The sequence below is a fragment of the Okeania sp. KiyG1 genome (assembly GCF_014132355.1).
In the GTDB taxonomy this organism is placed as follows: domain Bacteria; phylum Cyanobacteriota; class Cyanobacteriia; order Cyanobacteriales; family Microcoleaceae; genus Okeania.
Genome location: NZ_BLZO01000079.1, coordinates 1 through 57,671, shown reverse-complemented (window position 1 = coordinate 57,671; position 57,671 = coordinate 1). Strand labels below are relative to the sequence as shown.

At 38.3% G+C, this 57,671-nt stretch carries 49 protein-coding genes and 3 pseudogenes (1 of these 52 running past the window's edge); 26 read left to right on the top strand and 26 right to left on the bottom strand.

The annotated features are described in order from the left end of the window. On the top strand, positions 1–47 hold the 3' portion of the coding sequence (locus tag SAGCYANO_RS16920) for a class I SAM-dependent methyltransferase (RefSeq protein WP_237396249.1). It extends 706 nt beyond the left edge of the window; the window shows 47 of its 753 coding nt (coding positions 707–753); its start codon lies off the left edge, out of view; it ends in the stop codon at positions 45–47. A 92-nt stretch (positions 48–139) separates the two neighbouring features. Here SAGCYANO_RS16920 and SAGCYANO_RS16915 read toward each other — a convergent pair whose 3' ends face one another. From SAGCYANO_RS16915 to SAGCYANO_RS16905, 3 genes are all read right to left on the bottom strand, one after another. Further along, positions 140–817 carry a HEAT repeat domain-containing protein gene (locus SAGCYANO_RS16915; protein ID WP_202221140.1) on the bottom strand — a complete coding sequence of 226 codons (678 nt, stop codon included), beginning with the start codon at positions 815–817 and terminating at the stop codon, positions 140–142. 587 nt (positions 818–1,404) lie between these two features. Continuing rightward, positions 1,405–3,372, bottom strand: a complete 1,968-nt coding sequence (locus tag SAGCYANO_RS16910; protein WP_202221139.1) for a hypothetical protein — start codon at positions 3,370–3,372, stop codon at positions 1,405–1,407. A 467-nt stretch (positions 3,373–3,839) separates the two neighbouring features. Beyond that, a complete protein-coding gene (locus SAGCYANO_RS16905; protein ID WP_202221138.1) occupies positions 3,840–5,189 on the bottom strand; it encodes a tetratricopeptide repeat protein in 1,350 nt (449 codons plus the stop codon). Positions 5,190–5,642: 453 nt separating this feature from the next. Here SAGCYANO_RS16905 and rimM point away from each other — a divergent pair, with 453 nt between their 5' ends. Further along, positions 5,643–6,272: a ribosome maturation factor RimM gene (rimM, locus tag SAGCYANO_RS16900; RefSeq protein WP_202221137.1), complete on the top strand. Its 630-nt coding sequence runs from the start codon at positions 5,643–5,645 to the stop codon at positions 6,270–6,272. 172 nt (positions 6,273–6,444) lie between these two features. Here rimM and SAGCYANO_RS16895 read toward each other — a convergent pair whose 3' ends face one another. Further along, on the bottom strand, positions 6,445–6,897 hold the full coding sequence (locus tag SAGCYANO_RS16895; protein WP_202221163.1) for a nitrate reductase associated protein: 453 nt from the start codon (positions 6,895–6,897) through the stop codon (positions 6,445–6,447). 571 nt (positions 6,898–7,468) lie between these two features. On the opposite strand from SAGCYANO_RS16895, the gene SAGCYANO_RS16890 reads away from it, so the two are divergent. Continuing rightward, positions 7,469–8,677, top strand: coding sequence for an NAD(P)/FAD-dependent oxidoreductase (locus SAGCYANO_RS16890; protein WP_202221136.1), 1,209 nt, complete (start codon positions 7,469–7,471; stop codon positions 8,675–8,677). 526 nt (positions 8,678–9,203) lie between these two features. Here the strand turns inward: SAGCYANO_RS16890 and SAGCYANO_RS16885 are convergent. Beyond that, on the bottom strand, positions 9,204–9,377 hold the full coding sequence (locus SAGCYANO_RS16885; protein ID WP_202221135.1) for a hypothetical protein: 174 nt from the start codon (positions 9,375–9,377) through the stop codon (positions 9,204–9,206). 127 nt (positions 9,378–9,504) lie between these two features. Between SAGCYANO_RS16885 and SAGCYANO_RS16880 the strand changes: the two genes are divergently transcribed. The 3 genes from SAGCYANO_RS16880 to SAGCYANO_RS16870 all read left to right on the top strand — a co-directional run bounded on the left by SAGCYANO_RS16880 (position 9,505) and on the right by SAGCYANO_RS16870 (position 13,103). Next, entirely contained in the window at positions 9,505–10,209 is a 705-nt protein-coding gene (locus SAGCYANO_RS16880) for an HAD-IA family hydrolase (RefSeq protein ID WP_202221134.1), read from the top strand. Between the two features lie 1,173 nt (positions 10,210–11,382). After that, a complete protein-coding gene (locus SAGCYANO_RS16875) occupies positions 11,383–11,997 on the top strand; it encodes a late competence development ComFB family protein (protein WP_202221133.1) in 615 nt (204 codons plus the stop codon). A 662-nt stretch (positions 11,998–12,659) separates the two neighbouring features. Then, positions 12,660–13,103 (top strand): DUF4332 domain-containing protein, encoded by a 444-nt coding sequence (locus SAGCYANO_RS16870; protein ID WP_202221132.1) that lies wholly within the window; start codon positions 12,660–12,662, stop codon positions 13,101–13,103. 470 nt (positions 13,104–13,573) lie between these two features. On the opposite strand, the gene SAGCYANO_RS16865 is transcribed toward SAGCYANO_RS16870, so the two are convergent. The 5 genes from SAGCYANO_RS16865 to SAGCYANO_RS16850 form a co-directional block, all read right to left on the bottom strand. Next, entirely contained in the window at positions 13,574–14,938 is a 1,365-nt protein-coding gene (locus SAGCYANO_RS16865; RefSeq protein WP_202221131.1) for a DUF1800 domain-containing protein, read from the bottom strand. 161 nt (positions 14,939–15,099) lie between these two features. Beyond that, the gene (locus tag SAGCYANO_RS16860; protein WP_237396248.1) at positions 15,100–17,679 is read right to left on the bottom strand and encodes an ABC transporter substrate-binding protein; all 2,580 of its coding nucleotides are present in this window, start codon (positions 17,677–17,679) and stop codon (positions 15,100–15,102) included. Then, positions 17,649–17,834, bottom strand: coding sequence for a hypothetical protein (locus SAGCYANO_RS44845; protein WP_237396247.1), 186 nt, complete (start codon positions 17,832–17,834; stop codon positions 17,649–17,651). Before SAGCYANO_RS44845 ends, SAGCYANO_RS16860 begins: the two co-directional genes overlap by 31 nt. Positions 17,835–18,137: 303 nt before the next feature. Further along, positions 18,138–19,394: a DUF1822 family protein gene (locus SAGCYANO_RS16855; protein WP_202221130.1), complete on the bottom strand. Its 1,257-nt coding sequence runs from the start codon at positions 19,392–19,394 to the stop codon at positions 18,138–18,140. Positions 19,395–19,485: 91 nt separating this feature from the next. Beyond that, complete coding sequence (locus SAGCYANO_RS16850) at positions 19,486–20,853, bottom strand: hypothetical protein (protein WP_202221129.1); 1,368 nt, start codon at positions 20,851–20,853, stop codon at positions 19,486–19,488. Positions 20,854–21,243: 390 nt separating this feature from the next. Here SAGCYANO_RS16850 and SAGCYANO_RS16845 point away from each other — a divergent pair, with 390 nt between their 5' ends. Continuing rightward, positions 21,244–21,804 carry a 3'-5' exonuclease gene (locus SAGCYANO_RS16845; protein WP_202221128.1) on the top strand — a complete coding sequence of 187 codons (561 nt, stop codon included), beginning with the start codon at positions 21,244–21,246 and terminating at the stop codon, positions 21,802–21,804. 163 nt (positions 21,805–21,967) lie between these two features. On the opposite strand, the gene SAGCYANO_RS16840 is transcribed toward SAGCYANO_RS16845, so the two are convergent. After that, a complete protein-coding gene (locus tag SAGCYANO_RS16840; RefSeq protein ID WP_202221127.1) occupies positions 21,968–22,588 on the bottom strand; it encodes a TetR/AcrR family transcriptional regulator in 621 nt (206 codons plus the stop codon). 581 nt (positions 22,589–23,169) lie between these two features. On the opposite strand from SAGCYANO_RS16840, the gene SAGCYANO_RS16835 reads away from it, so the two are divergent. The 3 genes from SAGCYANO_RS16835 (at position 23,170) to SAGCYANO_RS16825 (ending at position 27,493) form a co-directional block, all read left to right on the top strand. Further along, positions 23,170–24,735 carry a M16 family metallopeptidase gene (locus tag SAGCYANO_RS16835; protein WP_375339954.1) on the top strand — a complete coding sequence of 522 codons (1,566 nt, stop codon included), beginning with the start codon at positions 23,170–23,172 and terminating at the stop codon, positions 24,733–24,735. A gap of 351 nt (positions 24,736–25,086) precedes the next feature. Next, positions 25,087–26,574 carry a pitrilysin family protein gene (locus tag SAGCYANO_RS16830; protein ID WP_202221125.1) on the top strand — a complete coding sequence of 496 codons (1,488 nt, stop codon included), beginning with the start codon at positions 25,087–25,089 and terminating at the stop codon, positions 26,572–26,574. 316 nt (positions 26,575–26,890) lie between these two features. Beyond that, complete coding sequence (locus SAGCYANO_RS16825; protein WP_307785912.1) at positions 26,891–27,493, top strand: transposase; 603 nt, start codon at positions 26,891–26,893, stop codon at positions 27,491–27,493. Positions 27,494–27,712: 219 nt separating this feature from the next. Here SAGCYANO_RS16825 and SAGCYANO_RS16820 read toward each other — a convergent pair whose 3' ends face one another. Together SAGCYANO_RS16820 and SAGCYANO_RS44840 are read right to left on the bottom strand one after the other, a co-directional pair. Next, entirely contained in the window at positions 27,713–28,072 is a 360-nt protein-coding gene (locus tag SAGCYANO_RS16820) for a TauD/TfdA family dioxygenase (RefSeq protein ID WP_375339953.1), read from the bottom strand. Then, a complete protein-coding gene (locus SAGCYANO_RS44840) occupies positions 28,054–28,758 on the bottom strand; it encodes a hypothetical protein (protein WP_237396246.1) in 705 nt (234 codons plus the stop codon). The genes SAGCYANO_RS16820 and SAGCYANO_RS44840 overlap by 19 nt, the downstream gene beginning before the upstream one ends. A gap of 473 nt (positions 28,759–29,231) precedes the next feature. Here SAGCYANO_RS44840 and SAGCYANO_RS16815 point away from each other — a divergent pair, with 473 nt between their 5' ends. The 3 genes from SAGCYANO_RS16815 to SAGCYANO_RS16805 are packed head-to-tail and all read left to right on the top strand — an operon-like array spanning position 29,232 to position 33,479. After that, on the top strand, positions 29,232–30,149 hold the full coding sequence (locus SAGCYANO_RS16815; RefSeq protein ID WP_202221123.1) for a hypothetical protein: 918 nt from the start codon (positions 29,232–29,234) through the stop codon (positions 30,147–30,149). Positions 30,150–30,186: 37 nt separating this feature from the next. Then, positions 30,187–30,420 carry a hypothetical protein gene (locus SAGCYANO_RS16810; protein ID WP_202221122.1) on the top strand — a complete coding sequence of 78 codons (234 nt, stop codon included), beginning with the start codon at positions 30,187–30,189 and terminating at the stop codon, positions 30,418–30,420. After that, complete coding sequence (locus tag SAGCYANO_RS16805) at positions 30,396–33,479, top strand: tetratricopeptide repeat protein (protein WP_202221121.1); 3,084 nt, start codon at positions 30,396–30,398, stop codon at positions 33,477–33,479. Before SAGCYANO_RS16810 ends, SAGCYANO_RS16805 begins: the two co-directional genes overlap by 25 nt. A 92-nt stretch (positions 33,480–33,571) precedes the next feature. Here the strand turns inward: SAGCYANO_RS16805 and SAGCYANO_RS16800 are convergent, their stop codons facing one another. From SAGCYANO_RS16800 to SAGCYANO_RS16785, 3 genes are all read right to left on the bottom strand, one after another. Further along, on the bottom strand, positions 33,572–34,063 hold the full coding sequence (locus tag SAGCYANO_RS16800) for an ISAs1 family transposase (RefSeq protein ID WP_255502477.1): 492 nt from the start codon (positions 34,061–34,063) through the stop codon (positions 33,572–33,574). A gap of 155 nt (positions 34,064–34,218) precedes the next feature. Further along, entirely contained in the window at positions 34,219–34,446 is a 228-nt protein-coding gene (locus SAGCYANO_RS16790) for a hypothetical protein (RefSeq protein ID WP_202219317.1), read from the bottom strand. Further along, entirely contained in the window at positions 34,433–34,672 is a 240-nt protein-coding gene (locus SAGCYANO_RS16785; protein WP_202219316.1) for a transposase family protein, read from the bottom strand. Before SAGCYANO_RS16785 ends, SAGCYANO_RS16790 begins: the two co-directional genes overlap by 14 nt. Before the next feature lie 270 nt (positions 34,673–34,942). Between SAGCYANO_RS16785 and SAGCYANO_RS16780 the strand changes: the two genes are divergently transcribed. Together SAGCYANO_RS16780 and SAGCYANO_RS16775 are read left to right on the top strand one after the other, a co-directional pair. Beyond that, complete coding sequence (locus SAGCYANO_RS16780; RefSeq protein WP_202221161.1) at positions 34,943–35,803, top strand: CHAT domain-containing protein; 861 nt, start codon at positions 34,943–34,945, stop codon at positions 35,801–35,803. A 774-nt stretch (positions 35,804–36,577) separates the two neighbouring features. Continuing rightward, entirely contained in the window at positions 36,578–37,744 is a 1,167-nt protein-coding gene (locus SAGCYANO_RS16775) for a histidine decarboxylase (protein WP_202221120.1), read from the top strand. 1,575 nt (positions 37,745–39,319) lie between these two features. On the opposite strand, the gene SAGCYANO_RS16770 is transcribed toward SAGCYANO_RS16775, so the two are convergent. Beyond that, positions 39,320–40,147: a TIGR01548 family HAD-type hydrolase gene (locus SAGCYANO_RS16770; protein WP_202221119.1), complete on the bottom strand. Its 828-nt coding sequence runs from the start codon at positions 40,145–40,147 to the stop codon at positions 39,320–39,322. 74 nt (positions 40,148–40,221) lie between these two features. Here SAGCYANO_RS16770 and SAGCYANO_RS16765 point away from each other — a divergent pair, with 74 nt between their 5' ends. Further along, positions 40,222–40,521, top strand: coding sequence for a 30S ribosomal protein PSRP-3 (locus SAGCYANO_RS16765; RefSeq protein WP_202221118.1), 300 nt, complete (start codon positions 40,222–40,224; stop codon positions 40,519–40,521). Between the two features lie 68 nt (positions 40,522–40,589). Here SAGCYANO_RS16765 and SAGCYANO_RS16760 read toward each other — a convergent pair whose 3' ends face one another. Then, a complete protein-coding gene (locus tag SAGCYANO_RS16760; RefSeq protein WP_202221117.1) occupies positions 40,590–40,883 on the bottom strand; it encodes a hypothetical protein in 294 nt (97 codons plus the stop codon). Then, positions 40,855–41,325, bottom strand: coding sequence for an IS200/IS605 family accessory protein TnpB-related protein (locus SAGCYANO_RS16755; RefSeq protein ID WP_202221116.1), 471 nt, complete (start codon positions 41,323–41,325; stop codon positions 40,855–40,857). The genes SAGCYANO_RS16760 and SAGCYANO_RS16755 overlap by 29 nt, the downstream gene beginning before the upstream one ends. Positions 41,326–41,504: 179 nt before the next feature. Between SAGCYANO_RS16755 and SAGCYANO_RS16750 the strand changes: the two genes are divergently transcribed. From SAGCYANO_RS16750 to SAGCYANO_RS16705, 10 genes and pseudogenes are all read left to right on the top strand, one after another. After that, positions 41,505–41,645 carry a hypothetical protein gene (locus SAGCYANO_RS16750; RefSeq protein ID WP_202221115.1) on the top strand — a complete coding sequence of 47 codons (141 nt, stop codon included), beginning with the start codon at positions 41,505–41,507 and terminating at the stop codon, positions 41,643–41,645. Between the two features lie 460 nt (positions 41,646–42,105). Next, positions 42,106–43,173: a DUF642 domain-containing protein gene (locus tag SAGCYANO_RS16745; RefSeq protein WP_202221114.1), complete on the top strand. Its 1,068-nt coding sequence runs from the start codon at positions 42,106–42,108 to the stop codon at positions 43,171–43,173. A 344-nt stretch (positions 43,174–43,517) separates the two neighbouring features. After that, positions 43,518–43,769: a hypothetical protein gene (locus tag SAGCYANO_RS16740; RefSeq protein ID WP_202221113.1), complete on the top strand. Its 252-nt coding sequence runs from the start codon at positions 43,518–43,520 to the stop codon at positions 43,767–43,769. Between the two features lie 256 nt (positions 43,770–44,025). Continuing rightward, entirely contained in the window at positions 44,026–45,099 is a 1,074-nt protein-coding gene (locus tag SAGCYANO_RS16735; protein WP_202221112.1) for a bifunctional 2-polyprenyl-6-hydroxyphenol methylase/3-demethylubiquinol 3-O-methyltransferase UbiG, read from the top strand. A 1,280-nt stretch (positions 45,100–46,379) separates the two neighbouring features. Beyond that, positions 46,380–46,691, top strand: a pseudogene (locus SAGCYANO_RS16730) (histidine phosphatase family protein); the annotation flags it as partial. 585 nt (positions 46,692–47,276) lie between these two features. Continuing rightward, positions 47,277–49,267 (top strand): annotated as a pseudogene (gene ltrA / locus SAGCYANO_RS16725) (group II intron reverse transcriptase/maturase). Further along, a complete protein-coding gene (locus tag SAGCYANO_RS16720) occupies positions 49,248–49,622 on the top strand; it encodes a histidine phosphatase family protein (RefSeq protein ID WP_237396245.1) in 375 nt (124 codons plus the stop codon). The pseudogene ltrA and the gene SAGCYANO_RS16720 overlap by 20 nt, the downstream one beginning before the upstream one ends. A gap of 324 nt (positions 49,623–49,946) precedes the next feature. Continuing rightward, positions 49,947–50,708 (top strand): YebC/PmpR family DNA-binding transcriptional regulator, encoded by a 762-nt coding sequence (locus tag SAGCYANO_RS16715; RefSeq protein ID WP_202221159.1) that lies wholly within the window; start codon positions 49,947–49,949, stop codon positions 50,706–50,708. Positions 50,709–50,876: 168 nt separating this feature from the next. Beyond that, entirely contained in the window at positions 50,877–51,596 is a 720-nt protein-coding gene (locus SAGCYANO_RS16710; protein WP_202221111.1) for a Uma2 family endonuclease, read from the top strand. A 485-nt stretch (positions 51,597–52,081) separates the two neighbouring features. After that, a complete protein-coding gene (locus SAGCYANO_RS16705) occupies positions 52,082–52,801 on the top strand; it encodes a Uma2 family endonuclease (RefSeq protein WP_202221158.1) in 720 nt (239 codons plus the stop codon). 337 nt (positions 52,802–53,138) lie between these two features. Here the strand turns inward: SAGCYANO_RS16705 and SAGCYANO_RS50405 are convergent, their stop codons facing one another. The 7 genes and pseudogenes from SAGCYANO_RS50405 to rbcL form a co-directional block, all read right to left on the bottom strand. Further along, complete coding sequence (locus SAGCYANO_RS50405) at positions 53,139–53,561, bottom strand: Uma2 family endonuclease (RefSeq protein WP_375339955.1); 423 nt, start codon at positions 53,559–53,561, stop codon at positions 53,139–53,141. Continuing rightward, positions 53,447–53,791 (bottom strand): hypothetical protein, encoded by a 345-nt coding sequence (locus SAGCYANO_RS49290; protein WP_307785908.1) that lies wholly within the window; start codon positions 53,789–53,791, stop codon positions 53,447–53,449. The genes SAGCYANO_RS50405 and SAGCYANO_RS49290 overlap by 115 nt, the downstream gene beginning before the upstream one ends. A gap of 106 nt (positions 53,792–53,897) precedes the next feature. Continuing rightward, the gene (locus SAGCYANO_RS16695) at positions 53,898–54,221 is read right to left on the bottom strand and encodes a GNAT family N-acetyltransferase (RefSeq protein WP_255502583.1); all 324 of its coding nucleotides are present in this window, start codon (positions 54,219–54,221) and stop codon (positions 53,898–53,900) included. Positions 54,222–54,545: 324 nt separating this feature from the next. Further along, positions 54,546–55,691, bottom strand: coding sequence for an RNA-guided endonuclease TnpB family protein (locus tag SAGCYANO_RS16690; RefSeq protein WP_202221109.1), 1,146 nt, complete (start codon positions 55,689–55,691; stop codon positions 54,546–54,548). A 427-nt stretch (positions 55,692–56,118) separates the two neighbouring features. Continuing rightward, positions 56,119–56,454 carry a ribulose bisphosphate carboxylase small subunit gene (locus SAGCYANO_RS16685; RefSeq protein WP_202221108.1) on the bottom strand — a complete coding sequence of 112 codons (336 nt, stop codon included), beginning with the start codon at positions 56,452–56,454 and terminating at the stop codon, positions 56,119–56,121. Positions 56,455–56,762: 308 nt separating this feature from the next. Further along, on the bottom strand, positions 56,763–57,143 hold the full coding sequence (locus SAGCYANO_RS16680) for a chaperonin family protein RbcX (protein WP_202221107.1): 381 nt from the start codon (positions 57,141–57,143) through the stop codon (positions 56,763–56,765). Positions 57,144–57,515: 372 nt separating this feature from the next. Beyond that, positions 57,516–57,671: pseudogene (gene rbcL, locus SAGCYANO_RS16675) on the bottom strand (ribulose-1,5-bisphosphate carboxylase/oxygenase large subunit); the annotation flags it as partial.

The window sequence follows — 57,671 nt, the reverse complement described above, 5'->3', positions numbered from 1 at the left end:
GCGATCGCATGGTTTTTATAGCAGCAACTAAACCTGAGTATATCTGAAGTCAGTAGGGGTGAATAGCCATTTGCCCCTACGTTCTTGCCATGACTAATGCTGCAATTTGTAAATATACCAGCGCTCATTGCTATATATGCTAACTATTCTCTTTTGTAGATAAACGTTGCAGAGATATGCTTGCTGCTTGAGATACTTGAGAATGGCTATCTTTTTCTAAATATTTCAAGGCAGATATACTCTTAGGAGTAGGCATATTTCCTAAAGCTTCTGCTAAACGTTGGCGAATTAACCAATCTTCTGAAAGAGCAAACTTGAGAATATGTTCTACTGCTTCTAAGTCTCCAATTTCTCCTAAAGCGGCGATCGCTGCTTGTTGTATCACCATCTCCTGATTATCTAAAGCTTCGATCAATAAATCATGAGCGCGTGGATCTTTCAGGTTTCCCAGAGAAACTGCGGCACTGAAACGTACTAACCAACTGGTATCTTCATAAAATGCTCTCGCTAAGGGTTCAAAAGCTCTAATATCTTCTAGATATCCTAACGCCCCCGCAGCATCAGCACGAATGCCATAATCTGCATCTTTTTCTAACAGTTCTACTAAAATTGAGTAGCATTCCTCTGTCTGTTTTACACCCAGGGCAAATACTGCCATGGAGCGTACTGGTAAATTTTGGTCATTCAATACTTTTTTTATCAAAGGTACTGCCTCAGTCGCAGATACTTCTCTTAGATGGGCCAGGGCAAGGAGGCGATCGCGAGAATTTTCACTATCTAATTGGACAGATATTTGCTCTAAATTCATATTTTGCATATTTGGCCTTTATTTGTAAAACTTTATATTTGTCTTATATTATAGTTAACAAGGAAAAAGTAAGAGGGAAGAAGGAAGAAGTGTTGAAGAAGGGAGAAGGCAGCTATGCTGTTTGCGCAGCATGACCTAGGAAAGGTCTAATTGGGGATTCAAACCCCAAACAATTTTAAGCATCGTGTAGACTGTGAGGTATTAAACCCGTCACAGATAATATCAAATCCGGTGAATACTTATTATAGAGATGGGGGGTGGGGAGATGAGGAGACGGGAAGGTGTGGAGATTGAATATTGAAGTAATTAGGGTTTGCGGATTAACTATCAAAGCATTGACAGATAAAGGCTTTAGGCAACAGGGAACAGGCAACAGGGAAGAAAAATAAAAGTACCTCACTAGCTTGGGAAAGGCTATATCATGTCCGGATAAGAGGGCGAGCAAAAAACTTTCTCCTTCTACTCCTGTTTCTTCTTCTTTCTTCTCTCCTGACTCCTGACTCCTGACTCCTGACCCCTGACTTCTGAGTCCTAAGTAATTAAGACTAATTATGATACACGCGCTTCAGCAACGCCCAAATTCCCTATTCCTATCTTCAAATTTCATCTTCAGCGAGGGTAATTAGTTCATCTTCAATAGTTAAGTCAAATTGAGTATCTAAATTTGGCGCTATATAGATACCAAAATTATTTTCTTTATCTTGAAATTGAGAAGCTATTTTCACTCCAATACAAATTTCATTACGAGATTGAGCAGCAAATACACAGTCAGCAAAAGATAATTTACCAAGTTTTTCAGGAGGGAAGAAAAGCTCTATAGGTTTAATATACATTTCGCTACCTTCTGCCGAAAATAAATAACGATAGACTAACATTACTCCTGGTTCTTGAGATACCTGGGCTAAAATTTTCGACACAAATTGATTAGACAGTAGGAAGTCTTGAACCCCAGCTTTAATTACCAGATCCGTTTCTTCAGAGTCAGCCAACTCTACTACTAATTCAGTTGTAACTGGGTTTCCAGTTTGCTCTGTATATTGCAAAAATATTTGCCTAATTTCTAGTAATATTGTCAGAGTTTTAGCATCTACTTCTTCAGAGTTTTTACCTTTACTGGCTAAAATTGAGATGCTGTTATATTGATATGGTCGGAGTGTTTTAAGTTCTTCAACAACATCTACATCTATTTTCCAAATTTGCATTAAAACTTCAGGATAAGCATCGCGAATTTCATCAAACTGATCTTCAATTTCTTGTGTTAATTCGTGAGTAACTAGATTAATTTCTGAACCTTCAATTACATATTTAGCATATTCTTGGAGACAGATTTTAGTTTTTGAACTCCAACCAATAATTAAATGTTTTTCTGTTTCTCTAGCAAGAATTTTTTGGGAGTCAACATAACCTAAAACTTGAGGTTTAACGAAAGGTTCTTGATAAAATTTAATTTGGGAGTCATCTTCAGCCAAAACAATTATTGATTCAGCATCTATTAAGTTGTAATTATTATCTGGTTTGATAATTACATTGCCATTTTTATCTTGTACACCTAAAGGAATACTTTGATAAAAGTGAAATTGTAATTCACTAAAGCGGAGGTGTTGCCAATCAGATTCAGGACGATAAAAATAAATTTCATTTCCAGCAAAACCTACTACATTTAAGTATACCGTTGCTAGCCCTACCGAACGTGAAGTTTGGACTAAAATTCTACCTAAAATATCAGCTTCATTTAAAGTTGTTACAGCTTCAGGAGCAATGCTTTGAGCTAAAATACGATATTGTTCTGAGTGAATTTCAGCTACTATTGGTGGTAAAGATGATTTTTTTTCTTCATTAGCTGCTACAGTGGCTAAAATTGTTTTGACAACTCTGGCATCAGATAATTTTTTCAATTCTTTTTGATCTGAACCTTTAGCATCATTTAAAATAACTACCGATCTAGCGACTTTAACTCCTACTTTCTTCAGATTATTTATATTTGTTACCGTTCCACTACGAGTAACTACTCTGGTAGTTTTTAAATCTCCTAATTTATCGCGGAGAAAATCATCCATTTTTTCTTTATCTTGTTCTGATAAAATCACAACTACTGCATCAGATTCTGATTCATTGGCTATTACTAACTCAGTAATAATATCTACAATTCTGTCATTAAAACCTAAAATTAAAGTATGGTTTTTTTCTACTACCAAGCTTTTACCTTTTTTCAGTAAAGTCAGTCGTGATTCAAATTCTTGAGTAATAAAAGCTACTAAACTAGAAAAAAGTACCAAACCTACAAAAATCGTTAATACCCCTACAGTTTTAGTGGAGAAATTTGCTTCGTCCCCAGTGTCTCTGAGACCTATTAGTTGAACAAATACATCCCAAAGTAAATCGCTTTCTAAATCTGTATTTGGGAATAGCCACTCAGAAATATAACGTAGAACAGTCATTACTAAAAAGGCCCCAAAAAAAGCAGAGACCAATGCTAGAAATACAGAAAATCCACCCCTTGACATAAAGTTGTCAAATTTATATTGAAAGCGTTCTTGCCAGGAAAATTTACTTTGAGCAGACATAGATTTTTCTTCAAATTAATATAACTATTTTACCAATGGATAATTGATAATTTATCATTGATAATTAATCCATTCGGTTTAAAGCCTCTCATTACCAATGAATAATTGATAATTGATAATGAGAGATACTTTTCATTATCCATTATCCATTGTTCATTATCCATTGTTAAAGAGGTAATTATCCATTATTCATTATTCATTATCAATTAATGAACTGTGGTTGCATCAGGAGCAACAGAAATTTATTTATCATTGATGATTATACAATGAATGAATGTATTTATGTTAAAAAAATAGAAAGTTCTGCAACTAAGCAATAAAAATCAATACGGGTGCTTAACTATTTGTTAAGATTATCTCCGGTTGAATACTTATAAATAAATAGACATCTCCAGGGAACAGGAAATAGGAAACAGGGAACAGAGAATAGGGAATAAGTTGATTGGAAACTTCAAATATACTACTTATTAATCAATCAATTTCTTAAATAGTTCGTTATTTCTAATCTCCTCAAAGTCAGGTTCATTTTTTGCCATTTCCTTGCATCTACTAGGATTGAGACTAATTGCTTTTTTCAAGCTTTTTAAACCTGCTTCAACTTCACCTTTCAAAGCACAACAACGAGCCTTATTATACCAAGCACTAAAAAAGTCCGGTTTAATTTTTGCTGCATTATCATAACAAGCGATCGCCTCTCCATAAATACCTAATTTCATCAAAGCAACCCCTCGATTATTCCAGGCATCGCTATAATTATTTTTAATAGCAATTGCCTGATTATAAGACTTAACTGCCTCTTGATATTTTTGAATTTTTGCTAAACAAACACCACGGTTATTCCACGCATCAGCATAATCAGATTTAACTTTAATTGCTTGCTCAAAAGAATTAATTGCCTCTTGATAATGCTGCAATTCTATTAAAGAAACACCACGATTATTCCAGGCATCAGCATAATCAGCGCGAATTTGTAACGCTCTATCATAAGAAGCGATAGCCTCTTCATACATCTTCAATCTTGTCAATACCACCCCTCGATTATTCCAAGTATCTGCCATTTCAGGATGAATTTTTAAAGCTTGATTGTAAGCAGAAACAGCTTCTTTGAGTCTACCAGCAAAGAAAAATTGATCTGCTTGTTTCGCATAATCATTTGCCATCATTAACGGTTCAGAATTATCAGCTTGAGCTGCAGAATATTGAATCAAGGTATCCTTTTGCAGTTGTTCTATTTTTTCGTCAGCTTGTTGACTTTGTTGTTGCAGTTCATCTAATATTATTTGAGCTTCATTGACGATTTCTTTTAACTGAGATATTGTGTCATATTTAAAACTTTCAATTTCTTGCTCTGTAATAAAAATTTTGTTAGATAATTTTGTCTGAAGAAACCAAACCCAAATTGCTGCAGAAGCAGGAAATAAAGTCAACAAAATCAAAAAAATACTGAGTAATGATGTGGCATGACGAAATGTATAATCTACCTCTTCTCGCACGCGAATACTAATTTCTTCTTTCAATTTAAAATCTGCTACTTGTTCCTGATTTTGAGCTAGTAAACTATCAATTGGATGAGTTGCCAAAATTTTATTTTTTGAGAATGCAGATAATAACTTTAAATCATTTTTTTGTTGGTAATTATCCCTAATTTTATCCTTTGCCCCTTGACTATATGCAGAATTTCCACTAATAGAGAATATTAGGACTATAATCAAAATAGAAATAGACTTTGGTAAGCCTTTGCTGAGGTTTTTTAACATCTGCTTGTTGCGAAACTCTACCATATTGATAATTCTCATAGCTTCTAATACCAAATTCATTTCTAAGTTGCATAGAATAATATCTCAATCGGGGTTGAGTGTAGATCGAGACAGACAAATTAATCAATTTTTTCAAGAAGGAAGAAGGAAAAAATAATTCTGTGCCACCTCACATAAAATTGGTCTTATACCTAAGACCTAATTCTGTACAGCTTCATATAAAATTGGCATAAAACCTAGAATATAATATCAATCTGGTTCCTTCTTTCTTCTTTCTTCTGCTATAAACTAATAATATTCCTATCTATAGCATTAGACATCTCCAGAAAAGAGGGAGTAGGAAGTAGAGGGGAAAGAATTAATGATTTATGTACTATAATTGACTTTATTTTTAATTATTGGAGATGTCTATTATAGAAATAGTAAACTTTTGACTTTTGACTTTATAACTTTTGACTTTTGACTTTTGACTTTTGACTTTTGACTTTATAACTTTTGACTTTTGACTTAAAAATGTCTGAATGGATTGAAATTGGTAGAATAGTTGCCCCTCAAGGTTTGAGAGGAGAGTTACGAGTATATCCTAACTCTGACTTTCCAGAAAGATTCTTAGAACCAGGAAAAAGATGGTTATTACAACCAGGACAGGTGGACCCCCAAGATATTGAGTTACTGGGTGGTCGTTATCTTCCTGGTAAAGAGTTATATGTGATAGAGTTGGCAGGTATTGAAAATCGCGAACAAGCTGAAGCATTACGGAATAGTTATTTGTTCGTCCAACGAGGCGATCGCCCCCAACTAGCAGAGGATGAATTTTATCTACCAGACTTAATTGGTTTGACAGTTATTAATCAATTAAATGGGGAAATTATTGGTAAAGTTGTGAGTATGATTTCAGCAGGAAACGATTTGTTAGAAGTAGAAAAAATATCTACAAATACCCCTATTATTTCTGAAACTGTTACTCAAGATAAACCACCAAAAGAAAGTGGAAGAAGTAGGCGTAAAAAACATCATAAAAAATCTAAATCTTCCCCTCCTCAAAATCTTTTAATCCCTTTTGTCAAAGAAATTGTTCCTGTAGTTGATTTTGAAGGGGGCATTATTGAAATTCTTCCCCCATTAGGCTTAATTGACTTATAGTAGGTAAGCAATCAGCCGTCAGCTGTCAGCCATCAGCTATTGTTTTTGGTTTTAGATAAAGTTTAATTAGAGCTTACTACAAAAGCCTAGTATTATTGCTGAAGAGCTAATAGCTGATAGCTGAAGTGCTGACTGCTGTTTGCACAGCATGACCTAGGAAATGCTTACAAAATCATATCAGTTGAAACTCTTTAATAGCAGGTAAAAAGTTTTTATTTTCATGGCTTGGGCGACTAAGTTTAATCAAAACAAATCTTTGTAGTGGAGTTAGATTTTTCCATTGTTCTAATTTAATTTCAACACCTGTTTCTTGAGCTTTATTTTGAACTATATCCGGAATTTTTGTGTCATCCATCCAACCTGGATTTAGTTCTATAGATAATTCTTTAGCAGGAGTATCTGTATGTTGAATTACTAACTCATTTAGCCACTCCCGATAATCTTTAATTTCTTCTGGTGTACTGCAAGGTTTATCCACTATCTCTTGACGAATTAAATGATTAAATTGATGCCAGTGAGACAATTTTAACTTAACTCCGCAGGTATCTAATTTATAACGGACTATCATGGGAATACACCGTAGAGATTCTACAAAATCTTGCTCAAATTCAAAATAATTGTTCATCATAATTTTCTCAATTTTTCAGCTTCGATAACTCTGATATAGCAGAAGAAAGAAGGAAGAAGGAAGAAGGAAGAAGGAAAAGTATTACGTTGTCTGAGTTTTAAACTTTTGAAATGTCCGCGTCCTTTCCTTCGACTGCTATATATTTTAATCTAAATTATTAGACATCTCCAGAAAAGAGGGAACAGGGAACAGGGAACAGGGAACAGGGAACAGGGAACCCACCCCTAACCCCGACCGTGGAGGGGAATAAGGGAACAGGGAACCCACCCCTAACCCCGACCGTGGAGGGGAATAATTGATAATTTATGGGTAAGAATTGATTTTATTTTTGATTTTCACGCCTATGTCTATTAGACATCAAATAGATAGTAGGGACGTTGCATGCAACCTCCGTGGAAAGTAGGTAGAAAGAATTAATTAATAATACCAAATCCGGTCCTGAATGCACCACGTTTTTCGCCCTTCTTCTCTAACCCTTCTGCCTTCTGCCTTCTGCCTTCTGCCTTCTGCCTTCCGATATTGCTATCCTATAAAAAAGTAACCTAATGTTAACTTCTCCTACTTAACTATGACTGAAAAATCTCAGCGCATTTGTATCCTGGGCGGTGGGTTTGGTGGACTTTATACCGCCCTCCGCCTAATTCAGTTTCCCTGGCAACCTTCAGAAAAACCCGAAATAATATTGATAGACCAGCGCGATCGCTTCCTCTTTGCCCCACTATTATATGAACTTGTGACCGGGGAATTACAAACCTGGGAAATAGCTCCGCCATTTGAAGAGTTATTCACCAACACCAACATCCGTTTTTGTCAAGGCGTTGTCTCTGAAATTGACATCAACCAACAACAAGTAAAACTAGAAAACGGTCAAGCATTCAGTTATGACCGCCTAGTTTTAGCAATGGGAGGTGAAACGCCAATGGACATGGTCGCAGGTGTCGCCGAATATGCAATTCCATTCCGCACCATTGATGATGCTTACCGTCTCCAAGAAAAGTTACGAATTTTAGAAGCATCAGACCGGGAAAAAATTCGGGTCGCCATCGTCGGGGGTGGTTATAGCGGGGTAGAATTAGCTTGTAAATTAGCAGATCGTTTGCAAGAGCGGGGGCGAATTAGATTAGTAGAACTTAGTGACATGATTTTGCGAACATCCCCAGAATTTAACCGGGAAGCAGCTTCTCAAGCTTTGTCAGAAAGAAATATTTGGATTGACTTAGAAACAGAAATTGAGTCTATTGAAACTAATCAAATTTCCTTAAAGTATAAAGGGCAAGTTGATACCATCCCTGTAGATATTGTTTTGTGGACAGTGGGTACAAAAGTCGCCCCAGTAGTCAAGTCATTACCATTGAAAAAAAATCAGCGCGACCAAATTATCACCAGTGCAACTCTACAAGTGCAAGACAATACACAAATCTTTGCTCTCGGAGATTTAGCAGACTGCCAAGATGCAGACGGGCAAAAAGTACCCACCACTGCTCAAGTAGCGATACAACAATCTGATTATGTGGCCTGGAATATCTGGGCATCTCTGAGTGGGCGACCTTTGTTACCATTCCGCTATCAGGCATTGGGTGAAATGATGGCATTGGGACTTGACAATGCGACTCTTACCAGTTTAGGAATTAAACTGGATGGTCAGGTAGCACATTTGGCAAGACGTCTAGTTTATTTGTATCGCTTACCAACCTTGGAACATCAAATGAAAGTTGCTTTCAACTGGATAGTTAATCCTATTCAAGAGGCGCTATCAAGTTTTTCAACAATTAATTAGGGGTTGCTGAAAAAGTCTTTTAACCCACCCCTCGCCCCTCCCCCTCCAAACCCACCCTAACCCCTCCCCCTCCCAGGAGGGGAGGGGAAGACAGGAAGAACGGGGAATGAGCGAGTAGGTAGGAGTAAGAATTGTAAGAGTGATTTTTCTGCCCAACTATGAGCCTAAAATACGCTCCTTGCATGAGCACCAACAGCTGAAAAATTTCCACTGCAATTCGACCCCAAAAAGGCACTTGTCTTTATATGTCAATGCTTTTAGATTAGATCGGTCACGCCCTAATTAATAAAGTTCTTAGGTAGTAGGTAGTAGGTGGTAGGTGTAAATTTAAGGTTTAACACTGGAAACGGAGCAGAAATTTGGGATATTCCTTCAAGACCGCTTCAGTCGAAAATTTTTATTATACTTAATCATCCAGACATAGTATTATCTACAGGACCTACGCAGAGGCTCTACATATAGGGAGGGCGAATGCCATTCGCCCCTACAAATGGTGTTCTAAAAGTCAATTTGCGTAAGTCCTGATCTACCATTTAATGATATATATAGCAACTGTCATTACTGCTATTGACTTATGGAATATCTCAAACAACGGAATATCATCAATAATCAATGTTTTTTCTTCCTTCTTACTTCCTCCTTCTTCTGCCATTACTGCTATTGACTTATGAAATATCTCAAACAACGGAATATCAATCAATCAATGTTTTTCCTTCCTTCTTACTTCCTCCTTCCTCCTTCCTCCTTTCAAGGAGAGGTAATTATTAATTATTAATTATTAATTATTAATTATTAATTATTGAATTCTTCCTTCTTACTTCTTAAATATGACTAAAGTTATTTTGCTTGATGCTGTAGGTACTTTATTTGGTGTACGCGGTAGTGTAGGTGAGATTTATCAACAGTTTGCCAGTCAGTGGGGTGTTGATGTTTCCCCTGTCGCTGTCAATGCAGCTTTTTTTGAAAGTTTTAAAACTGCTCCACCCATGGCATTTCCTGGGGTGGAGTCTACTAAAATACCCGAATTGGAGTTTGAGTGGTGGTGTGAGGTCGCTACTGCAACTTACAAAAAACTAGGAGTATTTGAGCAGTTTTCTGATTTCAGAGTTTTTTTTCGGGGACTTTACAATCATTTTGCTACTGCTGCACCTTGGTTTGTTTACCCTGATGTGAAACCTGCATTAATAAAGTGGCGCGATCGTGGAATTAAGTTAGCAGTTTTATCTAATTTTGATTCTCGACTTTATCCAGTTTTGCTAGCTTTGAAGTTAGCAGATTTTTTTGATAATGTGACTATCTCTACAGAAGTAGGAGCAGCTAAACCCGATCAAAAAATATTTGTCGCTGCTTTACAAAAATGTGGTTGTGCTATTGAAGAAGTTGTGCATATTGGAGATAGTTTAACTGCTGATTATCAGGGTGCAATTAATATAGGAATAAAAGCATTTTTATTAAGTAGAAATACAGTTTTACAACCCGAAAAAAATCAATTTGCTACCCTTCTAGATTGTTTTGATTATGGCTTTAACTAGGCAAAATGAGGGGTGACACCCTCTATTGAACATCACTTTAACACAATTATGATTATAGTTTCTGATAAATATATAATAATAATTAAACTATTATTACTAAGATGCACAATATTGGTATGATGAAGTGAAGGATGGTAGAAACCTCCAAAAAGTAGATGTTGACAGTACAAGTCTGCTCGGTTGGGCAGATTTTTTTTGAGTATTAATACGAACAAGATAATCTTATCTTAAGCTTACTTTAACTAAAAAATTAAAATTAAGCCCAACAAATAATTAGGGTTTGCTGAAAAAGTCTTTTTAAGGAGCAGGGGAGTGGGGGAGTGGGGGAGTAGGGAGTGGGGGAGTAGGGGAGTAGGGGAGTGGGGGCGATTTCCTACGGAATACTTCGTAAACGCGTTTGCGGAGCATTCCGGAACGGAAATCGCCCGTACAGGAGAAACGAGGAATTAATTAGGAGATAGTCGGATATATTTGTTGATCGTGATTTTTCTGCTATTATTCTGCCTATAAATGCTAACTTTTTGAGCGAACTCAACGTGATACCAGGTACTTTTTTCGACCTAAAAAGGCTAAAATCTTTATCAAAATAGTGCTTTGAGATTTAATCAGTAACCCCTACAGCCCTTTTCAGATTGATAAACCACATCGTCATAACCAAAAACGGCGTTGCTGATTCTGGGTATGATGCAAGCCCCCCTAGCCCCCCAATTTTGGGGGGAATAAAATTCTATGATGCAAGCCCCCCTAGCCCCCCAATTTTGGGGGGAATAAAATTCTAAAAGTCCCCCAATGCACGGGGGATGCGCGGGGGCTTGATCAGAACCAAACAATCGCGCATTCATACTTCAATTCAGCAACGCCCCAAAAACCTATAAGGGCGGCATTCGGAGCTTTGCGGAGCGCAAATGTCATTTGCTACGCATAACTACGTTAACGCCCCTACTGTGGTTTACTGAAATGAAAATCGCTGTAATTAGTGAATATTAGAAGTTTTTTAGTAACTTATTCGGTATACTTATCAGAGTTACTATACCGAACCCGAGCGGATTTGATATTACACACTCGATGTATTACTTCCATCAAATAGTATAAGAAAATTGCAGACAACATTTGTGCATAAAACTCGTGATTATTTATAATGCTAATTAAAACTCGATCGTCAGGAGTAATTATATGAGTCAGTCACTTTTAACCTCAACTTTTCGTAATGCAATGGAACCTCTAACTATTTTAGAAATAGAAAAACAGTTACAAAAATTACCACCAGAAATAGTTGATTCTATCAATAAAGCTGATGTTACCGCCTATAGTCTAAATAGATTACCACCGATGTATTTTACAACACAAAAAGGAAAAATATGGCAACAGCAACGGTCACAAAAACTAGCGGATATGATTTCTAGAGTAGTTAGCTTAGGTATTAAAGCAGCCCAAAGAAACAATAAAATTTTTTCTACTCCACTCCACCCATCTTTTAAGGATAATAAAGCAGTAATCGATCGCCAAAAACCTATATTACATGAATTTAATGCTATGATTCCATTAGCAACTGTAGAAATAGAACGGCAACTTAAAGTATTACCCAACGATCTATCAAGAACTATTAATAAAGTGGATGTAATTGCTTATACTCTCAATCGCCTCCCTCCTCTATATTCTACTACTAGAGAAGGATGGATTTGGCAACAAGAACTAGCTCGAGAAAAGTTAATAACTATGATTTCACGAATGGTTACTTTAGGTATTAAAGCAGCTCAAAAAAACACGAGCGTTTATGTAAAAAATTGAAGTTCATGAAGTGAAATAGATCTGATTTTTGATCATAGTTATTCTCACTCCAGAGAGCAATTAGTTAAATATATTTCTGAGTAAGTTCATTAATGGATAATGGATAATGGATAGTTACCTCTCCCTTTTAGGGAGAAGATTGACCAACGCCGAAAAAATTTATTCTCTTGGTAGATTGGATATGGCGAAGTTTCCTCGCCATCCCACTCTCCGGGAAGCTGCGCTACGACCGCTTTTTTCCCTTGTAGAACCACAGCTCGTGGCGCAGCCAAGGGGAGGCTAATAAAGCTGAATTGTTTAATTATATCATGTCCGGTAGCATCGGTATTGTATAGTGAAGTAAGGAAGAAGGAAGACCGAAGTTGGAAGAAGGAAGAGGGAAGAGGGAAGAAGGCTTACAGCGGTTTTCATTTCAGTAAACCACAGTAGGGGCGTTAACGATAGTTATGCGAAGCAAATGGCATTTGCGTTCCGCAAAGCTCCGTATTGCGCACTTATAGGTTTTTGGTTATGACGATGTGGTTTATCAATCTGAAAAGGGCTGTAAAAGTGTGAAAAAACGTAAATTTCCTGTAGATATTCACCCTTGATTTTACACAAACGCGCCCCAGCGGGCATGATATTATTTAATTATTTAAAGCCGAAAAATAGAAAAAATAAACATGAACATCATACAAAAAAAACAATCAATAAAATCTCAAAACTGGTCTATTAAAAAATTACCAGGCTTAAGTAAACAACATCAAGAATTACTAATAGAATATGGCATTACCACTACAAGAAAATTACTAGAAATAACTCACACTTCCCAGCAAAAATTAACCCTAGCAAATCAACTACAAATTCACCTTCAATATATCAAGAAATGGGTAGCATTAGCAGACTTAGCTAGAGTTCCTAGTATCGGCTGTCAATACTGTGGACTTCTGCTTCATGCTGGCATTGCTTCAGTTACTCAACTAGCTCAAATACCTATCCACAGGTTGCACCAACAAATCCTCAAATTACAGGTATCAACTATGCAAAGACGTGACCTTTGTCCTACTGTCGATCTGGTTCAAAAATGGATTCAACAAGCTCAATTTTTGGGTGCATCTCAATTTTGAATAAAGCCAAAATTTTATCGCTTTTAGGGAACAGGGAACAGGGAACAGGGAACAGGGAACAGAAAAGAATAAAAACAACTGTACCTCATAGGTAAGCATTTCCTGCGGAATGCGGAGCTAACAGCTATTAGCAGTCAGCTATCAGCTATCATGATGAGGTTTTAATGAATATAGACTGTTGAGCGCCAGCTTTTATAGTTAGTAGTCGTGTAAAAATAACTTGAACAGTTTTTTTTAATGGAAGCTATATTTCACAATTTATCCCAGATAAAATTTGTACAACTTATTCAATCATGGCTCCTTAAGTATAAATTCTGCCTAAATTAGTAAAGCTTTTATCTAAAACTAAAAGCAATAGCTGATGGCTAATAGCTGACAGCTGAATGCTTACCCTCATAGCTTTGGAAACTGCTGCATGAGATGCACTCCAAGACGTAATTATTAATTATTAATTATTAATTATTAATTGTTTAATACTTCATAAATTCAGGACTACCAAAAATTAATGCTGCCCTTAGTTCAGGAGAACTATTTTCAATTACTGCACGAGTTTGAGCAGAAAAATTATTACCCAAAGTCGCCATTAATTTTTCTGCACTAATAGGTTTACCTCTACCCAATAAACCACCAGATAAAGGTACGGCTAAACTACTACGTCGAATCATTGTATCTGAGGTTAACCATGCTTCTTTTGTATTTTTATAACCGTCGGGAGTAACACAACCATAAAGAGGCATTCCTAACTGGTCTAAAATGCCATTAATAGGTCGAAAATTATCAACTTCGTTACCAATAGCTCTCATGGCAGAAGCTACAAAATGATAGGGATTTTTAAATTTAGTATTGTGTGTTTCTACTTGCCAAAATTCCGAACTGTTGAAGAGAGTTTTTAATACCTCAGAAATATCTCCTTCACTCTCTAAAAAAATCTGAGCTAAAGTTTTAACTAAAGATTCTGGCGGTTGGTCTAATACAAAAGTTTGAGCTAATTTATAACTAATATGTTTAGCTGTGGCAGGATGGCTAGCCAAAATATCTAAAGCAATTTCACCTTCAGCCATGCCATTTTCTTTAATTGTTTGTCCGAGAAAAAATTTATTCCCCGGTTCGTGACGTTTTTCATCAAAATAAAATCCATCTATATCTTCAGCTCTTTTAGTATTAGGAGGTAAACCCCAACCAGTAAAAATCTTTGCTAGAGCAATAATATCATCTTGAGTATAGCCTCCATCCACACCTAAAGTATGTAATTCTAATAATTCTCTAGCATAATTTTCATTTATTTTTCCCCGATGACTCCGCCAATTATCCAAGTAAATTAACATGGCTGGATGATGAGCAGTAGCACCTAATAAATCTCTAAACTTTCCCAAAACATGAGGTCTAATTGCCTGTTGTTCGTAAGAACTGAAATATAAACGATTTAATCCTTGACGACCAAAAACATTGAAGTGATTGTACCAAAAATCTACCATAACTTCTTCCAAGTGACGCGGACTTTCTAGAGTGCGGAGAAAACGTCCTTTACTAGCTTGTAAAAAAATCTTTTGTTCAAAGCGTCCTTTGATTCTATTTAATCCTCTTTGGTCTAACTTTAATTCTTTTCCTGTTTGTTGAAGTTTTTGTAATTCTGTGATTATTTCACCAGGTTTGAGAGGCAATGTATCGAGATATTCTAGCTTTTGAGTTAATAGTTTTGGATAGGGAATAGAATTAGGTTTTAGTTGAGATTGAATATAGACTTCAATACTAATATTTTTAATCTGTTCAACTTGTCCTGGAGTCGGTCCGAAACTAAGGCGGTTAATTAGGTGTAAAATTTTAGTATCAGTCATTTAAATTATCAGTTATTAGTGGGGTAATATAATTTCGTTGATTGTCATACAATGGGTAGGGGTAAATGGCCATTCACCCCTACAATATAGACTCTTCTTTTTAATACTAAATAATACTGATCCTACCGGATTAGATATAGCGCACTGATCGGAAAAGAACATTAGTCAGGAACCGAACATTCCGACTCTACCACTTCTGCCGCTTCAGGTGTTAACTCCAGAGGAATAAATTTGAAACCGTACTCATTATTCGTAGGACAAGGAACAACCTTAACTAACTCAAAGGGTAGTTTTTGCCGATCGCCAGTCCCTCGTTGAAATTCGATTTTTCCTGTTACTCCCTCAAAATTGAAACTTTCATCTGCTAATCTCTTCTGAATTCCTAAGCGATCAGGTTTTTGTCGAATCCCTTCAATTAGCACCTGAGCAGCATCATAGCTCAAAACTGTGCGAGGACTGACAGACCCTCCCCAAAGCCGCTTACTGGTCTGAGAAAAATAAGACGTTAGATTCCTTAGAGGATGCCAGGGAACGGTCAAAATCAGTTTTTCTAAGAGTTGAGATTGACCAATATTCAAAGTTTTCGGACTATAAACCGACCAATTACCTATCATCCAATTTTGACCATCGTTTTCTTTAATGATTTCCAGAGCATTATCTAGAGCATTACTCACTTGACCATCTGGTATTAAAACAATTGCTAATTCCCCAGAGTTTCTAATTTTTTGAATAGCGCTTTGAGCATCAAAATTACGCTGAGAAATATCAAATGAATCAATAATGTCTTCTTCTGTTCCTACTTTTTCTAAGAATTTTTCTTCAAATCGTTTTTTGTAATCACTGGAATACGGACTAGCAGGGTTATAAAAAATTGCAACTCTTTTTTGATTCACTAGATTACTCATCAAAACATCAACCGCTGCATCTGTAGGTAGATAATTATTTGTGGTAACTCGGAAGAAAAACCGTCGGGGATCGTCGGTGAGTTCAGAAGTGGTTGTACCTGGGGAAACTATTACTAATTCATTTTGGTCATATATATCTACAGTTGCAGTCGTCATCTCACTGGTCCAATGACCAATAACACCTAGAATCTCTGACTGTTTAACTATTGTATTAGCAACCTTCTTTGCTTGCTCCTCATTGTTAGCATCATTAGCAATAATGACTTTTAAACCTTTTCCATTCAAGCTTTTAGACTCTAGAAAATCTGCACCTGGTAAAGTCAAATTAAAGAATTTTTCCTTTAAACTCAAGTTAACTTCTGTTTGCATTTGAGCTACTCCCCGCAAGATTTCTTCAGCAAGTTCTGCATTCTTCCCTGTTTCATCCTCTAAAACTGGAACCACAACTGCAATGGTATAGAAATCAGCTCCTGTAGCTTCTAAAATTGCATTATTGAGATATATTAAAGTTTCTGGATCTCTTCGTTCTCTATCCCAGCTTTCCTGAAGATATCTTGCTGCCTCCCGATAACTTTTTTTGCTTTCAAAACAATCACTCCAATCTTGTCGAATATTACTTTTCCAAATAGGTAGAAAATGATTCCAGGGTTTCTGACATATAGCAACTGCTTCTACACCCCTTTGTTTATCTCGTGGTGAAAATAGTTTTACCAGAATTTCCTCACCTTGACTGATTTGATCTTCAAGGGTTTCAGGTTTAGGGATTAGTTTAGAAATTCCCAAAAAACCAGCGATAATCAACAAAAACAGAATTATCTGTATTATCTGCTTGGGTGCTATTGGCGGCCGCGTTAGACGTTCGGGTTCAGGTTCAGGTTCAGGTTCAGGCCAATATAGTTCAGGTGTAGTAGGATTTTGTATTAGGACTGGTAGTTTAGATGCTCTGGGATAAAACGATTTATTTGGAAGATGAAATTCTAGATGTTGCAAACGTCTCCGTGCTTTTCTAACAGCGGCGTGGAGAGGTTTTCTTTGGGTAAATTCGTCTAGGAAATATTCCAAAAAACGCTGTGCTACTAGATCGGGAACAAGTTCTCGCATCACAATCAAATGGGGGATATCCAAATCAGCTAAATATTCGGCAATACCGAGTCCATCACAGGAATTAAAAATTGCCAGCTTGACTCTGGGAGCAGCTTCCTTTAAAGCTTCTCCTAAAGCATGGATTGGTATCTCTAAAGTATTACCAATTTGAATAGTCTCAGCAGCACTGTGCCCACTATAAAAAATAATATCCCAATTTCCTTGCCAAAGAGTATTAAATAGCTCTTCATAAGTCAGCGAATTTTCTGTCGCTGGAATAGCTTTAATACTTGCTCCATGTCTTTCTAAGTTATCAATGAGTTTCCGGTCTTGCTTGAGTTCTAAACTCCCCTGATCGCTGCCAAAAATTGCCAGAATTTGTACTGGTTTTTGCAAGGTTTCTGTTGGTCGATTAAATTGAGAATATTGAGACAAGAGGGTAAATTCTGCCTGGGGTAAAAAACGCTTTTTCTGAAATAAGTCCCAACAATCCCAGGATAATTTACGCAGATAAGAATTTGATGTATCGATGATAACTCGTACTGGTTTATTTGAAGTTCCATCTTTTAGTCTTCCTATAATTCGCCCTCGAATATCTCCAAATTGAGGTTCCCTCAACCAATTTTTTGCATTACCTTCTAGGGTTAGAGTGGCATTTTGACAACCTTCTATACTGGAGACATGGGTGATTTGCTTTTCTGGAATCTCCATCGCTCGTTTTTCTAATCCCAACTCAGTATAAATGTTTTCCATTTATCATAAACTATAGGAAAATCTGGGTTAGCGGGCAATTTAGGACAGTCGAGTTCTTTATCAATGATTTTATCATCTTGCCAAAACTCTAGAGAAACAGAAAAACCTGATTCAAAACTGCCTTCTTCTATTCTGATAACAACTTGTTTAAGCATTATTCTTAATTAATTGTTGTAGTTTTAAAATTATATTTGTTTAAATAGTTAATAACCACAAAATTTGCTCTTTGTAGGTTGGGTTGAGGACAGGAAACCCAACACCTAATCTTAATTCCACAAGAATATCATATTATCAGGACTTACGCACGAACACGCTTATCCAGAGAGGGCAAATGCCATATCCAGAGAGGGCGTTAGCGCAGCTTTGCGTTAGCAAATGCCATTCGCCCCTACATTCTTGTTGCAGACCAATATTTTTAGACGTTGTTGTTGGGTTGCGCTACCGCTTAACCCAACCTACTATTTTACTGAAATAATAAAGTGCTTTGTCACAGTAGCAGAATTAAGGCTAACTTGAAGACTAAAGCGATCGCCTGGATCGGCGGTAAATTTGAACTGAATATAATCATCTCGTTGTCTAGCACGAATTTCAAATAAAGATTCCCCCATTTCATCTAAACCAATTAGTTTTAAATTTGCTGGTAAAAAACGTTGGTCTTGAAGAGGATAAACTCTGGAAAGAACAGCAAATCTTTGGTTTGGTTTGGGTAAAATTGCTATCATTAGTGCCACCGGATCTCCTGCTAGTTGCATTCCTAGATCGATAGCGCGACGTACACCTGCTGCTGGATGACTAGGGTTAATTTCCCACAACAATTCGGCAATTTGCCAGCGTGTTTCTTCATCTTCTGTTGTTTGTAAAATCTGTACGAGAGCTTTATTTACTTCTGTGTCTGAGAGTTCAGGTTGAGATAAATCTACCTGTGTTTTGTCTCTTGGTTTTTCAGTTATTTGGAATTGTTGAAGAAATTTTTTAACTACTTTGGGAGATAATTTTTCTGTTGTTTGATATGACCTGAAAGCCATTTGTATAATCGGTTTGCGATTTTTTATAAGCTCTTCCACTGGTTGCCAAGTTTCTGTAAAAATACCTTCTAACCAACTTGTTAATTTTTCCCAATATTTTGATTCATCCGAGGTCTTTTCTGGAAGTTTAATAGCTACCGGATTCAAATATTTCAAATTTAAAATTAAGTGGCTGGAGTCATAATTTAGTTGAGTCAAAGAAAGTGGATAATTTCCTCTTTCATTTTTTTGTAAAGACCGATTTTTGAATTGATCGTGCCGTATAAATCCAATTAAAATAGCTTCTTCCTCCTCTACTGAAACCTGTATCAAGATATAGAAATGAGCAGCAAATTCTGGGGTATTAATCATTTTATCAGGAATTTCAATTCCTTCATTTACTATATTCTCATCTGTCAGTAAGCAAACTGTAAATCCATTGACTTGCAGAGGGCAAATTGGTTCCGAACTGATAATTTGATGAGGTGGCAAAGATTCAATTTGATTATCTAATGTTAAATGGCGATCGCTCAACCATTTTTTGAGTGCTAATAAACCCAAAATTTTCACATAAGCTTGCCATTGTTGGGCTTCGTTCTTAAAGCGATCGCTCAAAAGAGTTGCTTGCTCAAAATCTTCAGGTTCTAAATCAATAGTTTCTAAGTGCAATTGTTGGTAATATAGTCTGTTTATTTGGTTATAATCAGTCATATTAAGGCTCCCAGTTATTGTTGTAATTTTAAGTTTTATCTTTGCAATCTATGGAATGATTAATGTAGTTATTTTACTACTTATTATTATGTCAAATAAGCTGACTATCCTTAAGATAATAGCGCATTTTTTCAGCAAACAAACTTGTCATTTTTTTGTATTTCCTCCCTGTAGAATTTTCCTTAACTGCCTCTATAAAAACGGTTTCATCTAAATAACGACTTAATAGTTCAATTAAAGAATCAAGAGCATTTGCATCTAAAACCCCTTGACTGGAATTTAACTCTGCTTTCTTTAACAAAATTTGCAGCATTTTCTCCATTACCTGTTCTCGAATTTGCTTCAGCATTTGCTTAAGTTTTAAGATGCGACTAACTTGAGATTGATTATTCATATTTAATTGCCGAGCTACTTCACTTTGAGATTTATTTTCACAATAAATTAGTCGTAACATAGGCAAAAAATCAGGAGCAAATTCACTATACCAAGCACTTTTTTGTAGTTTATGCAAACGTTGAGAAAGCACTCTCTCAATAGCATCCATAAGAGCTAGATCGCGATGTTCGTCTAGAAATTCAAGTTCCATTGCTGAAGTATTAGAGGGTGGTGAAATCTCAGTTGGATTTAATATTTGTTCCTGTAGAAACTGAGCAATAGTTTTCAATTGTTCAAGTAGTTCATCTGAAGAATTATATAAAACTCCCCTGGGAAAAAGGCGATCGCGCATTTCCTGAAGTTGAGACTCAGAAGGTTCAGGACATTTGCCCCTTGCACCCTGTTCTCGTCTGTCGCGCCGATATACCCCATGAAACGCTTCTACCACATCCCGTTCTTGAGGTGAAAGAGCTTCCATTTGGTAACGCTTTATCTTATTTAGTTTTGCCCAAGGAGTAGTTAAAGATAAACCAAATTCTACCCATAGCGTTCGAGTAAGTTCTGAGTGGCGACGGGTGCATAAATTAGTCCAACCCCAGAGTCCACCTTGATCGGGATTGAAACTTCTCAGAATTTCCTCCCAGAAATAGGAGTAAGAAGACTGAGAGTTTTCCTGAACTTGCTTAATGTTTTTTGTCTTACCATCATCAGTGAGTACCAGGTACAACACATCTCGGAGGCGAAAAGGATAGCGATCGCCAAATTCTTGAACCAGTTTTTGACAAGCGTCAACAATGGCATGGGAAATGTAGCAACGTAAAGAAAGTCCTGCTGTTATGCTGCATTCCTTAGAAGAAGCAGAATTTTGAGAACGAAAGTGAGATAGTAAAGTAGCTTGAATTTTTCGGTTATCTTGAGAGGAGAGTTTTTTGAGTTCAGCAATAGACGGAAACCAGATTTCAAATTGTTTCTGAACAGGTAATAGTACCTCCTGTCGATATCCTCTATGAGAACCAGACACATCAGAGCTAGTTAAATCAATTTTGCATAATGTCCAGTAGTTATTGGTGGAACCATTTTTCATCCTCCTTACACCTCCATATTATATTTTTAACCTTATTCAATTAGTATTAATGCTGATCAGCACTAACAATATATTTTCCTAAAAGTTCTATTTGAGTATAGTTTCTGATGATTTGAACTTATGCACTCAAAATATTTTGTATAATCTGTATAAGTTACCAAAAAATGAAGTCCAAAGCCTCCCCTTTCAAGGGGATGAAAAGCGGAGCTTCCCGTAGGGTGGGATGCTGATGTCCCCTCAACATATCCAATCGACCAAGAAAGAATAAATTTTATTATTTCAAGCCTCTGGGTTTCCTAGGTCACGCTGCGAAACAGCCAGAGGTAACTGATAACTGATAACTGATAACTGATAACTGAAATGACCCCTGATATATGATTCCTGAGAAATATGACTATTAAGCTAGACAAGATTATTGTTATTGATATTGAAGCTACCTGTTGGCAAGAACATTCCCCACCAGAACAAGAAAGCGAAATAATTGAAATTGGGATTTGTATTGTTGATGTAGCTAGAGCGAAACCTATTGAAAAAGAAAGTATTTTAGTCAGACCAGAATGTTCCCAAATTAGTGAATTTTGTACCCAACTTACAACTTTAACTCAAGCAGAAGTTGACCGAGGAATTACTTTTTCCGAAGCTTGTTTCAAACTACGGAAAAAATATGAATCTTTAGAACGAGTCTGGGCAAGTTGGGGCAATTACGACAAAAATATGTTTGAGAAACAATGTTTATCTAGAAACATAAAATATCCTTTTGGCATTAGACATATTAATGTAAAAAATTTGTTTGCTCTGGTTCATGCTTTACCCAAAGAAGTAGGGATGGCAAATGCTTTAAAATTATTAGATATTCCCTTGGAAGGAACTCATCATAGAGGTGCAGATGATGCTTGGAATATTAGCAAAATATTAGGAAAATTACTTTTACAAGGTAGGTTCAACAATTGATAATGAACAATGGATAATGGATAATTACCTATCCTTAAAACGGTTCTTGATTGAACTTAAGGAAAATATTTTATTTTTATTTTCTTCATAAATGTAGTAGATTTATAGTAGGAACGTTCTATGGAACTTCCCTACTACGAATTTAACTTCTGACTTCTGAGTTCTAATTTCTGACTTCTGCTAAAACACCATTCAAGAAAATATCAGCTAACCCCTCTGCCATTTCCTGCATTGCTTGGGGGGTAGCATCAGGTTCTAATAAAGTTTGTTGACTAAAACCTGCGATCGCAAACATTCCTAAAAATACCCGCGCTACAATTTTCGGGTTCATCTGACGATATACACCCCGCTCCATTGCTGTTGTAAAAAAAGCCTCTGTTACGTCAGTCATTTTCTCAATAACTTCCGATTGAATTTTATCCCTCAACTCTGGATGAAATTGTGCTTCCAAGAAACAAACCTTCATCATATCAGTATTTGGTCGCATATTCAACATCCGTCGGCGCATCACTTGTGCCACAGCTTTATAACTAGACATCTCACTTAATTCTGTTAATAAATCTGTGAGAATTTCTACCCAACCCTCCGTAGCTAACTCAATCAAAATCGCTTTTTTATTAGTAAAATGACGAAACAAAGTACCTTCTGCAACTCCTGCCTTTTTCGCCAAATCTCGAATCGTAGTACCATCATATCCAGATTTAGCAAACAATTTTTGAGCTGCTTGTAATATCTTAGTTCGTGTTTGTATCTCCGAAGTTGGCAACTTAGTTAAAACTTTCATAATAGTTAAAAATTTTATGTTACTTTAACCATTTGTAGCCTTATAATTTGGCAATTTAAGCATTAATTAACAAAGATTTTATGTAAGCATTTCCTGCGGAATGCGGAGCTAACAGCACCTCAGCACTTCAGCTTTATAGAATTGAAATAGCTGACCGCTGACCGCTGACTGCTGACTGCTATTTTGTATAATCGAAAAAGTTGCACCCTACGCTAATATTCGCAAAATCTCAGACTTCAGAATATAATCCTAATTGTCGCCCAATCAAAAATTCAATTACCTATGCAGATATGTCCAAATAGCATTGCTATGTGGAAGTCAAAATTTCAAATTCTTAAAGGTAAACTCAAAATAGAACTATTTACAGAAAGCTCTGAGATAAAATCTACTCAACTCGAAGGATTAAATTTTTAATATTTATGCAAACTTTCTTACCAGCTTGGTGTAAAAAAATAATTACCGAAAAATTTAGGTATAAAGCCTCTCCATTCATGAAGAAAAAAGAAGAAAAATCCTTTGCTTCAATCCTCTTATTTATAAGAAGAGGTAATTCTAAATTCTTAATTCTAAATTCTAAATTCTTGAATGCTAGCTTTGAATTGGCCCAACTACGAAAGCGATCGCTCAACTTATGTCTTTGCTTGATTACCATCAGTTTGTTTTGGTTTGGGCTTCCCGCAAATGTGGCCTTAGCACGGGAATCTACTCCTGACCAAAAAATATCAATTAAGCCTTACCTAGACCGAGTAATCAAAAAAGTAACAGAATTTCGCCTCGACAATGGCATGAAATTCATCGTATTGGAAAGGCATAATGCCCCAGTTATATCTTTTTCTATTTATGCTGATGTTGGTGGGGCGAACGAACCGGACGGTCAAACAGGTGTGGCCCATTACCTAGAACATCTAGCTTTTAAAGGTACAAAAAAAATCGGTACAAAAGATTATCAAGCTGAAAAACAAACTTTAGAGAAACTAGATAAGATATTTGCAGAAATTCAAACAGCTAGTGCCAATCAAAAAACCGAACAAGTCACCCAACTTTTAACAGAATTTGAAGCAACTCAAAAGTTGGCATCTCAATATGTAAATCAAAATGAATTCTCCAAAATAGTCCAACAAGCAGGAGGAGTAGGAATGAATGCTGCCACCTCCGCAGACTACACCCTATACTTCTACAGTTTACCTGCCAATAAACTAGAATTATGGATGTCCTTAGAGTCAGAAAGATTTTTGGAACCAGTATTTAGAGAATTTTATAAAGAAAAACAAGTAATTCTCGAAGAGAGGCGCTCGCGCACAGAAAATTCACCCGTTGCCCAACTGTTGGAAAAGTTTTTAATTAAAGCTTTCCAAGTTCATCCTTACCGTCGCCCTGTTATTGGTTATCAAGAAGATATCGAAAATTTAAGCAGAGAAAACGTGCGTGACTTTTTTGATACTCATTATGTTCCCAGTAACTTAACAGTAGGGATAGTTGGAGATGTCGATCCCAAAGAAGTCAAAAAATTAGCAAAAATTTACTTCGGTCGCTACGAAACTAGAGAAAAACCACCACAACTTAATATTGTCGAACCTCCCCAAACTGAACCAGGGGAAGTAACAATGAAATTGCAATCTCAACCTTGGTATATAGAAGGTTATCACCGACCTGCAACAAATCATCCCGACAATGTAGTTTATCAAATGATTACTAGCATCTTGAGTGATGGTCGTACTTCTCGCCTCTATCAGTCATTAGTTGAGAAACAGCAAATAGCTCTGGTAGCAAGAGGAGCTGGTAGTTATCCAGGAGATAAATATCCACATCTGATGCTATTTTATGCCATGACTGCTCCAAATAGTAATGTAGATGAAGTCGGAGCAGCTTTGCAGACAGAAATTGAAAAATTGAAAACAGAGCCAGTTTCTCAGCAAGAATTAGAAAGGGTGAAAACTCAAGCACGGGCAGGTTTATTGCGCTCTCTTGACTCTAATACGGGAATGGTTTCTGCTCTGTTGAGCTACGAAGTTAAAACTGGTTCGTGGCAAAATCTGTTTAAAGAATTAGATGCCATTAATGCAGTAACCACAGAAGATATTATGCGTGTGGCTAAAAAAACTTTCGTTGCCAACAACCGTACTATTGGCAGACTACTTCCCAAGTGAAGTCAAAAGTCAAAAGTCAAAAGTGAACAGGACTTACGCACCAAGCGTCATATCTAGTAGGGGCGAATGGCATTCGCCCTCTATTCCCTATTCCCTGTTCCCTATTCCCTGTTCCCTATTCCCTATTCCCTATTCCGGCGTTGCTGAATTGAAGTATGAATGTGCGATTGTTTTGTTCTCGCCTTCGCCCCCGCGCATCCCCCAATCTTGGGGGACTTTTAGGGTTTTATTCCCCCCCAATGGGTGGGGGGCTAGGGGGGCAAAATCATACCCATAATCAGCAACGCCCCTATTCCCTATTCCCTATTCCCTATTCCCTATTCCCTATTCCCTTTCATACCAAAACAAACAATGCTTTCTAACTACAAAAGAAAACTTACTAAATCCAAAATTTTCATCACAGCATTTTTAGCCGTAGTAATGCTGTTAGCTATATTAGGGCAAATACCAGCCATAGCTCTAGCTCCAGCCAAACATTATACCGAACTAGAATTTCCCCCACTACCAGAATTAGAACTACCGGAGTACACTCGCTTTAAACTGGATAATGGCATCGTTGTCTATCTCATGGAAGACCATGAATTACCCCTAATAGGTGGTAGAGCAATATTCCGGACAGGTTCAAGATTTGAACCCGAAGATAAAACAGGGTTAGCAGACTTAACTGGTACTGTCATGCGTACAGGTGGTACAACTCAACATTCTCCTGACAAAATAAATCAAATACTCGAACAAAAAGCAGCAGTAGTAGAAACAGGAATCGGCAGTACTGCTGGTATTGCCAGGTTTAGTTGCCTGACTGAAGATTTGACAGAAGTATTTGGATTATTTACCGAAGTAATTCGCGAACCCGTATTTGCTCCAGCAAAACTAGAGTTTGCCAAACAACAATGGCAAGGTGCAATTGCTCGTCGGAATGACGACCCTGAATCTATTGTTGGTCGCGAGTTCCAAAAATTGATTTATGGGACAGAAAGTCCTTATGCTCGAACTGTTGAATATGAAACCCTCAACAATATTTCCCAGTCAGATTTAATTGATTTCTATGCCAAATATTTCCATCCTGAGAATATGATTTTGGGAGTAGTAGGAGATTTTCAGACCAAACAAATGCGATCGCTCATTACAGAGCAATTTGGCAACTGGCAACCAAGTATTAAAGCAGTGAAACCTCCTCTACCAAATGTTAGTCAAGCTCAAGTCGGTGATATGTTTTTTATTGACCAACCTCAGCTAACTCAAAGTTATGTACAAATGGGTCACTTAGGCGGAAAATTAGATAATCCTGATTATACAGCTTTGAGCGTCATGAATGAGGTACTTAATGGTTTGGGGGGACGCTTGTTTAATAATATTCGATCGCGTCAAGGTTTAGCTTATTCAGTTTCTGCTTATTGGAGTCCTAACTATGATTATCCAGGGGTATTTATCGCTGGGGGTGAAACTCGTTCGGATGCAACTGTGCCATTTATCACATCTGTTAATAAAGAAATTGAACGTATTCGCACTCAACCTATTACAAAAGAGGAACTCACCCATGCCAAAGATTCAACTCTCAACTCATTTATTTTCAACTTTCAAGACCCAGCTCAAACTTTATCCCGTTTAATGAGATATGAATATTATGATTATCCTAAAGATTTCATTTTCCGTTATCGCCAGGAAATAGAAAATATTACTGTTGAAGATGTGCAAAGAGTAGCTCAAAAATATTTGCAACCAGATAAAATTGTAACTTTAGTGGTGGGCAACAAAGAAGCAATTCAACCACCTCTGAGTAGTCTCGGAAACGATCTGAAAATTACTTCAATAGATATCACAATTCCAGAACCTAGTTAATTGAAGTAGTAGTCAGTAGGTTGGGTTAAGCGTATCTCGCAACCCAACATCAACCAAAATAATCAGTAGTTAGTAGGTTGGGTTAAGTGGCAGCGCAACCCAACATCAACCAAAATAATCAGTAGTTAGTAGGTTGGGTTAAGCGTATCTCGCAACCCAACATCAACCAAAATAATACTTTTATATTTGGTTAGCGATCGCTAAGAAAAACTGACATCATGTTGGGTTTCTCTGCGCTCAACCCAACCTACAAAATTAACTGACATCATGTTGGGTTTCTCTGCGCTCAACCCAACCTACAAAATTAACTGACATCATGTTGGGTTTCTCTGCGCTCAACCCAACCTACAAAATTAACAAATATTATTTGAACTTTATGGAATATCGTCGGGCAAAAACACCAGGAGCAACCTATTTTTTTACAGTAGTGACATACAACCGCCAGAAAATTTTGTGCGAACCGGAAAACATAGATTTACTACGAAAAGCTTTTCGATATGTGATGCAAAAACATCCATTTAAAATAGATGCTATTGTCATCTTGCCAGACCATATTCATTCTCTTTGGACGTTACCTGAAAATGATGCAAACTTTTCTACTCGTTGGCGGTTAATTAAAAGTTATTTTAGTCGTCAATGCCATTCTCAATATCAGGGAAAAATTTCAACATCTCGACAAAATAAAGGAGAAAAAGCTGTTTGGCAACGTAGGTTTTGGGAACATCAAATTCAAAGCGATCCCGATTTTGCTAATCATGTCGAATATATTCATTATAATCCAGTACATCATAGATTAGTAACTGCTCCGTCATATTGGGAATACTCTAGTTTTCATCGTTATGTAAAAGCGGGAATTTATGACCAAATGTGGGGGTCTTCAGAAAAGCTGATTTTTGACAGCAATATTGGCAGAGAATAAAAAGTAGGTTGGGTTAAGCGCACTTCGCAACCCAACAAAAACCAAGATAATAAGATAAAAAGTAGGTTGGGTTAAGCGACAGCGCAACCCAACAAAAATAGTGTGAGTAGGTTGGGTTAAGCGACAGCGCAACCCAACAAACCAAGATAATAACATAATACAGCTCTTTCGATAGCGTAGCTCCCCTGGAGGGGAAACATGATATAAGTCCCGATCAAATTACTCTAATACTAGAAACTTGATATCAAAAACGAAGCCATTATCGCAGTCTGTAGCTCGACGTATATCCATTAAGGAACGACGGCAAAACAAACGTTGCAACCAACGATCGCCTGTCTGAGAAATAGCAGCACGTCCGTGGAGACATTTACTATTATCAAATAAAAGCATATCTCCTCGCTCCAATATTATTGCTTGACTAACGTAGGGCAAAACATCGATCAAAGCATCGACTGCAGTTTTTGCTTCCTTAGTTATACTCTTGATTGCATAGAGCTTTGCTGCTATTTCTAATTCGCCATTGTGATTTTCTGTAACTAGGGGACGCAACTCACTTTGAATTACTTTTCCATTCCACAAGTTAAAAGACCCTGGCAGTTCAACTCGAAACAGAGGTTGCTGTAGGAGGTGTCGGTGACGCGGACTAAGTTCTGCGAATGCTTTGTTGAGTTCTGCAATATAGGTAGGTGTATTTGAATCATGATTAATCCTAGTAAAAACAGAAACTCTGGACGATAACATCGCTTCAAGATAGCCTCATCTGTGTGATAACCTAATGAGACGGAACCTTCATTTGAGAGCGATCGCTCTTTACCGGGGACTGGTGTAATTTCTTGCACTAGCACTCCTTTTTCTTGTTTATAAGCTAGTGGTAGTAAACCACTGACAGCGCTAATACCGAGCAAAATTTTCTCACTAATGTCAGTAGTTTTGTGCTGAGGACGTTTGCCATCAACTGGTGGTTTACCTAGTTTCTCGTCTATTGGTAAATTATGAATGACTAAAAAAGGTAAACCGTGAGGTTTGGTTAGTTGCTTGAAGCTTTGCAAAATCTCTTCTGGTAATAGTTGTTGAATAATTTGACCTAGTTGCTGGAGCTTTTCTTCTGTGATATTTTCCAAGTCTAGGGGAATTTTTGACAATTCTGCTTGTAATGCTTGGTTTGTTTCTGCGGGTATTTGATGCTGTAAAAAATCTTTCATATTGATTGGCGATTGTGTGTTTTCTTTGTTGGAAAATTTTTTGGCAAGTTGATGTTCGTTCATTGGTTTATCTCTGGATTCAACTGATACTAATTTAGCCTGGTTTGCAGCGGGATGTCATTAGTTTGAAATAACTATTTTGGGCTTTAAATTAAATCAAATTGAATCAAATTAAATTCACTTAAATCCTGTTAAATTACACAAAATTACAGCAAATAGCAGTAAATAGCTAATCTCCTTTCAGGAGTTTTTTTATGGAAATTATGTTGATATAATTGTTATTAGTTATATAGGTTATTTCAGTTATCAGTACCTCTGGTTTATGCTGGAGGTTTGAGACGTTAACTGCTATTCCATACCGACCAACTTTTAATCTGTAGCGGTTCTTTAATTTGTGAAGTACAGTTTTATATCCCCCCGCTGCCCTGAGAAAGGGGGGAGCCAACAAAAAGTCTCCCTTTCCAAGGGGGATTTAGGGGGATTGTAAATGTACCTCATAACTGTAGGAATTGCTATATCTATTCTTTGGAGCTAATATGCAGATTACAAAATTACACTCAGAGTTTATCAGTGAAATTGCGGATGGTTTATTTCCAAGAGAAAATGGTAATCCCACAGTTCAAGGGGAATTTTTCAAGTTAAGATATCATCCAGATAATTATCGTTTAGAAAATAAGAATGGCAATGACAAGGAAGAAGCAGAGAAAACAAGTATTTGTCAAATTTTGAAAACTCAAGGATGGGGAAATTTAACAAGTACGATTCAAAGAATATCTAGCCAAGTTAGAGATTGTCTGTTGGTTGAATATTCAGAGGTAATTATGGCAGATATAGGAGAAGAAAAAGTTAATTTCATCAAAAATCCAGGCCGGGGTAAGGATTTTTGGAAAAGTCTTTATCAATGGTTATGGGATTATCAATTTCCTCGGTGGGTTGAGGTGAATTTTTTGCCATGTTTAGAAAAGCAGGCAGATAAAAATAGGGATTGGATTAATTTTGCAGATGATGTGGCAGAAGTAGATAAATTACATATTCCTGAAGTAGCTGATAATAAACCCTTAAAGCTGAGTTTAGAAAAGCCTTATTGGGCATTTATTAATTTGCCCGAATCTGATGGTTATTTACTGTTGTTAAATCAGGGAGTTGTGAGTCGGTGTGTGGTTTGCCCTTCTCAAGCTTTTGCTATTAATTATGAGTTGGAAAAAATTCGGCTTTTGCCACAAAAAGAAAGTTTGACTTATCAGTTAGGATGTCGGTTTACTTTTAACGAAGTAGGAGTAGAAAAATTTGTAGCGATCGCTCTCGAAAAACCTCTAGATTTAGAATGGTTAAAACCTAATGAGGAAGAGATAGCACCAGATTTGAATCCCGAAAGAATGCAGGATTTATGGAAAGAATTGGAAAAGCAAAATAACTGGCGGGTTTATGCTCAGGAAGTTGAAGTAGTGGGATAATATATTTGAACAGTTTATTAATGGATAAGAGAAAATTATGCGGGATTTTAAGAAGAAAATAGTTACTGATGAAACTATGCGGCCTGTAGCAGTTTTGATTGATTATGAAGACTGGCAAGAAATTGAAAAGTTGTTAGCTATTGCTCAGTTAAAAATAGAAGCAAAAAATGTGGATTTAGCTAAGTATGCAGGTACCATAAAACTTAGTATAGACCCTTTGGAATACCAACAACAAATTGAAGAAAAATGGACGAACAATTTAACTTTTTAATTGAGGTACTACAAGCAACTGCCGACAGTAACGGCGACCCCAAAGTTATCTACCCACTCTTGCAAGCAAACCTAGACAAACTCGACGATAACTTTGCTGATGTATTACGATACTGGGCAGCAGCTAAATTTTCGGAAGTAGAAACAGACACAGCAACGGTCATCGCCAGTACCATTTTTTATTTCAGCAACCGCCTCAGCAACTTCTCACTCGACAACAAAGGAAATAACATGGAAATCGCGATTGCTGGTTACGAAGCGGTGCTAAAAGTATTTACCCGCAAGAGTAATCAGGCAAATTGGGCAGCGACTCAAAACAATCTAGGCAATGCCTACAATAACAGAATTAGTGGCGACCGGGCACAGAATCTGGAAAATGCTATTGCTGCCTTTAATCTGGCTTTGGAAGTTTACACTAAAAAAGATTTCCCGAACAATTGGGCAAAAATTCAAAAAAATCTAGGCTATGCCTACAGAAATAGAATCAGAGGCGACCGGGCACAGAATCTGGAAAATGCTATTGCTGCATTTAATCTGGCTTTAGAAGTTTACACTAAAAAAGATTTCCCCGATGATTGGGTGGAGACTCAAAACAATCTGGGTCTTGCCTACAGAGACAGAATCAGTGGCGACCGGGCACAGAATCTGGAAAATGCTATTGCTGCATTTAATCTGGCTTTAGAAGTTTACACCAAAAAAGATTTCCCCGATGATTGGGTGGAGACTCAAAACAATCTGGGTCTTGCATACAGAAATAGAATCAGAGGCGACCGGGCACAGAATTTGGAAAATGCTATTGCTGCATTTAACCGGGCGTTGGAAGTTCACACTAAAAAAGATTTCTCTTATGATTGGGCAAGCACTCAAAACAATCTAGGTGTTGCCTACAATGAAAGAATCAGTGGCGACCGGGCACAGAATTTGGAAAATGCTATTGCTGCATTTAATCTGGCTTTAGAAGTTTACACCAAAAAAGATTTCCCAGATGAGTGGGCAACGACTCAAAATAATCTAGGTAATGCATACTGGAAAAGGATTAGAGGCGACCAGGCACAGAATCTAGAAAATGCTATTACTGCATTTAATCTGGCATTGGAAGTTCACACCAAAAAAGATTTTCCCGATGAGTGGGCAAGGATTCAACATAATTTAGGCAATGCCTACAGTGACAGAATCAGTGGTGACCGGGCACAGAATTTGGAAAATGCTATTGCTGCATTTAGCCAGGCATTGGAAGTTCACACCAAAAAAGATTTCCCAGATGAGTGGGCAAGCACTCAAAATAATCTAGGTAATGCATACTGGAAAAGGATTAGAGGCGACCAGTCACAGAATTTGGAAAATGCTATTGCTGCATTTAGCCAGGCGTTGGAAGTTCGTACCAAAAAAGACCTCCTCATCTATTGGGCAAGGACTCAAAATAATTTAGGCAATGCCTACAGAAATAGAATCAGAGGCAACCGGGCACAGAATTTGGAAAATGCTATTGCTGCATTTAACCGGGCGTTGGAAGTTCACACTAAAAAAGATTTCTCTTATGATTGGGCAAGCACTCAAAACAATCTAGGTGTTGCCTACAGTGACAGAATTAGAGGCGACCGATCACAGAATCTGGAAGATGCTATTGCTGCACATAATCTAGCGTTGGAAGTTCACACTAAAAAAGATTTCCCCTATGATTGGGCATTAACTCAAAATAATCTAGGCTATGCCTACAGTGACAGAATTAGAGGCGACCGATCACAGAATTTGGAAAATGCTATTGCTGCACATAATCTAGCGTTGGAAGTTCACACTAAAAAAGATTTCCCCTATGATTGGGCAAGGACTCAAAACAATCTAGGTGTTGCCTACAATGAAAGAATCAGAGGTGACCGGGCACAGAATCTGGAAAATGCTATTGCTGCATTTAATCTGGCATTGGAAGTTTACACCCCCGAAGCAGATCCGATTCAATGCCTCAATACTTCCAAGGGTCTAGGCAAACTCTACTTTAATGAAGGCAAATGGCGACCTGCCATTGCTGCCTACGAAAAAGCTATAACTGCAGTCGAACTTAGTCGCAGTTGGTCTCAAGATGACGATCGCCGCCAAAAAATCCTGGAAGATGCCATCGTAGTCTACCTAAATATCGTTCAATGCTTTGTCAACCTCAAGGAATACGATAAAGCGGTAGAATATGCCGAGCGTTCCCGCTCCCGCATGGTAGTAGAATTAATGGCAAGTAAATACCTTTACCCAAATGCCGAAATACCGCCTCAACTCCTAGAAGAATATTATCACCTGCAACAACTTCTATATAACCTCCGTCGCTCCACTTCCGACGATAGGAAACAACTTGCTACTGCAAATAGTCGGTTTGACCGTTGCGACAGTGGGATAGAGGCAGAGCAAAGATTGGCAGAAATTGAAGAAAAAGAGACAAAACGGCAACAAGTTTGGCGAGAGATTCGTGAGTATGATCCAGTATTGGCACGTCAGTTGCAGGTAGACCCCCTAAGTATTGATCAAATGCGAGAATTAATTAAGGACAAGGAGACCGCGATATTAAGTTTTTACACTACTAAAGATAATACTTATATATTTATCGTGGGTCGGCAGGATGTTCAACTTTTCACTTGCAAAAGTCAGGGTTTTGAGACGTTGCAAGACTGGATAGTCATAAACTGGTTAAATCCCTACGATGACTACAGAAATAATAAAAATCAAGAATGGCGTGAAAACATGGAAACATTTCTCCAACAACTCTCCCAAAGCTTGCAACTGAATCAACTTATTACCCAACATCTGAGCGGTATCAAAGAATTAATTATTGTGCCTCATCTAGCTCTACATCAAATTCCGTTTGCTGCTTTGCCTGTGGATGTCTCCCTGACTCCCGGTGGAGGAGAGATCCCCCCAACCCCCCTTACCAAGGGCAGGGCTAATTCATTGTCGCCAGAGAAAAATATTGAGGAGTACAAGTTTGGCCATATTGTCAAGTATTTCATAGTCTTTTCCCCTAAATTATCATACTTATACAGGAAAAATTTATGTCACAGACTCAGTCGCGATCGCTAATATCAGTCGCGATCGCCAATACCAGAACTATTGAAATCGAAAACTAGGGGGGAGTGAGGTTCTGTGTATGGGCCAATTTCAATTCTCAATGACTACAGTTCTAGATTTATAATCATCAGAAAAATCTGCTCCAAATCGTGAGCAATGGTACGAATCGCAGTAGTGAGGGAAGAATAACCATGAAGGCGACAGATAGCGATCGCCAACTGACGAATCACAGAAAAATTAGCAGCAGCTTGAGAGTGCCGAATTAGACTTGTGTCCTCTCGAAACACTACATCTTTAACCCAATGTAGTCGATTCTCAATTCCCCAATGTCCCTGAATTCCTACTGCAAATTCTGCTGCACTTAATTTCAGACTGCTAATGTAGTAAGCTGTTTGATAATAGTCAACACTTGCTCGTGTACCCTGACGCTCAACTCTAATCACAGACTTAATTCCTTCCCACTCAGAGCTAATTCCCAACAGATTATTAAACACAGACACTGTTCTACAAACCACACGATTTCTAGATCTATCTTCTGATATATCAACACTACTTGGTTGTGTTTGTTCAGTTGTTAGTTGTACTTGCTGGTACAGTTTTTTTTTGATTACCCTTGACTGCTATTGTGTAATGGTTACCTCTGTCAATGATTAACTTGACGGTTTTTTTTTGACAATGTAAAGCATCGCAACTAAAAACTACTCCTTCAAGGTTTAAACTAGCCAATATGGCTTGGACAACAGCAATTTCACTACTTTCTTCCCACGTGAAATTGTTCTATGGCTACAGGTACTCCTTGACAATTACTGAACACAGAAACAACATTGACAAAGTCTTGGTAAGAACCATAACAGTCACTGACAGTAGACCTAATACTCTTACCGTCCACTGCTAACCATTCGGCCTCTTGAATTGTTATTTGGTGTTGAGCCCATTGATTGAATACTTGAGCTAATTGAGCAAAATCAATTCTGGTCATAATTCGCCGAAATGTAGACTTCAGTTGGAAAACTCAAAGGCGATAGCTCTAGTTGTTGCTGTAATGCCAGATGATGACGACGAGCAAAATCTTCTAGGGCACAATAGGAGAAACAACCGCTCATTGTACCCATAATTACTAACAGTAATACTAACCATAATGGATAACGTCTCCCTCTAGCAGCTCGAAAATCTGGTAATTGGGCCAATATTTGTAATAAGTTCATTTCTATCTAAGCCCTAATATTGAGAATAGTTAGCTTAACTCAATACTTGACAACAATCATTGTACTCCTCAATATTTTTCTCTGGCGACAATGAATTAGCCCTGCCTTACCAAGGGGGGCTATGAAGATTCAGTCCTTGGTAAGGGGGGTGACGAAGATTCGGTCTCCCCCTTTTCAAGGGGGACGGAAGGGGGATCTGATTCAGTTTCCCCCTTTTTAAGGGGGACGGAAGGGGGATCGACAAGGGAATTTGAAAATACTCGACTCTCTATTCCCACTGGCAACAAAACTACCTCACCACCTGCCGACAAACCAAAAACACCCGAAACTAAACCCATCTATCTCAGCGATCTATTCCGCCTGCGAGTCATACCCAGTTGCCAAATACTTAGCTATTGCGACAACCGCAAGAAAAGCACTTACTCCCAAAAAATGGGTATTGTGGAAAACGCCACAGGCGACCTCATTTTCACCGGATACGAATGTCAAAACCTCGCCCAAATGTTCCAAGTCTCCAAACACCACCGCCTCCAATATCAACAAGCAACAGTCAACAACTACCGTCAACTCACAAAACAAGTACAGTTTCTCCATTCCAGTCATCACGCTAGCGCCGACTTAATAAACCCCCTAGACTCAAAACTACATTTATTTGATGGGGAAGTCACCCTTGGGGATCTGTTTACCTGGCGTTTACCAGAATTAACCGATGTCTTCCTCTCCTGTTGCGAAACCAATCTCACAGTCAGCAAAGCTAACGACGATATTCTAACTATTGCAGCAGGTTTCCTGAGTGCAGGCGCTCAGAGTGTAGTCAGTACATTATGGGCGGTGGATGATTTCGCAACAGCACTATTTTGTTTGTTTTATTATGAACATCGGCAAAACCCAGAATACACCCGCCCGCAAGCATTACACAAAGCTCAAACTGATTTGCGCAACTTGACAGGAAAACAACTTAATGATAAGTATCGGCAGCAACTAGAGGCGCATTTGCAGAATATTGAGACAGAGGAAAATAAAAAACTGGTTGTGAAAATGAAAAATAACCTGGCGTTGTTATGTGATAAAGACTATCCCTTTATTAACCCTTATTATTGGGCAGGTTTTGTTTCCGGTGGTTTACAGTAAGCTGTTCGCAGCAAAAAAGGGCGTTGCTAAATTGAAGGATGAATGTGCGATTGTTTGGTTCTGGTCAAGCCCCCTAAATACCCCAATTTTGGGGGACTTTTAGAGTTTTATTCCCCCCAATTTTGGGGGGCTAGGGGGGCTTGCATCATACCTAGAATCAGCAACGCCCAAAAAAGGTGGAAATTTGCCTCCAGATTCACCATCTCCCCACATTCCCCTCCTGGGAGGTTATATAGTATATGTTGATAATTCTATAATTACTTAAATATTTAATCTCCCCTACTCCCCCACTCCCCTACTCCCATACTCCCAACTATACAATAACTATTCAACCGGATTCTATATTAGGGGTGGGTCCCCATCTCCCCATTAGGATGATAGTCTTTGGGGGGTCTACCCATGCGATCGCAATCACTGACTGTAACAAAATCCATAGGGTACTTACCCCACAAGTACTTTATCCTTAGTTGTGTAACCCCATTTTTTCAAGTTGTCGATCTACCTCCAAATCTTAAGTTTTTCTCTGGTTTTTATGTACAACTACTGTTAAAACTTGATTTGGCGTAGTCATCATAATTTTATGTCTTGACAAACTTATGTAATCATGATTTCATATAACTCATATAGATAGTAGTTATAGCACGCTCTTAGTTTAGCTAAATATTTACAGAAGCCACAATATAAACTGAGTGAGAACAACAAAGCTCTGCCAAAACTAAAAGTCAAGATTTAACTACTCAACAACAAGCAATTCAAAATCAGTACTTAAGCACTATGAAAAATTTAAGTAATGTCAGGGAAAATTTAAATCCTATCAATAACAACACCTATGCGACAAGATTTTCATCTCCTCTCCCAGAACAACAAGAATTGTTGAAGAATTTAGAAAAAAGTATTGCTGAGTCTACAGAATTTTTCATTGGTTATCCACTCAATCTTAATTTTAATTACACCCCTCTGATACCTTTTTTTCAATATCTAATCAATAATTTAGGCGATCCGTGGGAGTCTGGATACTGGTATATTCAAGACAAAAATATTGAGCAACAATGTATTTCTTGGTTAGCTGAACTTTATCATCTAGAAGCAGAGTGGGGATACGTTACCAGTTGTGGTACGGAAGGAAATATCTATGGTATGTTTTTAGGTAGAGAGTTACTCCCTGATGCAATTCTCTACTCCTCGAAAGATACTCATTATTCCATTGCCAAAGCTGCCTGTATGTTGAAAATACCTCATGTAGTTATTAACTCTCAACCTAATGGGGAAATAGATTACGAACATCTCAAGCAAGAAATATCAAAACGAACAAATCATAGTGTTATTCTCAATCTCAATTTAGGCACCACAATGAGAGGAGCAGTGGATCGAATAGAACCAACAGTTGATATTTTAGAAAAGCTAAAAATTCCTTTTTATATTCATTGTGATGGTGCATTAGGAGGAATGTTATTACCTTTCATGGAAACAGCACCAAAAATTAGTTTTCAGGATTATCCCATTGGTAGTATTGCTGTTAGTGGTCATAAATTTTTTGGTTCTCCTATTCCTTATGGAATTGTTTTAACTCGTAAAATTTATACTGACAAAATCAAACATCAAATTGAATATATTGGCTGTAATGATACAACTATTACAGGTTCTCGTAGTGGACTTGCTTGCTTATTTCTTTGGTATGCTATTATGACCAGAGGTCAACAGTTTGCTGGAGAAGTTTCGACTTGTTTAGAAAATGCTCGGTATTTGTATAAACGTCTAGAAGAGATTGGGTACAAGCCTTTTTTAAATGATTTTTCAACTACGGTTGTATTTGACAAGCCATCAATCAAGATTTGTCAGAAGTGGCAATTAGCTACTCAGGGTTCTTTAGCTCATATTGTCGTGATGCAACATCTTTCTAAAATGAAAATTGACTTATTTATCGACGATTTGTTAGCTTAGTTTATATTTAATGAAGTTCATTGAATCAGTTACAGTTGCTCGTAGTTTTGCTCTAGCCCTAATATTAACTGGCTGGTTTCCCAATTACCGAATTTTTATGATGATTTATGTTTTTCTTTGGCGTTGCTGAGTTGTAATGATTCTTAGATTAAGTATCAACGCAAAACATAAGTTTTTCAATTTTATCTTCAGCTACTTACCATTATATTTCAGCAACGCCTTTTCTTTTGGGTTTAATACCCCGCCGTGTATAGGCTGTTTACAATTAGTTGGGGTTTGAGTCCCCATCAACCTTTTTCTTCTTCCTTCTTCCTTCTTCCTTCTTCCTTCTTCAACGCCTTTTCTTTTGGGTTTAATACCCCGCCGTGTATAGGGTGTTTACAATTAGTTGGGGTTTGAGTCCCCATCAACCTTTTTCTTCTTCCTTCTTCCTTCTTCCTTCTTCCTTCTTCAACGCCTTTTCTTTTGGGTTTAATACCCCGCCGTGTATAGGGTGTTTACAATTAGTTGGGGTTTGAGTCCCCATCAACCTTTTCCTTCTTCCTTCTGATGTAGTCGATGGGGATATCGCTATCCCTCACCTCTACTACAAAACCGTGCGTGAGAGTTTCCAGCTCACACGGCTCCTAACATTGCAGGATTATTCAAGGTTGGTTACACCTAATTTAGCACCTGTATTTCAAGGTTTGTCCACGTTTGTTGGCCTCGGTTTTCGCTGCTCTTCGGCTTTATGCCTGGAGATTTTCCTTGACAAGAGTCTCCTACTCTCGAATTGAGCCTACTCACCCCGGAGTTTGCGTTTTGGCTTGATACAATTTCAGTTTCACGGCTACCTGCAATGTCTCCCCACGTCTGCATATCCTGAACATTACTCCAGGCTTGCTTCGCAGGAGTTTCCTGATCCCTAAAAGACATTAGTTAAACTTTCCCTACTCAGTGGTCGAAAGCTGAGAGTCTCAAAGGGCTTACTTCGTTCCCTAGTATCATTTCTCGTTGCACTTAGGCTCCTAGTATCACCCGACCTCTAACTGGATGCGATAACGTCGAAGGACTACGTTACCAGTTGTGTGAGGCTTCCCATTTTGGGCTTGGTGTGTCAGGCTTAATTTCACCAATCGAAGGTAACGAGCGGTTATACTAGATTGACTGTGCGTTAACATGCATGCAACTTCCTTGGCCGTGATAACCAGACAAAACCTTCTAGTTTTACGGCTTTAAATCCATGCACCGAGAGACCAAGTTGTTACCTTGGAATCCTGAACTTCAGAGTCACTCTGCATCTCAGAGGGCAGGAATTCAACCTGCATGACTACTAGAGTTATCCCTAGTTTCGGGACTGGCCTAACTTACATAAAAGCTCATTAGGTCAAACGAACCGCACTCCTTCTTCCTTCTTCCTTCTTCAACGCCTTTTCTTTTGGGTTTAATACCCCGCCGTGTATAGGGTGTTTACAATTAGTTGGGGTTTGAGTCCCCATCAACCTTTTCCTTCTTCCTTCTTCAACGCCTTTTCTTTTGGGTTTAATACCCCGCCGTGTATAGGGTGTTTACAATTAGTTGGGGTTTGAGTCCCCATCAACCTTTTCCTTCTTCCTTCTTCCTTCTTCCTTCTTCCTTCTTCAACAAAGCCCGAGCGATCGCCTCTTCAGACAATTCTTCAACATTACTCAAAACCACTTTTGCCCCTGCCTCCAATAGTTTTGTACTATAAGTCTCTCGCCTTGTCTGACTTTCCTGCACATGGGGAGGCAACACACCCACCCCTACCCAACTTCTCGACGGCATTGCTAGACGAGCATTCTCCACCGTATACATATCTCCCACTGTATCGCCAGCATAAATCACAGGTAGATTTTCAGTTAAACCATGCTGTTTTTCCAATGTCTCCAATACTGCAAACAACCCAGTGGGGTCAGGTTTTCCCGGTCCATCCTCCATTGCCACCACTACAGGGGAACTCAACCCTAACTTACCCTCCAAAACATAAGCAATTTCTGCCCGCATTGCCCCACTAAAAAATCCCCAAGAAAATCCTGCTGCGGTCAGTCTCTGAAAATAATCAGAACTTACCAACAACGGTTCAGTACAAATATAACCAGTCCAATTATCTTCATTGGGACCTCGATAACGAGACTGAAAAAAAGCCACTAACTTTTGATAATCTAAACCAACATCCTCCCTTTTTTGACCTTGGCCTTCAAAATACCGATAAATTAACTCTTGTGAAGCCTCCCAGTCATTATTCCAAACACCCTCAGATTTTAGTTGGTCAATATCTGTCAAAGTGGGGCAAAAAGCGCCGGATGTAAAATGCTGTACCGTATCTACGATCGCCCGTCGATAAGACCCTCCAACATTCCGAATTACACCATCAATGTCAAAAACTAAAATTGCTTTGTCCATCACTCAATTTCCGTGGTACGATTAAATATTGTGCAAAGTTTTGAAATTAGCCTAATATTGGCTCTGGAGGTAAATTGTCCAAATTCATACTTAAAGTAGTTTGGTTAGAAGATAATGTAGCACTTGCGGTAGATCAAGTGGTAGGAAATGGTACTAGCCCCTTAACTTGTTACTTTTTCTGGCCTCGCAATGATGCTTGGGAAGAATTAAGAAAAGAAATAGAAGCCAAACATTGGATTAATGAATCTGACCGGGTGGATCTTCTCAATCAAGCGACTGAGGTAATTAACTACTGGCAAGAAGAGGGCAGAAGACGGCCATTTACAGAAGTTCAATCAAAATTTCCAGAAATAGTTCTTGGAGGCACTAATTAATTTAAGTAGGGAGTAGGGAGTAGGGAGTGGGGAGTGGGGAGTGGGGGAGTAGGGAGTAGAAAATATTTTTAACTACCGTACGAAAAAAACTGTAGAAAAATGAAACAGCTTTTATCTTGATATTGGATTAACCAATACTGGCGCTCTCGGCGCAGCTCACTATTCCCTCGGCAGTTAATGCCTCTGGGAATTTCTTTCTGATTATCGCATATACTGCCATTAATATCGGCATTGATCGCTTTACCTGTTGAACTTCTAAACAAACCCCGTTTTACTCGTTTTCCCACATACAATTCATGCTTACAGGGCAATTCCAGGTCAAGTGCAGAAGTTTTACTGGTGTAACAATCTTTCAGTTTCAATCACTTTAATTCCTGCTAACATACACTTATAAGTTATCTGTTTTACTAGCTGAGAATGAGGTATTTGAGTGAAATTTTGGTTGTTTTTTTTGCCTATATTTGTTCCTTGTTTCCAGTTATCATTTTGGCCTATAACTACAGTACCAATCTGATTACTCACTAAATAATTGACAACTAACTTGCTGGTGTTATGCAGGTAATTCTCCACAAAACGATTTCTATGATAACTCAATGCTTTAATCTTACGGCTGGTTTTTATGTTCCCTTTGAGATGGCTTTGGTACTTGGCTTTACGCTTATTATACAGTTGATTGACACTTTTTAGTGGCTTCCCATTAACCAGCAATGGTTTCACGCCAGGCTTGTAGGTTTGTTGCACTATGCTGTGACTAGCGATCGTGAGTTTATAGAAGTTCCTAAGTTTTTTAGGCTCTGTGAACATAGATTATCTAAACTTCAGGTGAGATTAGCTAAGAAATCAAAAGCTTTCTAAGGCATGGAAAATACTCAAGGGCAAAATAGCAAAACTGCACCAACTTATAGCTAGACAGCGACTGGACTGGCAATTCAAACTGGCTTACCATTTGTTCAGTGATGTGAGCGTAATTTTCGCGCGAAGATTTGCAGATATCAAATTTAGTCCGACGTTGCAAAGCTAAATTAGGTGATAATGCTCAATTCCTGCCCAATGGTCAATCAGCTAAGTCAGGACTAAATAAATCTTTACAGGATGCAGCCACTATCAATTTCTTGATGTTTTAGAGTATGTTGCCTGGAAGTTAGGTAAAAGAATTATCACGCGTAAACCCAAAAGGTACATCTCAACATTGTTGGGAATGCTTCAATAAAGTTCCTAAAAGCTTATCAGAGCGTTGGCATTCATGTCCTAAGTATCGTTGTTTTAAACAGTAAACGTCTACGAGAAACCGGGTTTGGGGGGTTCGCCTGCGTAAGTCCTGATCATGTCTCATTAAATAACTGTAATAAACAATCTTTACCCAACCTGGTAGGGACGTTCCATGGAACGTCCCTACATTGCGGTTAATTAATGTTACTTGATATAATAGAATATTTTAGGTCAAAATTGATGGGCTAAAATTACTGGTGTTGTAACAATAGAGTGATTCAAGAAAAAAAAATTTATTCTTGAGAGTAACTTTTTTTGTGCTAGATTCGGAGCTGTAAGATATTAAACAACTCACATGGGAGACCACTAATAAATATGAAACGAATACTAGCATGGGTCATGTCAGTGCTACTGGCATTTACCTGCGTAAATATTAGTCCAAATCAGGCGCTGGCGGCCGAAACAAACTTAGTCGTCAATGGTAGCTTTGAAACACCCGTAGTCACTAACTTTGTCGGCTTCAACAGGTCAATTACCGGGTGGGATTTATTTGCTGGCCCCACCATCGAAATTAATAATAAATTCATCACCCAGCCCTCAGATGGGTCACAGGTTGTAGAACTCGACAGCTTTGCAGTGAGTGGAATTTATCAGGATATTCCCACTGAAGCGGGCAAAACCTACAAACTCAGCTTTGCATTCAAGGCTAACCCTAACGCTTCTGAGAACAAGCTGAATGTCCGTTGGGGAGATACTGTAGTTGCCAATCTCAGTAAAACAGCAACTGATACAGAATGGGAGGTTTATGCCTACGACCTCAAAGCTACTAGCAATAACACCCGTCTAAGCTTTGATAATCTCAATGAGATATCCGATGCTGTGGGTACTTTCATTGATGCAGTGAGTCTGGTGGAAACTATTGCTCCGGATGCGCCCTGTGACGATGGTCCCAAAGCTAACTTGATTGACTTTAACTCTGCCGAGTCATTAAATGCAGCTGCTGAACCAATCTCTAGTGGTGTGGTTACGGTTTCATTTGAGGGCCTGAACGTCATTGAAGTAGGTTCCTCCAGGGGTGGATTTAGTGGCTCTGCTGGCCCAAACCAGGTCATCTCCTCCGATAGAGTCAATTTTAACGGTCGCTTTTTGACCGAACCAGGTGCGCGGGGTAGTCTTCGCGGATCTAACTATAGCAGGGTTATTGATTTTAGTCAGCCTGTAAATAATGTCTGTTTATTTGTTGCCGATATTGACTTTGGTCAAGGAATAACATTAGAAGTCTCGAACTCCAAGGGAGAAAGCCTCTACTCAAATTCTTTCCCAAGCTCAACTCGGGCAGATGCATCCTTAACTACTTTTGACTTGAGCAAGCTTGAGGGAGTTAAACGCATCGAGATGATTGGAAGCGATACTGTCGGAATCGACAATTTATCTTTTAATTAACTCCCCCGGCGGGAAGTCCCGCGCTGTAATTTTCAATGAGCGCGTCCTATGGGAAAGCCGGGCACTGATGTGTGTAGCTTGTCCTGATTTTTGATATAATAGCCAATGTAGATATAAAGGTCGATTCTAGGATGCTACTGAAGTATAAGTACAAGCTCAAGCCTCATAAAAGTCAAGGGGTTATTATTGCGGCGTTGGCTAGAATTGGCAAGAATACAATATAATTATCGTTTGGCTCAAAGGTTAAACTGGTTTGAAGCAACGCGCACACCAATAAATGTCTGTCCTCTAAATGTTTCAGTAGTAGGGACGTTGCATAAGGGCGTCCCTACAACGAATTTCTCATGCATATCCCCGAATTTAGAACACAAACACGGCATGGCAGAAAGAAAGACAGTGATGGCAATCCAGTAACGAAAAAAGGTGATAAGCATCCTAATATCATAAATGGTTATGTAGTTTGGGAAACAGTACAGTTAGCAGACCTAGCACAAACTCAAAAGCAATTTCGGGAATACAAATCCATACACTCCCAGGTTTTACAGGATGTTGTTCAGCGTGTACAAACTACTATGGATAACTTGTGCCTTACCTGACAAAAACGGTAAAACCAGTGGGAGGCCGAAATTAAAAGGAAAGCATTACTATAATTCATTCTGTCACCCTCAGTTATCAAATACCATACCCGTCAAAAATGCCAACAGTCGTTTTTGTATAAATTTACCAAAGATTGGTTTAGTCCCCTTTGTTGACAATCGCCCAATACCAGTAGGATTCAAGGTTAAGACAGGTACAGTAATCTATGAAATTGTACTAGACTATCAAAAAAACTAATTAAAGCATAATCTGCTGATGAACCACGAACAGACATTATCAATAAGTGACCAACTGCCACTTGTAACTTCTCCAGATATTCTGAAAAAAGCTGTTATATATAAGCTTGATAGCCATATTTCAGGACGTGGTGAGTTGGCATTTCCATGTCTGCCTGGTATGCTTGAGCATTATACAAATATTGTAGAAAGCTTGTTTTCTCACCTGGGTAGACCAATGCCCAAGGAAAGACAACTACAATTGCGTCAAATGATGGAAAGGAAGTTGGCAGAGGGGTTTAATGTTTCTTCAACTTCAATATTAGTTATTCAGTATGAATTAGTGAAGCCTCCCAAAAAAGGTATGGCTTGCCAAGTAACTGTTCGTAGCCCAACTTTAGGGGAACAGTACGAGTCTTGGGTAGAGAAGAGAAAGCCTCCCTTGTTTGGTTCTCACCCTGATGCTAGAGTATTAGCAACTGTGGCAGAATTTCGTAAAAATACTTCATTAAAAATATTAGATGTGGGTGGGGGAACGGGTAGGAATGCTTTACCTCTGGCACGAAAAGGTCATGATGTAGATGTTTTAGAGTTAACGCCTGCTTTTATTGAACAGTTGCAAACGGCGATCGCTACAGAAAATTTATCTATGAATGTGGTTAAGGGAGATATTCTTGACCCACTGACACGAATGCAGCCAGCTTTTTATCAGTTGGCGATCGCTACAGAAGTAGTTTCTCATTTTCGCGATGTAGAGCAACTACGGTTATTTCTGGCAAAAATGTCTGATTTTATTTGTCCTGGTGGTATGCTTCTGTTCAATATATTTTTAACTGTAGATGGGTATGTACCGGATGATTTAGTCCGAGAGATGGCACAGTTATCTTGGTCCAGTTTGTTCACTGCTAAGGAATTTGCAACGGCGATGCATGGTTTACCCTTGGCGATCGTTTCTAATGAGTTAGTTATAGAATATGAACGTCAACATCTGCCTCAAACAGCTTGGCCTCCTACAAGTTGGTTTGAAAGTTGGGCTACTGGTAAAGATATATTTCCTCTAGCTAATGGTAGACCACCTGTAGAGTTAAGGTGGATATTATGTAGGCGGATGTAGTCATTTCAGTTAACAGTTAACAGTTATCAGTTAGCCTCCTCCGGAGGAGCTACGCTAACAGTACCTTCTGTAATAAGGAGGCTTGAAAATACGGAATCTTCTTTTTCTCTTGGTCTGATGGATATGGCTCCCAGACCTCGCCATCTCTCGACCGCTTTATATCCCTTTAAAAAGGGAGACTTTATACCACAATTTTTCGGTAAGCGAAACTGTATAAATACTCACTACCAAAATCAATAGGACTTCATGTGACATACTCCCACACTAACCATTCGGTATAGTTTAAGCTCTCTCGCTTCGCAGTCCTGCTATTGCATAGGACAAGCGCGTGCTTTAAGGACGGGATACCCCGCTGCCCTTTTTGCAGATCGAAAAACTACACGCCTAGCTTCGCAATCAGATTTTACGCTTACCGCCGATTAATCTCACACCAAATTTAAAATTTCGCGCGCAGGCTTCTCGACGGTTTAGCTAAAAAAGTATTTCAGGGTATCAAAAAAAATAGCCTCCTCTCCTTGAGGAAGCTTAAACTAATTACAACACACAAACCAATAAAATAATCATTAACAAATAAGTTAATACTTATATTTATTTATCTATACATTAGCAGTTATTTCGGTCTTTTTGTGTAAAGATACGGTTAAGATACTGAAAAGTTTTATGAAGATTTTGTAAAGACACAGCATATCTAGGGTTTGCTGAAAAAGTCTTTTGGTAAGGGGAGGACTTAGAAGTCAGAAGTCAGAAGTTAGAAGTCAGAAGTTAGAAGTTAGAAGTCATATCAAATCCGGTTAAACAGTTATAGAATGGTTAAGTCAGGAGGAGTCAACCCACCCCTCGCCCCTCCCCCTCCCAACCCACCCCTCGCCCCTCCCCTCCCAACCCACTCCTAACCCCTCCCAGGAGGGAGGGGAAGTCAGGAGGAGAGAGAATTACAAAGATTTAGCAGTTATCACGATTGAAGAATTTTTTTATGTCCAATTAAACGGATTTGATATCAGGAGAAATGGGAATTATAGACGAGGTAGGAAGAAAAATCGTCCCTATTCCCTCTCTTGGTCAGCATTTCCTCTCTTGGTCGGCGTTTCCATGGCGAGTGGACCAGCTCTTGACAGAGCCGCTCTGCTTTATATGTTGCGGAGCAAAACGCCGGGATATAACCCCTTGCGTCTGTCGCCAACGCTGGGTTGCACCCCTATTCCCTGACTTCTGCAAAAAGTCTAATGAATTGCGCTGTAATTGCTATATATTTAAAATTGCAATCTGCAACAGATGAACCTATGTTTCAACAAACAGTCTGGATAGCAAGGCACGGAAACCGCATCGACTTCGTAAACCCCGAATGGTTTAATACTGCTGAAAGACCATATGATCCTCATCTGTCGGATGATGGTGTGATTCAAGCCAAACAACTGGCAAACCGTTTAGTTGGGGAAAATATCACTCAAATTTTTTCCTCCCCCTTTCTGCGAACTGTACAAACTGCCAATGAAGTAGCAGAAATTCTTGATTTACCGATTAAATTAGATTGGGGCCTTTGTGAATGGTTAAATCCAGAATGGATGCCTGCTATGCCAGAGTGCGACTCGTTGGCTACTAAGCTAGGAAACTAGATATAAATGGCCTTCCGTGACTAATCCTAAAGGAGGTAAAATATTCAGTCATTGGAAAACTCTTATTACCTTGATGGTGAAATTCCATCCGCCTTGTTGTTGGGTTGACAGCATAGGCCACGGGTAGAGACTGAACATCAATCTCCGAAGCTGGTCTAAAAGCGGGAAAATACCAGTTACCGAGGAACGATACCGCGAGCAAAGGCTGATAAGTGGACGAATAGGAAGGTAATTAAACTCTCGTTAAGCAGAACCGCTCCAAAGGTAGCTATGGAGTGTAGGACGAAAGTCAGGGGGTCAATGGATAATCCTATTTTGGCGAGATTATCAACAATCATACCGAACCCTCCGGGAGATTTTACCCCACTAAATCAGCCGTAATAAAGGAATAAGGGAACGAGGAAACCTCCCTAAGACACCTAAGAATATAGGTCGAGAACTTAGGAAGCCATTCAAGGTCAATCTGCACAACGGTTGTAGGTCAAAGGGAGAGTAGGATTGGATAAGAAGCATTAATTTGCAGACGTATCCACTGTTAGACGTAATGTAAGGCAATGAATAGTAATGAACAAAGCTCAGACACTAAAAAGAAGATTAGGAAATCCTAAGCCATTTCTTGAGTGCGTCTTACATTCTGAGGAGACCTCAGAATTACGCACTCGCTTTTTAAGCGTAGCACGGGATACAGAGGACATACCTTCACAAATTTCAATCAATCCTAACCTTAAATGGAGGGATATTGACTGGAAGAAGGTAGAGAAATCTGTGTTCCGATTACAAAAATTGATTTACAAAGCATCCATGAGTGGCGAACTCCGCAAGATGCGCAGATACCAAAAACTTCTTTTGAAAAGCTATTATGCTAGGTTGCTAGCTGTTAGGCGCGTGACACAGGATAACCAGGGAAGAAAACTGCCGGGGTAGATGGTATTAAAAACCTACCTCCAATGCAGCGACTAAACTTGGTGAACCTACTCGCATCACGACACCTCAAAGCAAGCCCGACCCGCAGAGTCTATATACCAAAACCAGGGAGGGATGAAAAGAGACCTCTTGGAATTCCAACAATGTACGACCGTGCGTTACAAGCCTTGGTTAAGTTAGGTATGGAACCAGAGTGGGAGGCACGTTTTGAACCTAATAGCTATGGTCTTTTCCGGTGGTCAACACATGATGCCATTGAGGCCATCTACAAAAGCATCAAGCAAAAACCAAAATATGTACTAGATGCCGATATATCAAAGTGTTTTGACCGAATTAACCATGATGCACTTCTAGGAAAGATAGGTCAATCTCCCTACAGACGGTTAATCAAACAATGGTTAAAGTCTGGAGTGATTGACAATAATCAATTCCTAGAATCTGTGGAAGGTACACCACAGGGAGGGGTAATATCGCCCTTACTAGCAAACATCGCCCTACACGGTATGGAAGAAAGGCTAATGGAATTTGCCAAAACCCTAGATATCCGAAACGATAATGGGGAAAAGTACAAAAAAAGACAAAAGAAAGAGTCCTTAACTTTAATACGCTATGCTGATGACTTTGTTATCCTACACGAAGACATCAAAGTAGTGCTACAAGCAAAAGCCGTAATACAGGAATGGTTAAACCAGGTAGGATTAGAACTAAAACCAGAGAAAACCAAAATTGCCCACACCTTGGAAGAATATGAAGGAAATAAACCCGGATTTGACTTCTTAGGATTCACAATCAGGCAATGGAAGGCCAAGTCAACCAAACAAGGATTTAAAACGCTGATTAAACCATCCTCTAAGAGTATAAAAACTCATTATCGGAAACTTGCGGATATATGTGATAAGAACAAAACCGCTCCTACTAAAGCTTTAATAGCTAAATTAAATCCGGTAATTAGAGGATGGGCTAACTACTTCTCAACCGTAGTCAGTAAAGAGATATTCAGTAAAATAGATAATCTCCTATGGATAAGACTATGGAGATGGGTAAGTAGAAGGCATCCAAATAAGTCGGCTAAATGGGTTAAAGATAAGTATTTCCCTCGCTGCAAAGGAACCATAAATTGGTTACTTAATGACGGCGAATATATACTAAACCGACACTCAGATGTTCCTATTATAAGGCACATCAAAGTTAAAGGTAATAAATCCCCTTATGACGGCGACTGGACTTATTGGAGTAATAGAATCGGTAAATACCCAGGCGTAAGGAAAGAAGTCACAACGCTGTTAAAACGGCAAAAGAATAAATGCGCATCTTGTGGACTAACCTTTAGACCAACTGACCTAATTGAAGTTGACCATATAAAACCAAGGTCTAAAGGTGGTGACAACACATATAAGAATAAACAACTGTTGCACCGACATTGCCACGACAGTAAAACTGCATCATACAAAAAGACATATCCAAAATTTAAGCCACAGGACTTACCTGAAAATTATATATGGATTGACGATATGTTAACTCTGATGCAGGATGTACCCATGACAAGGGACGTTTAAGAGAGGAGCCGTGATGAGGTGAAAGTCTCACGTCCGGTTCTGAAGACGAGTCGGTTTGGTAACAAACTGGCTTAGTTTAACAACTCTATCTCTAGAAGTAATGGCCAAAACTTACAACAGAATCGATCTTTCTTACAATGCAGGTACTCCCCAATATCCTGAAACTTGGGAAGCTTGTATGAAGCGTGCTGGAGAAACTACTCAAAATCTAGTGGCACAGTTTCCCACAGAAAATATTTTATTACTGGGGCACGGAGCTTCAGTTATTGGCACTGCTGCAGGGTTAGTAGGTGAAATTGCTAAGATGGAAATTAAAGCCTCTCTTTGTTGTTTAGTTAAAATTGTTCGTGAAAAACAACAATGGGTGATGGAATTAAGTGGCGATACTTCTCACCTGGATAATATGGAAACCAATATCAGGTTTGTTTAACCTTGTAGGTGAGTTTTGAGGAAAGCCTTCAACAATTAATAATTAATAATTAATAATTAATAATTACAGGACTTAGGCAAATTCACCTTGAAAATGCCATCTGTAGGGGCGAATGGCATTGACTAACGTCAAGCTCCGCTAACGCCCTCCCTTGACCGCTTTTTCTCCATGAATGGAGAGGCTTTAAATCTTAATTTTTCAGTAAAAAGCGTTAAAATACAATTTTTATAGGAGCTTGATAACTATTCTACCAGGATTTTTTTGCCTGTGAATAGTTATCAAAATTACTGATGAAAATGTATTTTTTTGACACTATTTGATTTTATGGCAGGACACAGTAAATGGGCGAATATTAAACGCCAAAAAGCTAGAGTTGATGCTGTTAAAGGCAAGGTTTTCGCTAAAATTTCTCGCCAGATCATTGTTGCTGCTCGTAGTGGGGCCGATCCGGCAGGTAATTTTCAGTTGCGTACAGCGATAGATAAGGCAAAGGTGGCAGGTATTCCTAATGATAATATTGAGCGGGCGATCGCTAAAGGTTCTGGTCAGTTCAATGATGGTAATGAACTGGAGGAGATTCGTTATGAAGGTTATGGGCCAGGTGGTGTAGCGATTCTGATTGAGGGACTTACAGATAATCGTAACCGTACAGCAGCAGACCTCAGAAGTGCGTTTACTAAAAATGGGGGTAATCTAGGTGAGACTGGTTGCGTCAGTTGGATGTTTGACCACAAGGGTGTGGTGGTTATTACAGGGTCTGTTGATGAGGATGAGTTATTGGAAGCATCTGTTGAAGGGGAAGCGGAATATTATGAAATGATTTCTGAAGAAGATTTTCAAGGTGCAGAGGTATTTACTGAAACTACTAATTTGGAAAATCTTAGTCAGATGCTACGAGGTAAAGGCTTTGATGTGAGTGAGGTAGAGTTTCGGTGGATTGCTAGTAATACTGTTGAGGTGACAGATCCAGACCAGGCGCGATCGCTCCTGAAGTTAATGGATGCTCTTGACGACCTTGATGATGTGCAGAATGTGACAGCTAATTTTGATATAGCAAATGAACTTATTTCTGCTGCTTTAGTTTAGATGATTTTTTCCCAAAATTATCTGGGAACGATCGAACTATGATTAATATCATGTTCGGTTGAATACTTACATTTTGGAGTAAGAAAGGAAAGAAAATAAGAGAGAAAGTTTTTTTATAACTGATTATCCAGACGTGATATAAAAGTTTAAATTTTTATGGGAGGTAAGATGGTTTCTCAACTAGAATCTGAAAAACAATCAACTATTATTTATCCAGAAAGTGATGGTCAACCCATGGCAGATAATACTAAACAATTTCGTTGGATAACAGTTATTCATGGTAATTTAAGTTGGTTATTTGCCAATGATGAAATGGTGTTTGTGGCAGGAGATTTACTTTGGTATCCGGTAGAAGGAAATCCAAAAATTACTCAAGCTCCTGATGTGATGGTAATTTTTGGAGTACCGAAGGGAGATAGAGGTTCTTATAAACAATGGGAAGAAAATAATATTGCACCCCAGGTAGTATTTGAGATATTGTCTCCTAGCAATACTCAAAAAGAAATGAGTAAAAAGTTGTTGTTTTATAACCGTCACGGAGTAGAAGAATACTATATTTATGACCCCGATAAAAATCAATTAAGTGGTTTTTTGCGTTCTGGGGAAGATTTAGATGTCATAGACTCAATGGATAATTGGGAAAGTCCGAGGTTGGGTATTCGCTTTGATATGTCTGGGGAAGAATTACAACTTTATCTTCCGAATGGGGAGATTTTTCAAGGTATAGAACAAATCAAGGAGCAGTTACAGCAGAAAGATGAGCAGTTACAGCAGAAAGATGAGCAGTTACAGCAGAAAGATGAACAGTTACAGCAGAAAGATGAACAGTTAGAACTTTTAGTTGCAAAGTTACGGGAAATGGGTATAGAACCAGATGAATTAAAATAGAATTCGAGGGAGGAAATTAAAGATTAAGCTACTATTTTTATTTCCTTCTCCTCTTTGATGAATTGGCGATCGCTCATTGAGGAATTGCTATAGAATTAGCGTTCTAATTAGGGCTTGCTGATTAAATCTCAAAGCACAGACAGATATTGATTTCAGCCTTTTTTTGCCTTTAAAAAGTGCGCCTGTTTCGGTCTAAAGAGCTGCATAAAGCTAGTATTTTGGGATGATTATGGCAGAAAAATCTTGGGACAAATATACCCGACTACCTCCTCTATAATTTCCATTTATCCTGTCCTTCCCCTCCTGGGAGGGGTTAGGGGTGGGTTGTCTCCTGTCTCCTGTCTCCCCTCCTCCCCTCCCCTCCTGGGAGGGGTTAGGGTGGGTTGGGAGGGGAGGGGCGAGGGGTGGATTGTCTCCTACCCCTACCACTCATACTTTCCATACGCAAACCCTAATTAAAAGCAGAAATTATCATGGAAGTAACAATGGTTTCTCAACTAGAATCTGAAAAACAATCAACTATTATTTATCCAGAAAGTGATGGTCAACCCATGGCAGATAATACAAAACAATTTCGTTGGATAACTATTATTCACGGTAATTTAGATTGGTTATTTGCTGATGATGAAATGGTATTTGTGGCAGGAGATTTACTCTGGTATCCACAACAAGGAAATCCGAAAATTACTCAAGCTCCTGATGTGATGGTAATTTTTGGAGTACCGAAGGGAGATAGAGGTTCTTATAAACAATGGGAGGAAAATAATATTGCACCACAGGTAGTATTTGAAATTTTATCTCCTAGCAATACTCAAAAAGAAATGAATAAAAAGTTGTTATTTTATAACCGCCACGGAGTCGAAGAATACTATATTTATGACCCCGATAAAAATGAATTAAGTGGTTTTTCGTGCTTAGAGGGAAATCTAGATATAATAGAGTCGATGGATGATTGGGTAAGTCCGAGGTTGGGTATTCGCTTTGATATGTCTGGGGAAGAGTTAAAACTTTATCGTCCCAATGGTGAAGTTTTCTCTAGTTATGGAGAAATTGCCCAGCAGCTACAACAAAAAGATGAACAGTTACAACAGAAAGATGAGCAGTTACAACAGAAAGAAACAGCTTTAGAGTCAGAAAAAAAACGTTCACAACTTTTAGCTGAAAAATTACGGGAAATGGGTATCGACCCAGATGAATTAAAATAACAATAAAGGAGGAAATTAAGCTTAAAAATTTATCTATAATCTATATTAAAGCTACTATTTCCTCCTGCTATTTTACAGCGCTTTTGCTGATTGATAAACCACATTCGTCATAGCCAAAACCCTGTAAGGGCGTTTTGCTACCGCATAACTCCGTTAACGCTCCGCGACATGTAAAGCGGCAGCTCTACGGAGCGCAAATGCCATTTGCTTCGCATAACTATCGTTAACGCCCCTACTGTGGTCTACTGAAATGAAAAACGCTGTAAAATTTTTAATGCCAAAGACAATAATATATAACATTCAGAAAAATAGTTAATACAGATATTGCTTACTTCACTCAAAAATCATCAGTAATCATCATATTTTCCAATTCTTCTAATGCCTGAAAACTTCCTACTAGCCAAGCACGTTCAACAATGTTAGGAACAATCTGAGTAATAGGTATTTCGGGAAAAATAGCACTAATATTAGATAGGAAATATTTGCCATTTCTCAACAAATAAATAGTCAGTTTTCCGTTATCATAAATCCATAGTTCCGGTACTGCAATATCTTCATAAGCATCAATAGTTGTCTTCGATGTCAGATCTATTTCAATAGCTAAATCTGGAGGTGGGTCGTCTGACTGTAGTCGGCGAATACCGATTATTTTTTGATAATTTTGAATATAAAAGCTAGCATCAGGTTCAACTCCTGCTGCACCTTCCTTTTTAAAAGTAGTTGATGCGAAAGATTGATACTTTTGACCTGTTTTTTCAATAAAATTTTGATAACATCAGAAATTAAATCCTTAGAAATTTCATGTTCTGGTAGAGGAACCATAATTTTTAAAGTGTTGTTGCTATAAGCGATTTTAGCAGCACGTTTTTCTCCCAATTCTTGCAAAATTAATTCAAATTCTTGCCAGTTGATATTAGGAATAGTCATAACACTTCCAGCAGCAAGTTGTATTTGACTAATAGGTTTGACAACAGGAGTGTTAGCAGTCATAAACCGAGTGAGGGAATTGATGAATTTATTCCGATTAATTATATCAAATTTAATAATGCACAAGTTATATCATGTCTGGCTGTAGGGAGTAAATGGCCATTTTCTCTTACTTCTGGCGCGTAATACTATCATTTTTCAATTCCATCAATACCATATCTGCTAAATCTCCGTTAGGCATTGGCCATGATTTGTACATAATTTCTCTGACTACAAAACCGAGATTTTTAAACATATTAATTGACCTGTTATTTGATAACAAAATTACGCCTCCAATTGTTTGAATATTTAATTCCTGGAATGCATAAATAATTAGTCGTTTGAATGCTAGGGGTCCGTATCCTTTATTTCTATATTTTTCATCCAGAATTGCTATACCAATTTCAGCAGTTAACAAATCCATGTTTAAGCCTTTTAATACTACATATCCAATGGGAAAATTTTATGGCTCTAGGCAAATTCCAAATGGTATAGGCCGACTTTTGCGAGAATAGGGGAAAGCGTAACTTGAAATTGCCTCTATAAATTCTTCCGTATCATGAGGATTAAAGAATGTATTCCAACCAAGTAAATCTATTAAACTTTCGTCTTGAGCAAGCTTGATTAAGTACTTGATATGACTATTTGCCATAAAAGCTAAAAAAAACTTCGATCCTGTTGCTTTATGTTCTTGCTCTAATAATATTTTTTTCCATAATAGTATTTATACCGTTCTTAGAAACCTATGATAATCTATATAAATCTATGATTATCTGTTCTATTCCTGCTTCATTCTGGCAACGTCGGCGTTATCCAGTCCACAAGCTGTCACGGTCGAACTGACCGCCATAGCTAAATTTAACGCTGCATTCAAGTCTCTATCACAGCTAAAATTGCAGCATTCGCAATTAAAAATACGCTCTGATAACAACAAAGACTCTTTGACTGTTCCACACCTACTACAGGTTTTAGAACTGGGAAACCATCTATCAACGATGATTAACTCAGAACCATATAACTCACACTTGTATTCTAACTGTCTACGAAACTCGTAAAAACCCATGGACCCAACAGCCTTAGCCAACTTATGATTTGACATCATTCCTGATACATTTAAGTCTTCTATTACTATTTGACTGTGGTTTTTAGCCAAATAGGTCGTTAGTTTATTTATGTCATCTTTCCTGATATCAGCCACCTTTTTGTGTAGTCTGGCTATTTTTACCTGTGCTTTTTTCCAGTTCTTGGAAAACTTGGTTTTATGCCTGTTTAGGTATTGCAGTCGTGATAGTTTAGATTCTAACTTTTTTTTCGATTTAGAGCCATCAAATACTTCCCCTGTTGACAATGTTGCCAAAGTTTTAATTCCTAAGTCTACGCCAACTACATCTACTGATTTCTCACTAATTTGGGGTGTCCTTTCCATTTTGAAACTAATAAACCATCTATCAGCTTTCCTGCTAATAGTTACAGATTTAGGATTTACATTATCTGGCAAAATTTCATAAGTTTTAATCCATCCAATTCGAGGTAGTTTTATCTGATTAAAACCTACTGATATTGAACCATCTAAAGTAAAACTATCGTCTCTACCTTTTTTCTTAAATTTAGGTTGAGCTGACACTTTACTAAAGCAACGCCTCCAAGCCTCTGATAAATATCTCAAAGCATATTGAGGCGCACATTTAGATACTTCATAATACCAATAGTTATTAGGTTTAACCATTGCTACCAAAAGTTTATGCAGGTCGATAGATGTGGGAAATTTTAGTTTACTACCAGGATTATTAGAATTGTGATTAAGGATGTTCCTAGTTAACCATAGTCCCCAATTATAAGCATGACGGGCGACACCAGCGTGTTTAGCCAGTAATGTTTTTTGCACTTTTGTGGGGTGTAGTTCAGTATGATATCCAAGTAACATAAAACAGATAATCCCAGATTTTTATAGATAATACCAGATCTTAGCCAACAGTTACAAGCCCCTTACCTGAACTTTTATAATAAGCGATATTTTGGGTGCTAATTTCAACTTTTTGTGGTATAAGTTCCATTTTAGCTCGAAAAGTTATAGTACAAATTTATTTGTACATTTTGCCCTAGTTGATATAGCGCTATGCATTAAGGTTAGGACATGAATAGAAACTGAAGCCCTTTTGTATTCCCCTATTGCCTGTTGCCTGTTGCCTTGCGCGTAGCGCTATATCAGTCGCGGTCTATAAAATTTATGTCAGGAGAAAAGTAGAAAGTCTCGTTTCAGAGTGAGGCGATCGCTACCGGACAAAATCCCAAAAAAACAGTGGGACAGACTATTGCCTACCCCACTATACTAAATTAATTTAGCGATGAATTTAGTATCTTCTTTGATTAGGCTTGTGTACGATGAAGCTCAATACTTGACACTGCTTCACGTTATCAAAACCCATCACGCGGATAAAACAATCAGGATTTTCAGAGCGGCAAGCATCAATTTCCATCAAAACTTCTTCAACTGTTTTGGCATGGAATAGAGGTAACTTCCACAAAGTCCAGTAGTGCATTTCTGGTGCAGAAGACTCGCTGAATTCTACACCAGCGATGAAACCTTGCTCTAGAATATACCCAAGTTGTTTACGAGTTTGCATATCTGTCAGAGGAGGCAAATAGGAAAGGGTTTCGTAACGACGCTCTTTTGGTAATGTTCTCATGTTTTTTTACTGTTTAATACAATGTGCAAGGGAGCCAAATTTTGAATCAATCAAGATTTTATATCTCAGCCCCCCGGTCTCTCCGTGGAGGAATTTTTAACAAGCTATCAGCTATCAGCTATCAGCTATCAGCTAAAATCGGCGGGTTCGGCGTCCCCCACTATATTTATTTGAAAAATTAGTGGTGTACGTTGATGGGGGTTTGTAGACGCGGAGCGGCTCTCTTGAGTATCCCCCATTTTATGCCTTGAGAGCTGACCGCTGACCCCTGAGGTGCTGACTGCTATTTTAACCGCAAATTTTCGTGGCTAATCTGTTTGTTGCTCTGGATCTAAACTAGGGTCTGCTATTTCTAGTTGCGTTATCTTCTCGAGATACCGACGGCGATGTTCCATATTATCTTTCTGAATACCACTGCGAACCATCTCTGGTAAATACTCAGTCACTTCCTCTGCTAAATGCTCTCGAACGGTCATCACTCTAAATGCTAATTCTTTATTTTCCTGGAGTAACTCTTGTAGATAAGCTTCTCCATCTTGAATTTTGCCTGTTGAGGAAAAACCACTTAACCAAATTGCTAAGGGAGGGTTTGTCTCTCGTAACTGAGCAGTTACATTCCGCACAGCTTGATAGGTCAGGTAGCTCGTCAGTACCTTTGCAGTATCTTTCGCAACTTTTTTAATATCCATTTTTGACCCCAGCCTGAATATTGTTGTTAGAATTTAGATTTTAGATAAAGGATTGATTAACTAGCAATCAGCGTGGATAGTCCACTTGACATCCTCCCGACGTTGTGCATGGCGCGACAACGCGGGATTCCTAAACCTCGCGACTCAGGACTTTCTGCTTCCTAGCACCTGCCTCCGAGGCCAAACCTCTTTCTGGTCTTACGGTCGCTCCACAGACTGACACTGCTAGTCCAGCAGCCAAATTTTAAGAATAAAAAGCTGAATGCTGAACGCTGAAAGCTGAACGCTTTTTAAATCCTTAGCAGACAAGTTTGACATATCTATTTCAGAATTGCCATCTAAAATCTAAAATCCCACATCTCAAAGACAGACTTAGAGGGTATCCATTGCCTCGAACTCGAACTTGATTTCTTTCCATAGTTCGCAAGCAACGGCCAAATCAGGAGACCACTTAGCAGCTTCACGGATAACATCGCCACCTTCTTTGAAGAGGTTACGACCTTCGTTACGAGCTTGGATACAAGCTTC

Excerpts from the sequence above, each read along its gene's own strand:
- SAGCYANO_RS16915 (WP_202221140.1), bottom strand. The coding sequence starts at position 817 with ATGCAAAATATGAATTTAGAGCAAATATCTGTCCAATTAGATAGTGAA.
- SAGCYANO_RS16910 (WP_202221139.1), bottom strand. The coding sequence starts at position 3,372 with ATGTCTGCTCAAAGTAAATTTTCCTGGCAAGAACGCTTTCAATATAAA.
- SAGCYANO_RS16905 (WP_202221138.1), bottom strand. The coding sequence starts at position 5,189 with ATGAATTTGGTATTAGAAGCTATGAGAATTATCAATATGGTAGAGTTT.
- rimM (WP_202221137.1), top strand. The coding sequence starts at position 5,643 with ATGTCTGAATGGATTGAAATTGGTAGAATAGTTGCCCCTCAAGGTTTG.
- SAGCYANO_RS16895 (WP_202221163.1), bottom strand. The coding sequence starts at position 6,897 with ATGAACAATTATTTTGAATTTGAGCAAGATTTTGTAGAATCTCTACGG.
- SAGCYANO_RS16890 (WP_202221136.1), top strand. The coding sequence starts at position 7,469 with ATGACTGAAAAATCTCAGCGCATTTGTATCCTGGGCGGTGGGTTTGGT.
- SAGCYANO_RS16880 (WP_202221134.1), top strand. The coding sequence starts at position 9,505 with ATGACTAAAGTTATTTTGCTTGATGCTGTAGGTACTTTATTTGGTGTA.
- SAGCYANO_RS16875 (WP_202221133.1), top strand. The coding sequence starts at position 11,383 with ATGAGTCAGTCACTTTTAACCTCAACTTTTCGTAATGCAATGGAACCT.
- SAGCYANO_RS16870 (WP_202221132.1), top strand. The coding sequence starts at position 12,660 with ATGAACATCATACAAAAAAAACAATCAATAAAATCTCAAAACTGGTCT.
- SAGCYANO_RS16865 (WP_202221131.1), bottom strand. The coding sequence starts at position 14,938 with ATGACTGATACTAAAATTTTACACCTAATTAACCGCCTTAGTTTCGGA.
- SAGCYANO_RS16860 (WP_237396248.1), bottom strand. The coding sequence starts at position 17,679 with ATGGAAAACATTTATACTGAGTTGGGATTAGAAAAACGAGCGATGGAG.
- SAGCYANO_RS44845 (WP_237396247.1), bottom strand. The coding sequence starts at position 17,834 with ATGCTTAAACAAGTTGTTATCAGAATAGAAGAAGGCAGTTTTGAATCA.
- SAGCYANO_RS16855 (WP_202221130.1), bottom strand. The coding sequence starts at position 19,394 with ATGACTGATTATAACCAAATAAACAGACTATATTACCAACAATTGCAC.
- SAGCYANO_RS16850 (WP_202221129.1), bottom strand. The coding sequence starts at position 20,853 with ATGAAAAATGGTTCCACCAATAACTACTGGACATTATGCAAAATTGAT.
- SAGCYANO_RS16845 (WP_202221128.1), top strand. The coding sequence starts at position 21,244 with ATGACTATTAAGCTAGACAAGATTATTGTTATTGATATTGAAGCTACC.
- SAGCYANO_RS16840 (WP_202221127.1), bottom strand. The coding sequence starts at position 22,588 with ATGAAAGTTTTAACTAAGTTGCCAACTTCGGAGATACAAACACGAACT.
- SAGCYANO_RS16830 (WP_202221125.1), top strand. The coding sequence starts at position 25,087 with ATGCTTTCTAACTACAAAAGAAAACTTACTAAATCCAAAATTTTCATC.
- SAGCYANO_RS16825 (WP_307785912.1), top strand. The coding sequence starts at position 26,891 with ATGTTGGGTTTCTCTGCGCTCAACCCAACCTACAAAATTAACAAATAT.
- SAGCYANO_RS44840 (WP_237396246.1), bottom strand. The coding sequence starts at position 28,758 with ATGAACGAACATCAACTTGCCAAAAAATTTTCCAACAAAGAAAACACA.
- SAGCYANO_RS16815 (WP_202221123.1), top strand. The coding sequence starts at position 29,232 with ATGCAGATTACAAAATTACACTCAGAGTTTATCAGTGAAATTGCGGAT.
- SAGCYANO_RS16810 (WP_202221122.1), top strand. The coding sequence starts at position 30,187 with ATGCGGGATTTTAAGAAGAAAATAGTTACTGATGAAACTATGCGGCCT.
- SAGCYANO_RS16805 (WP_202221121.1), top strand. The coding sequence starts at position 30,396 with ATGGACGAACAATTTAACTTTTTAATTGAGGTACTACAAGCAACTGCC.
- SAGCYANO_RS16790 (WP_202219317.1), bottom strand. The coding sequence starts at position 34,446 with ATGACCAGAATTGATTTTGCTCAATTAGCTCAAGTATTCAATCAATGG.
- SAGCYANO_RS16785 (WP_202219316.1), bottom strand. The coding sequence starts at position 34,672 with ATGAACTTATTACAAATATTGGCCCAATTACCAGATTTTCGAGCTGCT.
- SAGCYANO_RS16775 (WP_202221120.1), top strand. The coding sequence starts at position 36,578 with ATGAAAAATTTAAGTAATGTCAGGGAAAATTTAAATCCTATCAATAAC.
- SAGCYANO_RS16770 (WP_202221119.1), bottom strand. The coding sequence starts at position 40,147 with ATGGACAAAGCAATTTTAGTTTTTGACATTGATGGTGTAATTCGGAAT.
- SAGCYANO_RS16755 (WP_202221116.1), bottom strand. The coding sequence starts at position 41,325 with ATGTTCACAGAGCCTAAAAAACTTAGGAACTTCTATAAACTCACGATC.
- SAGCYANO_RS16745 (WP_202221114.1), top strand. The coding sequence starts at position 42,106 with ATGAAACGAATACTAGCATGGGTCATGTCAGTGCTACTGGCATTTACC.
- SAGCYANO_RS16740 (WP_202221113.1), top strand. The coding sequence starts at position 43,518 with ATGCATATCCCCGAATTTAGAACACAAACACGGCATGGCAGAAAGAAA.
- SAGCYANO_RS16735 (WP_202221112.1), top strand. The coding sequence starts at position 44,026 with ATGAACCACGAACAGACATTATCAATAAGTGACCAACTGCCACTTGTA.
- SAGCYANO_RS16715 (WP_202221159.1), top strand. The coding sequence starts at position 49,947 with ATGGCAGGACACAGTAAATGGGCGAATATTAAACGCCAAAAAGCTAGA.
- SAGCYANO_RS16710 (WP_202221111.1), top strand. The coding sequence starts at position 50,877 with ATGGTTTCTCAACTAGAATCTGAAAAACAATCAACTATTATTTATCCA.
- SAGCYANO_RS16705 (WP_202221158.1), top strand. The coding sequence starts at position 52,082 with ATGGTTTCTCAACTAGAATCTGAAAAACAATCAACTATTATTTATCCA.
- SAGCYANO_RS49290 (WP_307785908.1), bottom strand. The coding sequence starts at position 53,791 with ATGACTGCTAACACTCCTGTTGTCAAACCTATTAGTCAAATACAACTT.
- SAGCYANO_RS16690 (WP_202221109.1), bottom strand. The coding sequence starts at position 55,691 with ATGTTACTTGGATATCATACTGAACTACACCCCACAAAAGTGCAAAAA.
- SAGCYANO_RS16685 (WP_202221108.1), bottom strand. The coding sequence starts at position 56,454 with ATGAGAACATTACCAAAAGAGCGTCGTTACGAAACCCTTTCCTATTTG.
- SAGCYANO_RS16680 (WP_202221107.1), bottom strand. The coding sequence starts at position 57,143 with ATGGATATTAAAAAAGTTGCGAAAGATACTGCAAAGGTACTGACGAGC.